Consider the following 57,671-nt stretch of genomic DNA (forward strand, 5'->3'; position numbering starts at 1 on the left):
GGCAACTTTCGACTGGCTGGTCAAAAGGCAGAATGCTATCGCATCTGACCCTTTGACTTTTTATTCAATGTTGCTCTTCGTACTTGAATCCGCCCTGCTAAGTCACACAAACAATCAATACCTTCGCCAATAGCAGATACGAAACCAGAAAAACAAAAAGGCAGCCTAAGCTGCCTTTCAATTTACTGACTTGCCGACTTAACACTGCCAGCTTGCCTGCATTAACGCTTTTGACGCAATCTTGCAATTGCCGCCAATTGGGCTATTGCTACTGCCAGTTCTGCCTGTGCTTGCGCATAGTCAATTTTAGATTCTTTATTGACCAAAGCTTCTTCAGCCAGTTTTTTTGCTTCGTTCGCTTTTGCCTCGTCCAGATCGCTACCGCGAATTGCGGTGTCGGCCAAAACGGTAACGGCATTCGGTTGCACTTCTAACAGACCACCAGCAACGAAAACAAATTCGTCTTCTGCTTGGCCTACCAGCTTGATGCGTACCGCGCCTGGCTTGATGCGAGTGATCAATGGCGTATGTTTTGGATAGATACCCAATTCACCAGCCTCACCCGGCAACGCGACGAACTCGGCTTCGCCAGAGAAGATCAGCTCTTCTGCGGAAACCACGTCAACGTGAATAGTGTGTGCCATATCGGACCTTTTCATTCGATCAAAAAACGAGGGGTGTAGCGCAATATTACTTTGTACTACACCCAAGCTTATTTGTTAGTTACTTAGTAATTACTGAGTAATTAATCAGCAATTAATGAGCAATTAAGCAGCAGCCATTTTCTTCGCTTTTTCGATTGCTTCGTCGATAGTACCTACCATGTAGAACGCTTGTTCTGGCAGGTGATCGAGCTCACCGGAAGCGATCATTTTGAAGCCCTTGATCGTATCTTTCAGTGAAACGTATTTACCTGGGGAGCCAGTAAATACTTCAGCAACGTGGAAAGGCTGAGACAGGAAACGTTGCATTTTACGTGCACGCGCTACCAACAATTTATCTTCTGGTGCCAACTCGTCCATACCCAGAATCGCGATAATGTCGCGCAATTCTTTGTAGCGTTGCAAAGTACCTTGAACAGCACGGGCTGTTTCGTAATGCTCTACACCAACCACTTGCGGGTCCAACTGACGTGATGTTGAATCCAGTGGATCAACCGCTGGGTAGATACCCAGAGAAGCGATGTCACGGGACAGAACAACAGTGGAATCCAAGTGAGCAAACGTCGTAGCCGGAGATGGATCAGTCAAATCATCGGCAGGAACATAAACCGCTTGGATCGATGTGATCGAACCAGTTTTAGTCGATGTAATACGCTCTTGCAGACGGCCCATTTCTTCAGCCAATGTAGGTTGGTAACCCACAGCGGAAGGCATACGACCCAACAACGCGGAAACTTCCGTACCGGCCAAAGTATAACGATAGATGTTATCGACGAAGAACAACACGTCTTTACCTTCGTCACGGAAACCTTCAGCGATCGTCAAACCTGTCAAAGCAACGCGCAGACGGTTGCCCGGTGGTTCATTCATCTGACCGTACACCATCGCAACTTTAGAGTTTTCTGGATTTTCCAGATCAACCACTTTTGCGTCAGCCATTTCGTGATAGAAGTCATTACCTTCACGAGTACGCTCACCAACACCGGCAAATACGGACAAGCCGCTGTGCGCTTTAGCGATGTTATTGATTAATTCCATCATGTTGACGGTCTTACCTACACCGGCACCACCGAACAAACCAACTTTACCGCCTTTTGCAAACGGGCAAACCAGGTCAATCACCTTGATACCGGTTTCCAGCAATTCTTGCGATGGGGACAGTTCATCGTAAGCAGGTGCTTTACGGTGAATCGATGCGGTAGTTTCACGACTAACCGGACCACACTCATCAATTGGATTACCCAATACGTCCATAATACGACCCAGCGTTGCTTTGCCAGTAGGTACCATGATAGGTTTGCCAGTGTTTGAAATAATCATGCCGCGACGCAGACCGTCAGAAGTACCTAGAGCAATCGTACGGACAATGCCGTCACCCAATTGCTGCTGAACTTCCAGAGTCAGTTCGGAGCCTTCCATTTTCAAGGCATCGTAAATCTTAGGCATCGCGTCACGTGGAAATTCAACGTCCACAACAGCGCCGATACACTGAACGATTTTGCCATTAGCCATGTTCGTTCCTTCAATAAATAATAATCAGTTTAGACCGCTGCCGCGCCGGCGACGATCTCGGAAAGCTCTTTGGTAATCGCAGCTTGACGGGTTTTGTTGTAAACCAGTTTCAGTTCACCAATCACACTACCTGCGTTATCACTGGCTGATTTCATCGCTACCATACGAGCCGATTGTTCAGACGCCATGTTTTCTGCCACTGCTTGAAAAATCAGTGCCTCAACATAACGTACCAGCAACTCATCAATCACCGTGTTTGCATCTGGCTCATAGATATAGTCCCAAGTGTGGGTATTTTTATCTACTGCCAGTTTGTCAGCCGTCAGGGGCAATAATTGCTCCAGCACAGGCTCTTGCTTCATGGTGTTAATAAACTTGGTGTAAGACAGGTAGACTGCATCTAACTTACCGTCCTGATAGGCATCCAGCAATAATTTTACTGGACCGATCAGTTTATCCAGATGCGGTGTATCGCCGAGTTGCACTGCGTGCGCCACGACTTTTGCACCGATACGGTTCAGGAAGCCAAGACCTTTATTACCAATTGCGACCGCTTCAATTTTTGAACCCTTAGCTTCGAGTTCACGCAGTTTGTTGGTGACCAAACGCAACACGTTCGTATTCAGGCCACCGCATAAACCCTTGTCTGTAGTTACAACGATCAATCCGACTTTCTTGGATTGATCTTGTTGAACCATGAAAGGATGCGTGTACTCAGGATTCGCTTGTGACAAGTTCGAAGTGATATTACGAATTTTTTCACTGTAAGGGCGAGCTGCACGCATCCGGTCTTGCGCTTTGCGCATTTTGGATGCGGCGACCATTTCCATCGCCTTAGTGATCTTTTTCGTGTTTTCTACACTTTTGATCTTGCCACGTATCTCTTTACCTGAGGCCATCTGTTCTTACTCCTTCTGCTCCAGTTAAGATCAGTACGCGCCAGATTTTTTGAAATCAGCAACAGCTGCGGCTAAAACGGCTTCGCCATCTTTGTCGAGTTGCTTGGTTTCTTCAATCTTAGCGAGCAATGCTGCGTGGCTAGTTTTTAAGTAGCTATGCAAACCTGCTTCAAAGGCTAATACTTTCTTCACTTCGACGTTATCCAGGAAGCCTTTGTTCACTGCGAACAGGGAAGCGGCCATCAGAGAAATCGATAAAGGAGCATATTGAGCTTGCTTGAGCAATTCAGTTACGCGTGCACCACGATCCAGCTGCTTGCGTGTGGACTCGTCCAGATCAGAAGCGAACTGCGCAAACGCAGCCAATTCACGATACTGCGCCAAATCTGTACGAATACCGCCGGATAAGTTTTTAATAACTTTAGTCTGAGCAGCGCCACCAACGCGTGATACCGAAATACCAGCGTTAATCGCGGGGCGAATACCGGCGTTGAACAAAGATGTTTCCAAGAAGATCTGGCCATCAGTAATCGAAATTACGTTGGTCGGAACGAAAGCAGAAACGTCACCCGCTTGGGTTTCAATGATAGGCAGTGCTGTCAATGAACCGGTTTTACCTTTAACTTCACCGTTGGTGAATTTCTCAACGTAATCTGGATTAACGCGTGCTGCACGTTCCAATAAACGGGAGTGGAGGTAGAACACGTCACCTGGATAAGCTTCACGACCTGGTGGGCGGCGCAGCAACAGGGAAACTTGACGGTAAGCCACAGCTTGCTTGGACAAATCATCATAAATGATCAATGCATCTTGACCACGATCGCGGAAATATTCGCCCATCGCGCAACCGGAGTATGCGGAGACGAATTGCATTGCTGCAGATTCAGCCGCTGTCGCAGCAACAACAATGGTGTATTCCATCGCGCCGTGGGCTTCTAAAGAACGCACCACGTTTTTAACGGAAGACGCTTTTTGACCAATCGCAACATAGATACATGTTACGTTTTGACCTTTTTGGTTGATCACGGCATCAATTGCTACCGCTGTCTTACCAGTTTGACGATCACCAATAATCAATTCGCGCTGACCACGACCAACCGGTACCATCGCATCAATTGATTTGATACCCGTTTGCATAGGCTCGGAAACCGATTGACGGGCAATAACGCCAGGAGCAATCTTTTCGATTGGTGCTGTCAGTTTTGCATTGATCGGGCCTTTGCCGTCGATAGGCTGACCCAAGGCGTTGACAACACGACCGCGCAGTTCTGGGCCGATAGGCACTTCCAGAATACGGCCAGTACATTTGACTGTATCGCCTTCGGAAATGTGCTCGTAGTCACCGAGAATAACGGCGCCAACGGAATCACGTTCCAAGTTCAATGCCAGACCAAAAGTATTGCCTGGGAATTCCAGCATCTCACCTTGCATCGCGTCTGACAGACCGTGAATGCGGCAGATACCGTCGGTAACGGAAATAACCGTACCTTGATTACGAACTTCAGCGCTGGTACCAAGGCCTTGAATCCGGCTCTTGATCAACTCGCTGATTTCTGATGGGTTGAGTTGCATACTAACTCCTAAAATTGTTTCAGTACTTGCGTGCTCACACTACGCAGTTAAGGCAACTTGCATTTGTTGCAGCTTGGCACGAACCGACGTATCCAGCACTTGATCACCGACTACGATACGCACACCACCGATCAGGGAGTTATCCACTGTCACAGTTGGGTGCAGCTTGCGGCCGAATTTCTTTTCCAGTGTTGTCGCTAAATCACTTACTTGTTCTGCCGTCAGTTCAAAGGCGCTGGTAATTTGCGCATCTGCGGCACCTTCTTGCGCATTTTTCAACGCGTGAAATTGTGCTGCGATTTCAGGTAACAAAGTTAAGCGGTCATATTCAGTGAGCGTATTGACGAAGTTTTTCGCTTCTTCGTTCACTGGAGACTTCAACACGGACAAGAAAGCCTCGGCTGTTTGAACAGCAGAGACTTTAGGATTGTGAGCAAGAGCGACTACATCAGGATGTGCTGCGGCTTGCGCCATCTCAGCAACCAAGTCCGACCATGCGGACAGGTTGCCAGATTGCGCAACACGGAACAATGCTTCTGCGTAAGGACGAGCGATCGTTGCGAGTTCAGCCATGATTACAGCTCGATTTTCAGTTGGCTCAACAAATCAGCATGCGCCGATGCGTTGATTTCACGCTTCAGAATTTGTTCTGCACCTTTGACTGCTAATGTAGCAACCTGGTCGCGCAATTCTTCACGTGCTTTTGTAACTTGATTATCGGCGTCCGCTTTGGCAGCAGCAATAATGCGTGCAGCCTCAGCAGTTGCTGTATTTTTAGCTTCTTCAACGATCAACTGAGCGCGCTTTTCTGCTTCGATGATACGTTTTTGACCTTCATCACGAGCACCAGCTAATTGTGCTTCTACACGCTTTTCAGCAGCTTGCATCTCTGCACGGCCGCGATCAGCTGCAGCTAATCCGTCTGCGATTTTTTTCATACGTTCATCTATCGCACCAATAACTGGTGGCCAGATGAATTTTGCAGTCACCAATGCGAGGATGAAAAACACCCCAGCCTGGTACCACATTGATAGATTAAGATTCATATTAGTTTCCTTATTAAATCGATCGTTCCGCAGACTAAGTCTACGGTAGGAAAAGGAAAGCTAATTAGCCTTTGAACGGATTTGCAATTGCGAAGAACATAGCAATACCAACACCGATAATGAACGCAGCATCGATCAAACCAGCCAACAACAACATTTTACCTTGCAGCTTTTCCATCAACTCTGGTTGACGAGCAGACGCTTCCAGATATTTACCACCCATCATAGCGATACCGATACATGCACCCAAAGCGCCCAAACCGATAATCAAACCACAAGCCAATGCAACGAAAGCGACGTTAGTCATGAGAAAACTCCTTAAAAGTTGAAAAATAAAAATACCAAAAGCAAATACTAAAAACCAAACTTCAAAAACCTGAAAAAACGTTAATTAATGCGCTTCGTGAGCTTGACCCATATATACCAGCGTCAACATCATGAAGATAAATGCTTGCAAAGGCACAATCAAGATATGGAAAACCGACCATGCGGTACCCAGTACCAAATGACCGATACCACCAAGGATGGAATCAGAAGCACCTAACAAAGCGGCAATCAACAAGAACAGCAATTCACCTGCGAACATATTGCCGAATAACCGCATACCGAGGGAAAAAGTTTTCGCTGCATATTCAACGATGTTCAATGCCAGATTGAACGGGAACAACATAGGGCCAAATGGTGCGCTGAACAATTCTTTGATAAAACCGCCTACACCTTTAATCTTGAAACTGTAGTACATCATTAACGCAAACACGCCAATCGAAATACCCAGAGTGCCGTTCAAGTCAGCTGTCGGTACTACGCGATGATGCGTTTCCGGACTGATACCGAAAGCAGGGAACAACCATTGAGAGAATAAATCTACTGGTAAAAAATCGAGGGAGTTCATCAACACTACCCAGACAAATACCGACAATGCCATAGGTGCGATAAATGCTGTGTTGCCATGGACAATGCTTTTCGCATTGTTATCTACCATTTCGAACAACATCTCAACTGCGCATTGGAAACGACCGGGAACGCCGGATGTCGCTTTACGTGCAGCCATGTACATGATCAAGCTACCGATCAAGCCACAAATAACAGACCAGACTACTGTATCTATATTGATATACGACATGTCCCACAAAGACTCTTGAGGAATATGTGAGTTAGATAAATGTCCCAGGTGATGGGAAATATATTCTGACGCGGTTGGGGCGTTCTCTGTTGCGCTCATAATTAGTGTCTAAATAGTAAGATGAAATAACTTTTCAGTACCAAGACGAAGGCAGCGACGAACGCCAGCCAGTTCACATCGTGGTACAAGTAAACAGTCGCTGCCATGAGAGCCACTGTTGACGCAATTTTGACAAATTCACCGATGAAGAATGTCATCGGATTGGCTCCCCCGGGCTTTTTGGCACTGGCATATAACCGTGCGGCAAACAAAGCATTGGGAACCGCGCAACACAAACCGCCTAATAATGCGGATATTCCTGAGGCTGTGCCAGCGATAAGTGCCGCGACCAGTGCGACTACCAACGTCGCTACAAATTGCAGCAAGACAATACGCGCCATGCCAATTCCTCGTAATTTGTCGGCAGTATCTAATAAAATTTATTCACTGCCAAACGATTTAAGTCAGCGCAAACGCCTGCCAACCAAAACCACGGAATTATACGTGGTAGTGCGCACCATCGTCAAACGTTTGATGCGACGCATCAAAATGAGACACACATCAATTTTCTGCGCTCGCTACCAGCTCGGCAAGCCAATGCTGGCCTTGCTTCCAGTCGCCTAGACCAGAATCTCCGTTAATATGACCCTTTGCACCGATATGGTGAAATTCTGCACCCCAACTCTGCGCCCATTTCTGCGCGGTTTGCATCTCACACCAAGAATCGTCATCAGAAACAATCACTTTTGTTTTAAAGCTCATCGCCGTTTGCGGCATTGGTGCAAAACTCGGTGCCGGAAAATCAACCCGCTCTACATCTGGCGGCGCCACTAATAATGCCGCCCTTACCTTACGGGTATCTTGCACTCCCGGCATGCCGGATGCGACCCACCATGCAACTAAAGCGCAACCCAGACTATGCGCTACTAAGATAACGGTGCCATCAGCGCGATTGACTGCTTGCGAAAGATTCGTTACCCAAGACTCACGATCAGGCTGATCCCAACTATCTTGCTGAACCCGGTGAATGTCATACTGCTTGGCTAGTTGCTGCTCCCATAAACTTTGCCAGTGTGTGTCACTTGAATTGTGTAAGCCCGGCAGCAATAAAATTGTCATATCGGCAAACCAGTTTTATTGACCGCGTATTTTTAAAATAACGCCGTCCAGACTATCCAGATCTGCAAAATCAATCATCAATTGTCCCCGCCCTTTGCTGCCCATTTTTAAAGTGACCTGGGTTGCCAGCAGGTCTGAAAGCTCTTCTTCTAAACGAGTGATGTCGCGCGATTTTTCTGCCTTATCCCGAGTTTTCACTGGTGAACTCATTTCAGCCGTGGTACGGGTAACCAGTTTCTCGGCCTCGCGCACCGACATACGTTTGGCCACGACCTGATTCGCCAGCTGGATTTGCGTCGCGGCATCCGTTGCCAGCAATGCACGGGCATGCCCCATGTCGATATCGCCTGCCATCAACATAGTTTGTACCGGCTTCGCCAAATTAAGCAGGCGCAATAAATTAGACACTGCGCTGCGCGATCGACCTACCGCACCGGCCGCTTGCTCATGGGTAAAACTGAAATCCGTGATCAGACGGTGAATACCTTGTGCTTCTTCTAAAGGATTGAGATCTTCGCGCTGGATATTCTCAATCAAAGCCATCGCTGCGGCGGCTTGATCGTCTACATCTTTGACCAGCACGGGCACTTCTTCCAAACCTGCCATTTGCGAAGCGCGGAAACGGCGTTCACCGGCAATGATTTCATAACGCGTGATGCCATTATTCTGACCAATCGGGCGTACCAGTATCGGTTGCATCAAGCCTTGCGCTTTAATCGAGTTAGCCAACTCGGTCAGCGCGCCCTCATCCATGCGGGTACGCGGCTGATACTTGCCTGCCTGCATCTGGCTGACCGGCAAGCTGCTCGGTGCGCCCGCTACCGTGGGAACCGCTTCTGTAAAATCGCCTGCGCCGTCGAACAGGGCTTCTAAACCGCGCCCCAAGCCTTTTTGTTTTTTGGTTGCCATTATATTGCTTCCGACTTAGTGTCTAACTTTGCTTCTAACAATTTAATTCTCTCCACCATCTCGGCGCCGAAAGCTATATAGGCTTGCGCGCCTTTAGAGCTGGGGTCAAACACCACTCCCGGGATACCATACGATGGCGCTTCCGCCAAACGCACATTGCGGGGAATGACGGTCTTAAATACTTTATCGCCAAAGTGCTGTTCCAACTGGTCAGAAACTTGTTGCGACAGCGTCATACGCGGATCAAACATCACCCGCAGCAAACCGACAATTTTCAGATCCGGATTGAGGTTGACCGATACTTTTTTGATCGTATTGGCCAGATCGGACAAACCTTCCAATGCATAATATTCACACTGCATAGGAATCACGACCCCGTGAGCGGCGCACAATCCGTTTAAAGTCAGCATGGATAAAGCCGGGGGGCAATCGATCAGGATAAAGTCGTAGTTAGCGCCGACTGTTGCCAATGCGTCGCGTAGACGCTTATCGCGATTCTCCAGCTCCACCATTTCTACTTCGGCACCGGCTAATTCACGGTTGGCAGGCAAGACATCAAAGTTGCCCGACTCAGATCGCAGAATCGCCGAAGCCGCATCGGACATACCCAGCAACACCTGGTAAATCGACGACGTCAGTTTGGCCTTATTGATGCCCGCGCCCATGGTGGCGTTGCCTTGCGGATCGAGATCGACCAACAACACGCGCTGATCAAGCTTAGCCAATCCGGCAGCCAGATTGACTGTGGTCGTGGTTTTGCCCACCCCACCTTTTTGGTTTGCGACACAAAAAATTTTCGCCATAGTGACTTTAGCTTACTTTTAGTAGGGTTCTGGAGGGGGACAAGTACAACCTGGAGGCAAGCTGCCTTAATCTAAAACAATATGAAATCAATATACTCCCCCGTTATTTTACAAATTATGCCGTATCGCCCAATGATTATACGAACAACTAAATATACTCATATGGAGTATCTATTGAAGCAAAACCAAATCCGCTTTGCTTCAATTGGTGTCGCTGCGTTTGTAATACTTATTGACGTAACTTACTGACGCAACTTACTAAATACTCACTGACGTGAATTCATTGTCGCTTGATAAACACCAGATGACGCTCAGCGTCCATGCCCGGAACTGACAAAGCTTGTAGCGACTGGACTTGCCATCCTTCTGGCATACGCTCGATCTCCTGATCCGGCGCAACGCCCTTCATGGCGATGAATTGCCCGCCCTCTGCCAACAAATGTCCCGACCAGTTAATGAAATTGCATAGCTCAGAAAAAGCACGCGAGGTAATCACATCAAACTTCTCATTCACTGCCAAAGCCTCAACTCTGCCGGTATGAACAGTGACATTTTTTAAGCCTAATTCGGTTTTCGCCTGAGTCAAAAACGCGGTCTTTTTGCTGACCGTATCGATCATGGAAATTTGAATCGCAGGATAAGTAATCGCCAATATCATGCCGGGCAAACCGCCGCCAGCACCGACATCCAGAACGTTTTTGGCATCTTTGAAAGCAGGTGCAGCTGACAAGGAATCCAGCACATGCTGCTTTACCATTTCTTTAGGGTCGCGAATCGACGTCAAGTTATAGACCGAATTCCACTTCGATAACAACGCCAGGTAAGCAATCATCTGATCGATCTGTGCATCGTCCAGTGACAAGGGCAAAGCCTTTATCCCCTCAGCCAGACTAGCGCGCAAGCTTGCTGCATCAAACCCGCTCATTCGCCATCACCTGTTTCTACCGCAACAGCTAACTCGGGTGCGGCAGCAAACTCTTTAAAACCACGTTTTTTCATATGCACCAGTAGCAAGGAAATCGCTGCTGGTGTCACGCCAGAAACACGACCGCACTGCCCTAGGGTTTCTGGCCGATGCTTATTCAGCTTTTGCTTCACTTCTACCGACAGACCGTTGACTTCTAAATAATCGAAGTCGTCTGGCATTTTGAGGTTTTCAAAATATGCATGGCGCTCAACCTCTTTAGCCTGTCTGTCAATATAGCCAGAATATTTGACCTGGATTTCTACCTGCTCTTTTACCGCGTCGTCTTGCACACCAGGCCCAGCAAGTTGTTGACCATCAGCACCTTGCATGGTCATCAAAGATTCATACGTCACATGTGGGCGGCGCAATAAATCGGCCAGAGAATATTCACGCTCCAAGGCTTTACCAACGATGCGCTCGGCTTCAACGTCCGCCAAAATACGTGGATTCACCCAGGTCGAACGCAGTCTTTCCATTTCACGTGAAACAGCCTCACGCTTTTGCTCGAACATTGCCCATTGCGCATCGCTGACGCAACCAAGCTGACGACCGATTTCGGTCAGACGCATATCGGCATTATCTTCACGCAAGCTCAGACGGAACTCGGCACGACTGGTGAACATGCGGTAAGGTTCTTGCACACCCTTGGTAATCAGATCATCGACCAGGACACCGAGGTAGGCTTCATCACGACGCGGCACCCAGGCATCGCGACCTTGGGTCAACAATGCCGCGTTCAATCCCGCCAACATACCTTGCGCTGCCGCTTCTTCGTAACCGGTAGTACCGTTAATTTGTCCGGCAAAAAACAAGCCCTTAATTGAACGTGTTTCTAGGGAAGTTTTTAATCCTCGCGGGTCGAAATAATCGTATTCAATCGCATAGCCAGGGCGCAGAATGTAAGCGTCTTCCATACCACGCATAGAACGCACCAAATCTAGCTGCACATCAAACGGCAAACTAGTGGAAATCCCGTTCGGATAATACTCATTGGTGGTCAGACCTTCTGGCTCCAAAAAAATCTGGTGTGATTCTTTGCTGGCAAAACGATGAATCTTGTCTTCAATCGATGGGCAATAACGTGGCCCTACTCCTTCGATCACGCCTGTATACATAGGACTGCGGTCGAGCCCGGCGCGGATAATATCGTGAGTGCGTTCGTTCGTATGCGTAATCCAACATGGTAACTGGCGCGGATGCATGCCGACATTGCCCATGACAGAAAATACCGGAATAGGATCAAAATCGCCCGGCTGCTCTTGCATCACTGAAAAATTAATGCTACGACCATCAATGCGCGGCGGCGTACCAGTTTTCAAACGGCCTTGCGGCAAGGCGAGTTCTTTTAAGCGGGTCGATAAAGAGATCGCAGGAGGATCACCGGCACGCCCTGCCGAATAATTATTCAGGCCAACGTGGATCTTCCCATCAAGGAAAGTACCTGCGGTCAACACAACAGAGCGGCTACGAAACTGAATACCAACCTGTGTTACGGCACCGACGACACGGTCACCCTCTACCAATAAGTCATCTACCGCTTGCTGAAACAGCCAAAGGTTAGTCTGATTTTCAAGGCGGCTGCGGATCGCTTGCTTGTACAAAATACGGTCAGCTTGCGCCCTTGTAGCGCGTACTGCCGGGCCTTTGGACGAATTTAGAATACGGAATTGGATACCAGCCTCATCGGTGGCAATCGCCATCGCGCCACCCATGGCATCCACTTCTTTGACCAAGTGCCCTTTTCCTATGCCACCTATTGAAGGATTACACGACATCTGGCCGAGCGTTTCAATATTATGCGAAAGTAGAAGCGTTTTCTGCCCCATGCGTGCGGAGGCAAGTGCGGCCTCAGTACCAGCATGGCCGCCGCCAACTACGATCACATCGAATTCTTTAGGATAAAACATAGGATATTTCTACTTTTGGATTTCTTGGAGAGGCACGATTATAGAGGGTTTTTAATGAAAAACTGCGCTCATCAATAATTTCAATAGCCGACATCAGGGTGTTTCACGTGAAACAATGGATACTTAGCCAGGGCAAAACTCTAATCCTCTGCCTCTATTAACTGTCTTACTTGAACAATCTAACCAATGCAGGCATAAACGCTAGTGCCATACCCAGAACCAATAACAGCAAGGAATAACGAGAATCCAGATAATCTACCCAAGTTTTCTTCCTCTTTAAAGGTGCTAGCTTAGGCGGTTTAGGTTCAGGGAATTTTTGAACCAGCTTAGTACGCGTCTTTGCATCAGACTGCGGGACCACTACCTGCGTAATAGGATTGCCGTCATCTCTGACAGTCGGTTTTACATTTGCTTTTGAAGCAGCTTTTGCTTCATTGAGCGGAGAAGCTACAGCCTCAAGCTTCACACTAGAAATAGATTCCGGTCGCGACCTGGCCTTCACAGGAGCAACAGATGACACTTTTGGCTCAGCCAAAGTATCTGTTGACGCAAATATCGGAGCTACAATAACAGGAACTTCTTCTTGAATCTCCAGCGGCAAATAGAAATCTACTTCTATGGTCTCAGCAACCGGCTCGTGAATATTAATCGATTTAACGACTTTATCTTTAGTGTAGATGACAGGCTCTTCCAGTCTATCTATCGTATTCATGATCAAACTAGGATAAGGATCGACAGATATAACTTCTTGTACATCGCTATTAGCAATCAGCCCGTCAGCACGCAAGATACTATTAGATAACTCCTCCTCTGGCTGATAAGCAATCACTGAAACAGGATCAGAATCTTCCTGGCGGAGAAAACGATCCATCGCATCGGCTTCGACAAAATCAGGAACCTGATTATCCAAGGGAAACATTACTTCATACAGTAAGCCTTTATCAGAGAGACTGCGTAAAGCGCGATCAAACCGTTCCTTCACCAAGCTCTTGAGCTTTACACGCAACTGCCCATACGAGCTGACGCCATCAACAATGATTAACACCAAGCGTTCGCTCTGAGTCAATCCATGTCTTTTGTCACGAATTTCTGCTCTACCTAAATCTGTTCGCTGAAATATCACCATATCTTGATATGCCACGTCCGTCCCTTTTTTTGTTTTGTTTCACGTGAAACAAATTTAGTATTATTTAATTAACTACATTGCTTTCGGACATATGCATCAAAACATATACTGAACCTCAAAATTACAGCTACTTGATAAAGCCGTCGTAAGTGGTTTTGCAAATCAACGCCAAAACTACGACCAAAAACACTTTCCGGACGAAACCACTGCCATATTTAATTGCCATCTGGCTACCCGACAATGATCCTAACACTCCGCAAACCGCCATGGCTAACCCTGTCTGCCAAATAACGTGTCCGCTGTAACCAAACCACAACAGAGCTGCCGCATTGCACGCAACATTAATAATTTTGACGACTGCAGATGCGCTCAAGAAGTCGTATCCAAAAAAACGGACGAATAAAAACATTAAAAAGCTACCGGTACCAGGACCGAAAAAACCATCATAAAACCCAATACCGCCGCCGACTAACATTGCCATCCAAAGTTCTTTGTTATGCGCAAAAGTTGGAGCGTGGTTGCTGCCGAAGTCTTTTTTCTTAAATGTATACACCGCGACGGCGATCAAAATAAGCGGTAAGGCTTTACGCAAATAAGTAGGCAGTATATGAGTAACAGTAAAAGCGCCCAAAAACGCCAGAAAAAAAGCTGTGAATGCCGCAGGTAACACCATCGCCCAACGCACCTTCACCGCTTTCGCATAATTTCTCGCCGCGACTGTCGTTCCCCAAATACCTGCTAATTTATTGGTTCCCAACAAGGTTGCTGGTGCAACATTTGGCATTACTGAAAATAAGGCAGGTACTTGTATCAAACCACCACCACCCACTACCGCATCAACTAAACCAGCAAAATAAGCGGCGCAAGCAAGTATCAATATGTCTGTCATATTATTAATTTTATGGGAAAGGTGAAGCAAATCAGCAAGGACAACAATCGCTCATAAAGGCGAAAATCAAACTATTACACTTAGATTTAGCGCCCGGCAAATCCCGACGCAGAGCTTATAACGTTGAAATCTATTCAGCCTGACAGCATAGCAAGACTTGCTACAATAAGGATTACAAGGAGAGCCAGAACATGAATAATTTTGATTTTCGTACCGTACCCTACATCATCAGCCAAATTGGTGCGGCCAAACAATTTGGCGATATCGTCAAACAGCATTATCCAGAGATAAAACGAGTGCTCATTGTCACAGATGCTGGTTTTCTTAAAACGGGTCTGATCACTCCGGCAATAGCGAACTTAGAACAGCACCAATGCCATGTCAGCGTTTTCTCGGATGTCATTGCCGATCCGCCAGAAGTCGTAGTCCATCAAGCGGTGGAAAGCGCCAAACAACAAGAGATAGAATTGGTCATCGGCTTCGGTGGCGGTAGTTCCATGGATGTCGCCAAACTAATCGCGGTTCTATCAGGCAGTGATCAACCGCTAAGCAGCATGTACGGCATCGGCAATGTCAGAGGCAAACGCCTGCCTCTAATATTGATACCAACCACTGCAGGGACAGGATCCGAAGTCACGCCAATCTCTATCGTCACCACAGGCGCAACGACCAAAATGGGTGTGGTATCACCACAGTTATATGCCGACATCGCTATCCTTGACGCTGAGCTCACCGTTGACCTACCACCAAAAATCACAGCGGCCACCGGAATTGACGCGATGGTGCACGCGATCGAAGCCTATACCACCAAGCACAAGAAAAATGCCTTATCCGATATGCTAGCGCGTCAGGCTTTAAGTTTGCTCTGGACGAGTATTGACGAAGCCTGCACCAATGGCAGCAATCTCGCGGCCAGACAAGCGATGTTGCTAGGCGCGATGCTGGCGGGACAATGCTTTGCGAACGCGCCGTGCGCAGCAGTACATGCCCTCGCCTACCCGATTGGCGGCATCTTTCATGTACCACATGGGTTATCCAATTCGCTGGTACTACCGCACGTCTTACGTTTTAATGCACCGACCGCTGCAAGGCAATATGCAGAACTTGCCAGCATCATTGCCCCAACAGCACAAGGTAGCGAAGAAGCCCTTAGCAATGCTCTAATCACCGCCATGGAAGCACTCGCCAATCGGGTCGGGATCGAAACACAACTCAGACAAGTCGGTGTCACTGAGAAAGATTTGGATCAACTGGCCAGCGACGCGATGTTGCAGACACGGCTGCTAAGGAACAATCCAAGAGAAGTATCGAGGGAAGATGCTCGGGCAATTTACGCCGCCGCTTTGTAGGTTGTCAAGGCGGGGCAAAGCGATGTACTCATTGGGACATCGTTTTGAAACCGCCGACCATATTATTACTGAACAGAGTGTTAGAAATTCCCTAGAAACTACCAGCCAACTGCCAGCCAAAAAACACCAGCAAACCGATAAAGATCGTCGGTATCTGACGGCGCGTTGCTACACAAACGACGATGGCAGCGAGCGCGCCGATCAGTTGTGGATTGCGCCAATTTAATTCCAAACCCTGCCCATGCGGCGACAAAACCATCGGGACAATAATCGCTGTGAGAACAGTGACGGGAACAAAGGCCAAGGCTTTTTTCAGCAAAGGAGAAAACGCCACCCTATCGCCCATCACAAAAATAATCGCTTTAATTAGGCAGGTAATCACCGCCATACCGATAATAATCAAGGTGATATTCATACCTTCTCCGCGCTGGTATTTTTATTGCCGGCCTTGTTAGAGGACCAGTGGGACGCTAGCAAACCAATGCTAACGCCCACCGCAATGGCCACCAGCAAGCCCAACTTGTACGGCAAATCTTGCAGCAGATAAGCCGCAGTACCAGCAGCAAGCGCCGCAACAAAATGCGGCAAGCGAACTAGCTGCGGAACAATAATCGCAATAAAAGTCGCTACCATCGCAAAGTCCAGACCCAAAGTTTGCAATTGCGGGAAAATCGCACCAAACAATAAACCCACCAGGGTCCAACACTGCCAATTACCATACATCGCCAAACCCGAACCCAGAAAGTACCAATGCCCCAATTGCGTATTCGGATGTTCCCGGTAATAGCGATCCACCACGGCGAAGGTTTCATCCGTCAGCAAACATCCCAACAACCAGCGCCAGCTCTTAGAAAGATGACGCACATGCGGCAACAAAGTTGCGGCATACAGCATATGCCGCAAGTTAACAATAAAGGTCGCGAGCCAGATCACCAGAAAACCAGTACTGCTGGCGATCAAACCGACCGCAATAAACTGACTCGACCCTGCAAACACAGCAAGCGACATCAACTGCCCTTGCCATGCATGCATCTGCGCAGTAGCGACCAAAGCACCAAAAATCATACCAAATGGCGCCGCGCCCAACAGCATTGGAATGGTGTCGCGTGCGCCTGCGGTGAAACTGGCTAACGGGGTGGGATGTGGCATAAAGAATTTCTTTTTTAGAGACTTGGCATCTTAAACTTATCAGACAAAGCGCGCTGCTACTTTAACAAACCTTGAATTTCAAATCCCCATTTATCCAAGTATCTGCCCGCCCAAACTAGTTATATCGTAGCAATACACTGAACATATACTCTCACTATGTATATATTCAGTGTCCATATAATTATTGGACAGTAAGGCATATTTAAAAAAATAATTGGGGAGTATATGAATTTCAGCTTGAGATTGGAACAAAAAAGCCCCGCATCTCGTCGGGGCTTTTTCATTGATCAAAACCGTACCTAATTCAGCTTAACTGACTTTCGCCTTACCCGAGCGCGCCAGCCATGCTCCCAGTTCTCCGACAATCCCGCGCCGAAATGCGAGTACGCAAATGATGAAGATCAAGCCAGTGACAATCGTGACCGAATCGCCGATAGAACGAAACCATTCTATCGTAGTCGCATTTGCCAGCCACTCACCGAGGTCGCCTAACTTGTTTTCTAAAGCGATAATGATCACTGCACCGACGATAGGGCCCACCAAGGTGCCTAAACCGCCCACCAGCGTCATTAATACGACCAGACCCGACATAGTCCAATGCACGTCGGTCAGCGTCTCAAAACCCTGTACCAGCGTATTTGTCGCACCTGCCAGTCCAGACAGTGCAGCGGAGAGGACAAATGCCAGCAACTTGTATTTATCGACGTCGTAACCCAGCGACACCGCGCGTGGCTCGTTCTCTTTCACGGCTTTCAACACCTGCCCGAACGGGGAGCTGATCGTGCGCACGATGATGGCAAAGCCGCCAATCACAATTGCCAGTACGAGGTAATACAGTCTGAGGTCTGAACTCAAATCAATAAAGCCTAATAGCTGTCCGCGCGGTACGCCTTGCAAGCCATCCTCGCCACCGGTGAACTTGGCTTGTAAGAAGACGAAGTACAGCATCTGTGCCAGCGCCAGTGTAATCATCGTGAAGTAAATACCCTGCCGGCGAATCGCCAGACTGCCCATCACCAAACCGATCAGAGCCGCACCCGCCGTCGCCAATAACAAACCCGCCTCGACCGGCAATCCAGCAGTCTTTAACAGCCAACCCACCATGTAGCCAGCGCCACCAAAAAATGCGGCATGACCAAACGAGAGCAAACCCGTGAACCCGATCAATAAATTGAACGCACAGGCAAACAAGGCGAAGCAAAGTAGCTTCATCAAGAACACGGGGTAGACGACAAAGGGTGCGGCGAGCAACAGTACGAAGGCCAAACTGTAACCAATTTTTTTATTCATTATGCGTTTAGCTCCTCAATCATTTCTCTTTGCCGAACAAACCGGCAGGCCGGATCATCAGCACAATCGCCATCACGATAAACACCACGGTGGCAGACAGTTCGGGATAAAACACGCGGGTCAAACCTTCGATCACACCCAAGCCCAGACCAGTGAGGATAGAACCCAGGATCGAGCCCATGCCACCAATCACGACCACGGCAAACACCGTGATAATCAGATTCGATCCCATCAGGGGTGAAACTTGGATCACCGGTGCTGCCAGCACGCCAGCAAAGGCAGCCAGTGCTACGCCGAAGCCGTAAGTCAAAGTGACCATCAACGGCACATTCACGCCAAAGGCCTCAACCAGTTTCGGGTTCTCGGTACCAGCACGCAGGTAAGCACCTAACTTGGTTTTTTCAATCACAAACCAGGTCGCGAAACAGACGACGAGCGACGCCAACACTACCCAGGCGCGATAATTCGGCAAAATCATAAAGCCCAGATCAGTCGCTCCTGCCAGCGCATCAGGAACAGAATACGGCTGACCAGACACGCCATAAAACGAGCGGAACAAACCTTCCAGCAACAGGGTCAGGCCAAAGGTCAACAGCAGCCCATACAAATGATCTAACTTATATAACCAACGCAGCATGGTTTTTTCGATCACGACACCAAACAGGCCAACTAACAAAGGGGCGGCAATCAGCATGACCCAGTAATTAATCCCGAAGTAATTCATACCCATCCAGGCAAGAAAAGCACCCATCATGTACAAAGCCCCGTGAGCAAAATTGATCACGTTTAACAGACCAAAAATCACGGCCAGACCGAGTGACAACATGGCGTAAAAAGAGCCATTCACCAATCCCAGCAACAGTTGGCTCAGCATCGCTTGCAGCGGTATACCAAATATTTCCATGGCATTCAGAAAAAGATGCCCAAAAGGGCAAGAGTGAAATCGGTAAGAAGCGCTGACTAGTCAGTCAGCGCCTCACGATTGAAGCTGATTATTGTTTATTTCAAACTTATTTCCAGGCAGTGCACTTACTTTCTGCTTTGGTCGTAAATGCCTGGTCACCAGGAATTGTCTGTACCACTTTGTAGTAATCCCATGGATACTTGGAATCAGCCTGCGCTTTTACCTGCATCAGATACATGTCATGAATCATGCTGCCATCACCGCGGATCGATCCATTTTTGGCGTACATATCGTTGATCTTAGTCGCACGCAATTTGGCCAATACTTTATCAGTATCGTCAGAACCTGCCGCTTTTACCGCGTTCAGATATTGGATCGTGGCGGAATAATCAGCTGCTTGCAGACTGGACGGCATCTTTTTCATTTTGCCAAAATAACGACGCGCCCAGGCACGGGTCTCTTCGTTTGAATCCCAATACCAGCTATCCGTCAGATACATGCCTTGCGTTGCCTTCAATGTCAGCGAATGCACATCATTGATAAACATCAGCAAACCTGCCAGCTTCATGGTTTTAGTGATACCAAATTCATTCGCGGCTTTAATCGCATTGATGGTATCGCCACCGGCATTTGCTAAACCCAGAATTTGCGCTTTAGACGCCTGCGCCTGCAATAAGAAAGAAGAGAAATCCGAAGCCGACAAAGGATGGCGAACCGCACCAACCACAGTACCGCCACTGGCTTTGACCACAGCAGTAGTATCACCTTCCAGCGACGCACCGAAGGCGTAATCGGCGGTCAGGAAAAACCAGCTTTTGCCACCCTGTTTAACCACCGCAGAACCCGTACCTTTAGCCAACGCGACCGTGTCATATGCATAGTGAATCGTGTACGGGGTGCATTCTTCATTGGTCAGACGAGCTGTGCCGCCGCCGATGGAGATCAAAGGCTTTTTCTTTTCCAGTGCGACTTTCGACATCGCCAAATTAGTACCAGAGTTAGTACCTGCGATCAGCATGTCGACGCCATCACGATCAAACCATTCACGTGCTTTGCTCGCTGCGATATCGGCTTTGTTTTGGTGATCGGCAGTGACCAACTCAATCTTTTTACCTAATACCGTGCCGCCGAAATCAGCGATTGCCATCTTGATCGCTTCTACACCGCCTGGGCCGTCGATATCAGAATACAAACCCGATAAGTCCGTAATAAAACCAATCTTGACTGTATCACCAGAAATCTGGGCAGATGCTGTACCTGACAGACTTGCCATTGCCGCAGAAACCGCCAGCGCCGCTATTTTGAATTTTGTTTTCATGTGTCTTCTCCAATCATTTTTTTTAAATTTATACCCGAATATTTGTATCCGACAGTATCCATTTTCGAGCACTAACAATTACCAGCAAAATCAACATCACATCACCAAAAATACAACTTAAAACACAGATTAAAACTTATACACCCAGCAATTCGTTTAAAACTGACATCTTCTCTTTCAGCTCTGAGGCGGCAAATGTCTCGACAATCTGTCCATGCTCCATCACGTAAAAGCGATCGGCGAGCGGCGCAGCAAAGCGGAAGTTCTGTTCGACCATCACGATCGTATAACCCTTCGCCTTCAACGTTTTAATCATACGAGCTAAGGTTTGCACAATGACCGGTGCCAAACCTTCAGAAATCTCATCCAGCAACAGCAGGCGTGCGCCCGTGCGCAAGATACGTGCAACCGCCAGCATCTGCTGTTCACCACCGGATAAACGTGTCCCCTGACTGTTTTTACGCTCTGCCAGATTAGGAAACATCTCATAAATCTCGGCAATCGACATCCCCTGGTCTTTGCTCGACACGGAAGGCGGCAGCATCAAGTTCTCTTCAGTGGATAACGAAGAAAAAATCCCCCGCTCTTCCGGGCAATAACCGACGCCCAGATGCGCTACTTTATAAATCGGTAAATGAATCGCTTCAACGCCGTTGATTTTGATTGAGCCTTTGCGTGCGCCGGTCAGGCCCATAATGGCACGCATTGTCGTCGTACGGCCTGCGCCATTGCGACCTAACAAGGTAACGACCTCACCCGGATTTACGACCAAGTTCACATCATGCAGAATATGTGACTCACCATACCAGGCTTGCAAATTGCTGATTTGCAGTGCTGGTGTGATCGCGGGATTGCTTGTCTTGAAAGGCGCAGCAGTAGTTACAGTAGCGGTCGTCATGCGTGCGCTCCTTCCAGTTCGCCCGCAGTGCTGCCCATATATGCTTCCATCACTTTTGGATTTTTTGACACTTCGTCATAACTACCTTCTGCCAACATCGCACCGCGCTGCAGAACAGAAATCTTGTCACAGATACCGGATACGACACTCATGTTGTGTTCCACCATCAGAATGGTGCGACCGGCAGAGACTTTTTTGATGAGCTCGGTGACACGATGCACGTCTTCATGTCCCATCCCTTGAGTCGGCTCGTCCAGCAGCATCATTTCCGGCTCCATCGCCAAGGTAGTAGCGATCTCCAGCGCGCGCTTACGACCGTATGGCAAATCCACCGTAATCGTATCGGCAAATTCCGTCAGATCGACCTGCGCCAGCAACTCCATTGCCTTATCGTTCAAACGTGACAAACTGCCGCCGCTTTTCCAAAAATGAAAGGAAGTGCCAAGATTGCGCTGTAAGCCGATACGCACGTTTTCCATCACACTTAAGTGCGGGAAAACGGCAGAAATCTGGAATGAGCGAATAATTCCCTGACGCGCAATTTGCGCCGGTTTGGCGGCGGTGATGTCACGACCATTGAACAAGATCTGACCCGATGTCGGCACCAGAAATTTGGTCAATAAGTTAAAACAGGTTGTCTTGCCAGCACCGTTGGGGCCGATCAATGCATGAATGTGTCCACGCTGCACTTGCAGGTTAACATCGCTCACTGCGGTAAATCCCTTGAACTCTTTGGTCAAGTGTTTTGTCTCTAGGATGACATTAGTCATCTGGTCTCCTTGTTGCCTGCGTAGTTTCGTTACGAACTTTTGCGTGACATCCCTTCTGGCTATTCTATAAATTGGTACCAGAGGGCATTTTTATTGTTTTTGGATAGTACACATCGCTGTAAGATTTCAACAATACGGTATAACTACTGTACGTAGTAACCACGGTGAATTTTAACAACAGCGCCAAACATTAAAACACATAAACTGGTTAAAAAAGTGTCTAAAACACGACGCTATTTAATGCTAACTACGAACTCTTTTTAGCATGCTCCGCAACGATCATCGCCGCCGCTTTTTCCGCAATCATCATGGTCGGCGAGTTGGTATTGCCAGAAGTAATCGTCGGCATGATAGAGGCATCTACTACCCGCAGACCACGCACGCCGAACACCCGTAGCTCACTATCTACTACCGCATTATTATCATCCTCACGCCCCATTTTACAAGTCCCCACCGGATGAAAAATCGTGGTGCCGATGTCACCCGCTGCACTGGCGAGTTCTTCCTCAGTACGGAACTGAGCACCCGGCTTCATTTCTTCTGGCGCGTATTTTTGTAAGGCCGGTGCGGCGACAATTTTGCGGGTCAGCGTGAGTGAATCAGCCGCAATCTTTCTGTCCTCCGGAGTACTCAGATAGTTAGGTGTAATCTTGGGTGCTGCCAACGGATCAGCACTAGCGATACGCACATGGCCGCGCGAAGTAGGGCGCAAGTTGCAGACGCTGGCGGTGAACGCTGGAAATGAATGCAGAGGATCGCCAAATTTTTCCAACGTCAATGGTTGCACATGGTATTGCAAATTAGGGCTGGCTTGCGTGGCATCAGAGCGGGTAAAAGCGCCTAACTGCGATGGCGCCATCGACATAGGCCCGCTTTGCTTCAACAGATATTCCAATCCTATGCTCGCCTTACCTAGCCAACTATTGGCCATCATATTCAGGGTTTTTGCGCCGCTGATTTTAAAGGCAGACCGAATCTGTAAATGGTCCTGCAAGTTTTCTCCCACACCTGGCAAATCATGCACGACCGTCACGCCAACTTGTTGTAAATGCGCCGCATTGCCGATGCCGGACTGCTGCAATATTGCGGGCGAACCAATTGCGCCCGCCGATAAAATCGTCACACGGGTGGATTCTGCCGACCACTCTTTACCGCCACCGACAAATTCCACACCGGTACAAACCTTGCCATTGTCTGTCGCCGTGATTTTTAAGCGCTTGACCTGACAGCCCGTCATGATGGTCAGATTGCCGCGTCCAGATGCCGGTTTCAAAAACGCCTTAGACGCATTCCAGCGCACGCCGCGTTTTTGATTCACATCAAAATAGCCACAGCCGTCGTTGTCGCCACGATTAAAATCGTCTGACTTAGGAATCCCGACTTGTGATGCCGCCTCACGGAAAGCGTCCAGAATTTCCCACGACAACCTCTGCTTTTCTACCCGCCATTCGCCACCAGCACCATGCATCGCAGTCATGCCACCGTAATGGTCTTCGCTTTGTTTAAATAGCGGTAAGACATGCTCCCAGCGCCAGCTAGCGTCGCCGCTATGTTCTGCCCAGCGCTGATAATCCTGCTCTTGTCCCCGCATATAAATCATGCCGTTAATCGATGAGCAACCACCCAGTACTTTGCCGCGGGGATAAATCAAGCTGCGACCATTCAAGCCCGGTTCTGCCTCGGTGCGAAACATCCAGTCGGTGCGCGGATTGTTAATGCAGTAAAGGTAGCCGACCGGAATATGAATCCAGATGTAATCGTCTTTACCACCCGCCTCCAGTAGCAAAACCTCTTTACTCTGATCACGCGATAAGCGGTTGGCCAGCACGCAGCCTGCCGAACCTGCGCCGATAATAATGTAGTCGTATGTGCCTGCTGAGTCCATAAAGTAGGTGGTGTTTTCTGATGTAAGGTGATCTGGCTTAAAGTGGTTTATTTTGTAGATGGCGCTGGTGGAGATCAGCTGCTTCCGACCTTCACTCGCGCAGGCATTGCGGCAGGCATTTTTGTATTCATTTCCGCATGCAGTTCTTCCAGTAAGACACGCATTAACTCTGCCGCCGGCATGCCACGCGCACGATGCACACCTTGTCCCCCCCATAGCGACATCAGGCCGGTATCGTTGATCTTGCCCGCATGCGCACGGATGCTGGCAGTCAGTGCATTTTGTATAGGATAAGCAGGTACTTGCGCGGCGGCATCCTGCATGATTTGCATAAAACGGTTATCCAGACCGCGTGCCATCCGCCCTGAAAAAGCGCGGGTCTGGCGGGTGGCATCTGCAGTTTTGTTTGGGCTCGTATTCACGCTCGTATTCACGCTCATGTTTACAGTCGTACTTTTGCCAACATCTAGCAATTTCTGTTTATACGCAGGATGAATCCCAGACTCGTGCGTGACTAAAAATGCCGTTCCCATCTGCACTGCATCTGCCCCAGCAGTTAAAGCAGCGGCGATATCTGCACCAGCCATGATATTGCCCGCCACGATGGTGGCGATGCGCAAATGCGGCTTCGCTTGCACCAATAATTCCATGGTAGTCAGCGTGGCATCTTCCTGCGCACCGATAAATGTCCCGCGATGCCCACCTGCCTCTGTTCCAGACAAGCAAACCGCATCGGCACCCAAGCTTTGCCAGGCCAGCGCTTCTTGCACATTGGTTGCGGTACCAATCACGGCAATCCCCGCTTCATGCAAACAACGCAGATGCGAGGGCTGCAAAATACCAAAAGTAAAACTAGCCACCGCAGGACGCGCAATAATCAAGGCTTGCAATTGCGCTTCAAAATCTTCGCACCAACGCGCTGGCAAGGGTAATTTATCCCAGCCAAATTCTGACCAGATTGGTTTTAAAAGCTCACTGGCTGAGGCGATCTCTTGCTCCGATGGCGTCGGCGTGTCTTGTACAAACAAATTGATGGCGAAAGGTCGGTCGGTTCGTTGCCGTATCAGCTCGGCATGCTCAATAATCGCCACGGGTGACAACATGCCGCCTGCCAGCGAACCCAAGCCACCAGCATTGGATACCGCGGCCACCAGATCGGGAGTAGAAGCACCACCCGCCATCGGCCCCTGAATAATCGGATGAGGACAAATTCCTTGTAGTTTAAAACTCACGCCAGTCTCCTTGCGTCATTCTTATTTTTATATACTGGTTAAGAGTATCAGCATCACACGCCTTATTGTCCAATGATTCTCTAGACAATTAGGATTTTAATAGTGATACTCCCTAAAAAATTAATCTAAGAAGTTCAAAAACCATTTAATCGGGATGCAGCGCTAGGCGCAAAACGTAGCAATACGTCGGTATTGCGAGGCTTTGCAACAACGCGATGCGCCCGATTATGTGGTTTATTGAACCTCCCTTTTATTTTGCTACCGGCATAGTAAATTCTGCCCCTTTGGCTATGCTGTCAGGCCAACGCTGCATGATCGATTTGTAGCGAGTATAGAAGCGGATGCCTTCTTCGCCATAGGCATGCTGATCGCCAAACAACGAGCGCTTCCAGCCACCAAAAGAATGCCACGCCATCGGCACTGGAATCGGTACGTTAATTCCCACCATACCAACCTGAATCCTGCGTGAAAATTCACGCGCCGTATTGCCGTCCGAAGTGAACAGCGACACGCCGTTGCCAAATTCGTGACGGTTAATCAGCTCGACAGCGCTGGCAAAATCCGGTACCCGCACCACGCACAACACAGGCCCAAAAATCTCTTCACGATGAATTTTCATGCCCTCTTTGACATGATCAAACAGCGTACCGCCAAGGAAGAAACCACCTTCGTGTCCCGGCACCGTCAGGCCGCGACCGTCGACTAACATCGTTGCACCTTCGGCGATACCGTCAGCAATATAGCCTTCAATTTTTGCCTTATGGATTGCCGTCACGACCGGTCCCATTTCCGCATCGGCTTCCATGCCGTTTTTGACGATCAGTGCCTTCACACGCGGGACTAAAGCGTCGACCAGTTTGTCCGCCACGTCACCCACGGCGACGGCGACAGAAATCGCCATGCAGCGTTCACCGGCCGAGCCATAAGCCGCGCCCATCAAGGCATCTACCGCCTGATCGAGGTTCGCGTCCGGCATGACGACCAAATGATTTTTTGCCCCGCCCAGCGCTTGCACCCGCTTGCCCATGCGCGTGCCTTCGCTGTAAATATATTCTGCAATCGGGGTTGAACCGACGAAGGAAATGGCCGACACATCGGGATGCTGCAACAAGCCATCAACCGCCAGTTTGTCACCCTGCAATACATTAAAAACACCATCCGGCAAACCAGCTTGCTTGAGTAAATCGGCGATCAATAAAGAACAGGAAGGATCACGTTCTGACGGCTTTAAAATAAAGGTATTGCCAGTCGCAATCGCCAGCGGCGCCATCCACATTGGTACCATGAACGGGAAGTTAAATGGCGTGATCCCGGCAGTCACGCCCAGAGGTTGACGCAGGTTGTAGTTGTCGATCCCGCCGCCGATGTTGTCGGAGAATTGCGTCTTCAAGAGTTGTGGCATGCCGCAGGCAAATTCCACGATCTCGATTCCACGGGTCACTTCACCCATCGCATCCGACAGCACCTTGCCGTGCTCTTGCGTGATCATAGTCGCAATTTGTGTATGGTATTGGTCGAGCAGCTGCTTGAACTTAAACATCACCCGCGCCCGCTTCAAAGGCGCTGTCTCGGCCCAACCCGGTGCAGCCGCTTTGGCAGCAGCAACGGCGGCATTCACATCATCCATCGTTGCCAGTGCCACCTTGGCAGTCACCGCGCCCGTTGCCGGATTAAACACATCTTGCCAACGCTCACCGCTTGAATGATGCAGACCGCCATGAATAAAATGCGTAACCGGAGTAATAGCGGCAGCGGAGGCCGGAGAATTCAAAGCAGACATAAGCAAACCTTTGAGGTGATTTTATAAAGTTCATAGAGACTAACTCTATAGAATGGGAGAATCCAATGAGTTATTATCAAGCTCAATATAAGTAATGCTAATAATGAGGTAACCACTGTGGACATCACTCAACTCAAAGCCTTCGTCACCGTCGCCAAAGAGGGCAACCTGACGCGAGCAGCAGAACGACTGCATGTCACACAGCCAGCCGTCAGCCTGCAGATCAAATCCTTGCAGCAAAGTCTGGGCTTGCAATTACTCAACCGTAGCGCCAACGGCATGACATTAAGTAACGACGGCGCAAAGCTGCTGGCGCATGCCGAACGGGTGCTGGCTAGCATGGCAGAATTCAAACAAGCAGCAGACAGTCTGCACTCCACGCTGTCCGGTGAGCTAGCAATCGGCACTATCCTCGATCCGGAATTTACTCGTCTAGGCGTGTTCCTCAAGCGATTGGTAGAAACGTATCCTCAGCTGTCCACCAAATTACAACATGGCATGTCCGGCTCCATGTTGCAGCAACTACGCGCTGGCACGCTGGACGTCGGCTTTTATCTGGGGCAAGCACCGGACGACGGCAAAACCCGTTATCACACACTCAGCCTGACTAGCTTCACCTACCGTGTTGTAGCCCCCAGCGGCTGGAAAAAAAGGGTCGCAGGCAAAGACTGGGCCGCGCTGGCGCAATTACCCTGGATCTGGACACCGCCAGAATCCGCCCACAATCGCCTGCTGACCAAAGTTTTTGCCGAGCACCACATTACGCCTAACAAAGTCGCACTGGTCGATCAGGAGCCCTCGATGCTCGATCTGGTGAAGTCCGGCGTTGGCCTTAGTCTGTTGCGCGACTCCATCGCAATCCGGGAAGCGCACGCCCACGGACTAGTCATCGCCGACGCCGTTAGCTTATCGACCGAACTGAGTTTTATCTGCCTGGAAAAGCGACAAAACGAAGCCAGCATCGCGGCCGTGTTCGCCTTGCTGAAATTGTGCTGGGGTCTGGAGTAGGGATAAGACCAAGCCGGAGCCGTGGATATTTATGATGCTGAAGATCAGATTAATTGTGCCGACAGCAGCAAAAATCCATATACTCCCCCATTTTTTTCAACAATTATTCCTATTGCCTAATGATTATATGGGCACCTAATATATACATAGGGCGAGTATATTTATTCGCGCTGTGCAGGCCAGAAATATATTCGCCACAAATTGGCTTACCAACCTGAACTGGTATTACAGAGCTTCTTGCACCTAAACCTGCAAGCGTTTAGACTCAACCGATGCGGTGGTTAATACTTCCGCTTTATCGTTTAGCTGTGGGTCACGTCGTTGTTTCAACCACTATTTCAACTACCGTTACAGCTACTATTACAGCCTCCCAATCAGGACGTCTTGTGTTTAAACAGAATGTGATTCACTGCACCCGTATATTTAGTCTGCATTCAAGTCTGGTTTTCAGCTTGCTGATCAGCTTGAGCATGAGCTTAAGCTTGCCCAATGTGGCGGAAGCAGAAACCATCCGTCTCTACATTCAAGAATACGCACCGTTCACCCACACCGATCCCAAAACCAATCAGATCAAAGGTTCGCTGACCGACAAAGTAGTCGAGATCATGCGCCGCGCCAAAGAGACACCTATCCTGATCAGCACTTCTTTAGCACGTGGCTACCAGGCAGCGCTGACCGAAAATAATACCTGCCTGTTTGGTTTTCGCCGCACAGCAGAGCGCGAACCTCTGTTCAAATGGGTTGGCCCGCTCACCGCCGATGCCTGGGTTTTGTATGCCAAAAAACCGGACTCGCGTAATCTCAAAAATTTTGAAGAAGCCAAAACTTACAGCATCGGTACCTACAAAAACGCGGCTACCGGCCTGGAGCTAAAAGACCAAGGCTACAAAATGGAGTTCGCCTCCAAAGACGAAGATAATCCGCGACTGCTCATCAACGGTCGCATCGATTACTGGATCGTGTCCGAGCAACACGGCATGAGCATCGCGCAACAGCAAGGCTATTGGGACGATATAGAACGTGCCATCAAATGGCGCAATATTGAACTTTATATGCTCTGCAATGCCAAAATAGACCAGCATCGCATCGACAAATTTAATGCGATTAACAAAGAGATAGACAACGACGGAACCATGGACAAATATCAACGCAAATACGGAGCCAGATAATGGCAAGCTTGCGCTCCACCCGCGCCGCCACGGCGGTAATGCGTCTAAAAGACCGCAGCAATAATGCACCTTATTCCATGGTCAGTACTGCCGATAACCGCTTTTATTTGTCACTCGCCAATGACAGCGATGTGCCAGAAAAATTGAACGAACCTTTAGAGCTGGACGCATTTGTCGCCTTCGTCAACAGCATACAAAAACAAGCACCCAAAAAGGCCAGCAAACTCGATATCGCGTTTGAGGCCAAGCTACGCAACAAACTGGGATCGACATCCGGTCCTGACTAAACCAAACACCAACTTATCTGCATCTACATAGCCCCTTTTTTAAATCATCCTCATTTACACCACACAGAAAGCCCAGACATGACATCTCGCTTACTCGCTATCACCATCGCCGTCAGTGCAGCGTTAACCTGCGCAACAACACCTGCGGTATTCGCACAATCCAGCGCAGGCACACCTGCAACCGCATCTACAACTCCCGCAGCAGCCCGTCTGGAACTGAAAAAAATTGACACCGTTGTCGGCACCGGTAAAGAAGCTCTTGGTGGCAGCACCGTTACCGTGCACTACAGCGGCTGGCTATACGACCCAAAGGCCGACAAGCAACACGGCCAGATGTTTGACAGCTCCGTCGGCAGCAGCCCGTTTAGCTTTCCGCTGGGCGCTGGACGTGTCATCAAAGGCTGGGATCTAGGTGTTGCAGGGATGAAGGTCGGCGGCAAACGCACCATCATTATTCCGCAAGATCTGGGTTATGGCTCACGCGGCGCCGGTGGCCGGATTCCCCCGTTCGCCAACCTGATTTTTGATGTTGAACTGCTGAACGTTCAATAAACCTCATTGGCTTGACTCATTAAGTTAACGAATGCAAAAGCAAGAACTCAACTATTTACAAGCTTATCCTCAACCGATACAGGATCAGGTCAAGCTTTTAATTGAGCGCCAGCAACTGGCCGGAGTTCTGCAAAAAAAATACGCCAATGCGCACCAGATCCGTACCGATAAAGCCTTGTACCAATATGTACAAGATGTCAAAAGTACGTTTCTGCGCAATGGCGAACAAATCAGCAAAGTCTGCTTCGACAGCAAAATCAAAGTCATCCAGCATGCGCTGGGACAGCACACGTTTATCTCACGGGTACAGGGCAATAAACTCAAATCCAAACACGAAATCCGCATCGCCACTCTGTTCAAACAAGTGCCGGAAGAATTTCTAAAAATGATTGTCGTACATGAGTTAGCGCACCTCAAAGAAAAAGACCACAACAAAGCCTTCTACCAACTCTGCATGCATATGGAACCGCAATATCACCAGTACGAACTGGACTTGCGCTTATACATGACGCAAATCGATACCTTCGGTAGAGAGGTCTGGAGCTAAGCAATATGAGCAATATCGCCAACACACCCAAGCCACCCTACTACGCCGTGATCTTTACCTCCAACCGCACGGAAGGTGACGACGGTTATAACGACATGGCCGACAACATGTTAGCGCTGGCGGCACAGCAGCCCGGATTTTTAGGCGTAGAATCCGCCCGCGAAGAAGTAGGGATTACCGTCTCATACTGGGCAGATTTGCCATCAATCAAACAATGGAAAGCCAACGCCGACCATCTGGAAGCACAAAAAATCGGTAAAGAAAAATGGTACTCCTCATATAAAACGCGGATTAGCAAAGTGGAGTTTGATTACGGAATGTGAGCAACTTGCCCTAGAAAAAGAATTGAACTGATTTGAACATTGGTACAATTCCAAGCTTAATTTTTTTACCTCATTTTTCTTCTTCACGCACCCCATTCTCTTCATCCCACAGGAGCAAACATGCCGTTTCTTGGTATTGGTTTACATGTTTTAGTCGCGCTGTTTTTTGCTGTGCATGCGATCCGTTCTGGCCAACAAATCTACTGGCTGCTAATTCTCTTTTCTTTCCCACTACTTGGAAGTGTCGTGTACTTTTTTGCGATTTACATGCCCAACTCACGACTCGAATTTGGTGCCAGAAAAGCAGTCGCAGTAGCAGCAAAAACACTCGATCCGACCCGAGAACTGCGCGAAGCACGCAACGCCTTTGAGTACACCCCAACCGCACAAAATCAAATGCGTCTGGCGCTGGCCTTGTTAGAAGCTGGTAACGCAGAAGAAGCCGCAACCAATTACGAAGCCTGCCTCAAAGGTCCTTTTGCTACCGATCTGGAAATCAAATACTGCGCCGCCCGTGCACTCACCGAGAGTGGCCGCCATGCTACTGCGATCAGCCATCTGGAAGATATCCGCAACAAAGACAATAATTTCCGCCCCGCCCAAGTCAGCCTGCTACTCGCCCGCGCATTCGCCGGAGCTGGCCGCAACGCGGATGCGACATCAGAATTTGAGCTGGCAATGAGCCGCTTCGGCAGTTTTGAGATACAGGCAGAATATGCAATTTGGGCCTACAGCACAGGTGATCAAGCTACTGCAAAAAAATTGCAAGCCGATATAGATCAAACCATGAAACGCTGGAATCGCCATACCAAAGATATAAATCAGTCTTTGGTGCGACGTTTGAATATGGCTAAGGGGCAATCACAATCCAGTACTACCTAATTGCGTTGCACTGTCTTTTAACATAAAATGTGTACACATTGATCCACAAATTTTGTAGAACAGCCGGAGTCAGGCAAACATCATGGAAACAACCAAAGTAGGTATTCGGGAATTCAGGGCGGATTTGGCAGAATACATCGCAGCAAGTCACCCTGTCGCAGTGACGCGCCACGGGCAAACTGTTGGTTATTTTATTCCGACCCATGGGCAAGACGACGCCAATATAGCGGCATTAAAAAAAGCTAGCAAAGCCCTTGATAAGCTGCTTGCTGCGCAAGATGTCAAGATTGAAAGCGTGGTCACAGAATTTAAAACTGCTCGCAAACAAGCTGGTACAACAAAAAAGCCTCGTACTAACATCAGATGAGCAATAAAGCGATTGTTCTTGACGCTAATATATTGATCCGTGCTGTGTTAGGGAAGCGGGTCAGGGAATTGATTTTTGAAAATACCGCCACAATAAAATTCTTTACGCCAGACATAGCTTATGCCGACGCCCGAAAATATCTCCCATCGCTGTTGGAAAAAAGAGGCGTTCAGAGCGCAGCAACCTTGGATGTGTTAACGAGCTTAGAGAGTATCGTTCAGCCAATTGATTTCGAGCTCTACGCTAGCCTGCAAGCACAGGCATTATAAAGAATTGCCATACGAGACGCAGACGACTGGCCAGTTCTTGCTTGTGCAATGATGATCGGCTGTCCCGTCTGGACGGAGGATGCAGACTTTTTTGGTACAGGTGTCGCCACGTGGACATCGGACAGAATCGCTTTGTATTTTGATGAATAAATCGGGGATTTCAATTGTTTTACTACCGGGTATGGACGGTTCAGGAACGCTCTTTGCAGACTTTATCGCTGCTCTGGGCGCAGAATTTGATCCCATCGTCGTCGCATATCCGCCCGACAAACTGCTGAACTATGCAGCACTAGAAGAAGTCGCACGGTCTCATTTACCGTTAGGAAAACCATTCGTCATCCTTGGTGAGTCGTTCTCAGGACCGATTGCTATTTCACTTGCGGCATCCAATCCTGACGGCTTAATTGGCTTAGTACTTTCCTGTACGTTTGCTAGAAATCCACACTCAATATTTAGCCCATTTAAATCAATAGTTAATCTGCTTCCCGTTAGAGAAAAATTATTAAACTTAATGTGGCCACTATTCTTTGGCCGCTACGCAAGCTCTCAATCACGCACCCTGTTGCGACAAGCGCTGGCAACCGTTTCACCAGAAGTTATACGCATCCGCCTCACTTCTGTGTTGGAAGTAGACTATTCCGCACAACTCAAAAAGGTCTCCATACCGCTTTTATATCTTAGGGCAACTGACGATTATGTTGTGTTTCCCAACGCATCTAAATACATCAAGCAGCTCGTACCTACACTCACACAAGTTGATATAAAAGGACCGCATCTGTTGTTGCAGGCGGTGCCGACAGCAGCAGCAATGGCTGTCAGACAGTTCGTTAGCTCCAATCTTGCTTCAGGCGACAATTCGGTGATCTAAAAAAGCACGTCAAAAATGAGGGGCAAATCCAGGAAAATGCTCAAAGGGCTATCAAACTTAATCCACTTTTAAATGACGATCCAGATACGCCAACACTTCACCCGGCAATGTCTGATGAAACGCCTCACGATCAAAGCCTTCTGGGTCTGTGGATGGATGAAATGTCGGGCTGTTCATGTGCGCCGGAAACGGACTTAAAAAAGAGAAGTGTCCCGCGTTTTTGATCTCACGTCTGGTTACCAGTGCGCGATCGGCAACGCCGTCGGATACCAGATCCGCATGCCAGGGCGGTGTGTACTGGTCGTGTTCTCCGGTCAGCATCAGGATAGGGATATTCACTGTGCTGAGCGATCCGTGCATCAGATACCAAGGCGTTGCGGGTGCCAGTAACACCAATGCTTTGACGCGTGTATCAGCGACTACCTCCACCTTGCGCCGGTCTTTTGACCACGGCTCGCCGCCGGCAACCGCCAAGGCGGTATAAGCGCCGATGGAATGTCCGATGACCGCGACATTGTCTGCTTTTACGCTAGCGTTAAAAACAGAATAGGTACTGACTTCATCAATCGTCATGCGCACATGGCGTGGTCGGTTGACCAGATTTTCGTAGGTGTTTTCTAGCGAATTGTTGTTACGGTTATTGCCGTAATGTTCCAGCATCGCCACGATATAACCATGCTGCGCCAGATGCGTACAAATCGTCCGGTACAACAAATGCGAACCGCCATTCCCATGCGATACGATCACAAGTGGAAAGCGTCCGCTGGCGATGGGCGCATCCATACTCAGATCAATCGAGTAGGGGCCAAAACTGGTTGGAATTGCGGGAACTTCTGTCGGGTACATCACCAAAGCCGGGAAAGAAATTTCTTGGGCATCGTCTCTGATATCCCTGATTTGTAGTTGTCGACAGCCTGTGTACATAGGGATATTTTTTGGGTGGTTAGTATCGTATTTTTTAGTACGGCTAGTTTAGTTCTGGATAGTTTTGTTGAAACGAAGTTTTCAAATAATTTTTTCAACGATATGGCTATCAGTGTAATTTGGCCACAACTTATGATTACTTTGGCTAACACATGGTTGATCCTTCAATGATAAATGGACGAGTAAGCGATTGAAATATACTCCCCCTAATTTTTACTAAATATGCCGTATTGTCCGATGATTATATGGACGATTTAATATACACATTAGGAGTATATTAAATCGTCATTTAAAGAGTAGTGTTATTTATCGCATCGCAACATCCCCAACTCCGCTGACATCCTGCGTCTGAATTACACTGAAACCTTCTAGCAAACAATCCATATACCAACATGACTTATCTGCTCGCACTTGACCAAGGCACATCCAGTTCCCGTAGTATTTTATTTGATGAAGGCGGAAGTATTGTTGCGTCGGCTCAGCAGGAGTTCCGGCAGATTTTCCCTCAGCCTGGTTGGGTAGAACATGATGCTATGGAAATTTGGCACAGCCAATTAGCGACTTGTAAGCAAGTATTGGCTACGGCAAGTGCGGCAGGTATTACAAGCAAGGCAATTGCGGCGCTGGGGATTACCAATCAGCGGGAGACCAGCATCGTCTGGAATCGTCGGACTGGTGAGCCTATTTTTAATGCCATCGTCTGGCAAGACCGGCGCACTGCGGCCTATTGTGACGAGCTGCGTAGTCAGGGCTGGGCAGAGCGCATACAGCAAAAAACCGGCTTAATTCTGGACCCGTATTTTTCTGCGACCAAGCTGAAATGGATACTGGATCATGTGCCAAACGCTCGTCAGCAAGCAGAGCGCGGAGAGCTGGCGTTTGGTACCGTAGACACCTGGCTGGCGTGGCAACTGAGCGGCCAACAACTGCATGTGACCGATGTCAGCAATGCGGCACGCACGATGCTGTGGAATATTCATAGTGCGGAATGGGACGATGAGTTACTGGCTTGTTTTACTATTCCACGGGCGATGCTGCCTAGCGTACATCCGTCTAGTCATCGTTTTGGTGACGCGACGATTTTTGATCATCCGGTTCCGATTGCTGGTATCGCTGGTGACCAGCAATCGGCGCTGTTTGGACAAGCATGTTTTAGCGCAGGGATGGCAAAAAACACTTACGGCACAGGTTGTTTTATGTTGCTGCATACAGGCTCCGTGTGTGCGACTTCTCACAACGGTTTGATCAGCACGGCCGCCTGTCAGACCGACGCAAGAGCACAATACGCATTAGAAGGTAGTGTCTTCATCGGCGGCGCGGTGGTGCAGTGGTTGCGTGACGGTTTAAAGGCGATTCAACACTCGACGGATGTAGAAGATTTGGCGACCACCGTGCCGGATTCTGGCGGCGTGGTGTTTGTACCCTCGTTCACTGGCTTGGGTGCGCCCTATTGGGTACCCTCGGCCAAGGGGGCAATTTTAGGTCTGAGTCGCGGCACTACGGTCGCGCATATTGCTCGCGCAGCGCTAGAATCGATCGCATTCCAAAGTACCGTGTTGCTGCAAGCGATGACGCGCGATGCAGTAGCGCCGATCAACGAGTTACGCGTGGATGGCGGCGCAGCGGCGAACAATTTACTCCTGCAATTTCAAGCCGATTTGTTGGGCATTCCAGTGGTACGCCCAAAGGTAACCGAAACGACGGCCTTAGGCGCAGCGTACTTGGCGGGACTAGGTGTAGGGGTGTACCAAAATCAGGAAGAGTGTGCCGCTTTATGGCAAATGGAGCGTACTTTTTTACCGGAAATGAGTAGAGATCAGGCGGGTAAATTAATGCAGCAATGGGATGTCGCGGTTGGTCGCGTGAGGTAAATAAGAGTAACAGACGTATAAGGAACAAATAAAAAAGAGGTGATATCGACTAAGCGGTATCGCCTCTTTTTACATCTGATTCAGCGTATTTGAAAATAAGTTAAATCTAATTAACTCTAATTAACCCATCGATTGCAGCGAACCATTAACCGCTTTAACGCGATCGCCAACACGCCAACCGTTTTGCGGGAAAGTACGAACACTACCGTCATCCATTCTGACTTTTACTTCATAGACCGTGTTGGTGTTGTTGCGTTTTTCTACTTCGTTACCAGCATAACCGCCGCCGACGGCACCAGCTACGGTAGCCAATGTTCGGCCATTGCCATTGCCGACTTGATGACCTAACACGCCGCCCAAAATTGCACCGGCTGCTACGCCAAGACCGCTAGGTTTTGCTTGTTGCTGGATAGCGATAATGGACTCAACGCGACCGCAATGTCCGCAGACAGCCGCGACGTTAGAACTACGCTCATTTGATTCGCTTTGACGTGCAACATTGGAGTTTTGATTCGGGTTTTGATATGAACCCTGGTTAGAACCAGAATTCTGATTTTGCCTTGACCCATCGGCAGGATAAATTGGTTTGCCGTTGCTATCCACCATCGGCGCAGAAGCGCTCATGGCAGCGTTATTTGTTTGAGCAATCGTTCCCTGCGAGTTTGGAAACAAGCCAGTCATCGCCGCAACGCCGACCAGTGATACCAGCGTCACAGCAACTGCCGCAGTAGCAAGCAAAGGATGAATGCGATTAGAGGGTTGTTTGGTTTCCATATTTGACCTTTTTTAAATTTCTTCTGGAGAAAAGTATCGTCCAGATGTACTTCAGTATAGATGTATCAGTTTACAAGAAAAGGAAATAAATGTGTCAGATGTAATCCTTTGTAAATATCTTTGTCTTACTATCCTTGTCATTTTTCAGTTTTGTCATCAGAATGAAAACCCGTTCTTATAACAAGCTTGAAAGCACAAAATGAACATATTTAAATGGGTAAAACGTGTACTAGGCGCTATCGTCGGCATCGTCGTACTCATTTTAATTATTGTCATGGTGCTTCCGAATGACTTTTCTATAACGCGCAGCATCGTAATCGGTGCACCTGTAGATAAAATATACCCTTTGGTCGTCACTACCCGTGAGTGGAAAAACTGGTCAGTCTGGAATCAGCGCGACCCCGCCATGCAGATGACGTTTACTGGTCCGGCAGCAGGTAAAGATGCTGCTTGGGACTGGCAAAGTAAAAGCCAGGGTAACGGCGGGATGAAATTTATACAGGTAATACCTAACCAGCAGATTGACTATGAATTACATTTTGAAGGTATGGGCAAACCATCGACCGGTCACTTTTTATTCGAGCCAATAGTGACAGCGGGTGCTTCAGGTAATCAAGTCGTATCCACCAAAGTAAGCTGGACTATGAAAGGCACTAGCGAGGGCAACCTAATGATGAAGTTCTTCGCTTCTTTGATGGACAAAATGGTTGGTCCCGATTTTGACTCTGGCTTAAATAATTTAAAAAAACTGGCAGAGCGTCCATAACCCTCAGATATTTAGTCAGCCAGATACGCGGCTATATACAAACCCAAACGCTCATTTATCCGTCGTTCTTGTCACCACTTAGCCAGCCATCAGATGCACATAAAAGTTTTAAGTACCGCCAGCGAATTCGACGCCATCTCTGTTGAGTGGCGGGCATTAGAAGCACTTGTTCCCTTTTTGCTGCCGTTTCAAACTTATGACTGGAACCGCAGCTGGTGGCAAATTTTTTCTGTTCAAACTGTTTTTCGTCGCGACGAATTATCGATCATCGCCTTTTATGATAAAGATCAACTGGTCGCCGTTGCGCCATACGCAATCAGCTATCTAGGACGTAAAGCGTTCTCTGTCTATCGCTATGTAAGGCCGTTTGGTGCAGACCCCAATCTGACAGAAATCCGTACACCCTTAATTTTGCCTGGCTATGAAAAAGATGTTTTTCAGCACTTAGCCGCACCTTATCGGCCGCAATTATCTGGATTCACAGAACAGCAAATGATTGTCAGTGATGAGAACAGTGAGCAGCTATTTACTCAACGCTGCGCCATGCGGCAAATAGATAAGCGCAAGATCAGCAACTACGTCTTGGATCTGGGCAAAGACTGGGATAGTTTCCGCAGCGGGTTGAAGCGCAACATTAAAGAATCGATACGCCACTGCTATAACTCACTAGCGCGAGACAAACTTCAGCCGGTATTAAAAGTCGTCACAGGACATCAGGCACTGACAGAAAATTTGCCGACTTTTTATCACTTGCACTGCAGCAGAGCCAGCGCGCAACTGACGGTAGAGCATCCAGATTATTTTTCTAATCCTCTGCATAAGGCATTGATCGCCAGTCTTTTAAAAACACCTTTTGCAGACAAAATGCAGCTTTTTTGTTTGGAGATCGACGGCAAAATCGTCGCTATCCGCATGGGATTTTTAATGGGCGAGGAGTTGTATCTGTATTACTCAGGTTATGACTTGGCATACGCCAGATATAGCGTGATGACTACTTTACTGGTCGAAATTATTCGCTGGTCATTGGACAAAAATATCCAACGGCTTAATTTGTCTGTGGGTGAAGATGTGTCTAAAACCCGATGGGGACCAAGAGTCATTTCCTATGCTGAATACCAGTTTGTAAAAAACGCCTGGTGGCGATATCGCTTGGGTAAAAGCATAGTACAACTGCGCAAACGTCGGCAAACGTCGATGCTCGGTCACAAATAAAATAGTAAGCAATCCCTTGCTTAAATACGCGTCGATTGATCAATATTAAAACAATCGTTTTAATATACTCCCCATTATTTTTAGTAAAAATGGTCGATTGTCAAGACTTTATATGGACAACTCAAATATACCCATTACCAGTATTATTTAATTCCCTACTTGGTTATTGTGACTGCCACCTTGATATTGAGCTGTCAAAACAACACTCTGCCGTCATTTTGTCTACATTTCACACATTCTTCATCAAACGGTCACCAGCCTGTCACCTTGCGTTTCTAAAGTTAGACAGAGATTAAACCGCATCAATCATCTGGGGCTGGCATGAACACAAAGACACTCATCAACGCGGCAGTAATCAACTCAACGACGTCTGGCGGTAAAGGGATTGCTGATCGCTTATTTGCGCATTGGTTTAGTCGTCTGGTGTATGCCCAAATTTGGGAAGATCCAAAATCTGACCTGGATGCATTGCAGTTAAAGCCGGGCGCGAATATTTTGACGATCTCCTCCGGTGGCTGCAACGCATTGGCCTATCTGGCAGCCAACCCTAACGCTGTGCATGCGGTTGATTTAAACGCAGCGCATCTTGCGATGCTGGACATGAAGAAAAAAGCCATCAAGCATTTACCCGATTACGATGCGGTTCTGGCCTTTTTAGGCAAAGCCGACCAGAGTGATAATTTAAAACGATATCAGCGCCACATTCGGCCGCATTTGTCAGAAGACGCCAGCAATTTTTGGGAAAGCCGTTCACTCACCGGCAAGCTGATAGGCAAACCGCGTTATCACTACTTTAGCGACAACGCTTACCAATATGGCCTGTTGGGTGACTTTATTGGTTTTGCACATTTTTTCGTCCGCATCATGGGCGGCGATATGAAAAAAATCCTCACTGCACGCAATCAGGCTGAGCAAAAGAGCTTGTTCGATCATTACTTAGCGCCGATATTTGATACCGCTTTATTCCGCTTTATCTCTAAACAGCCGATTGCTTTGTATAGTCTAGGAATTCCGCCGTCGCAGTTTGCGGCGCTCAAACATGATGCCAAAGACGGCTTGCATTTATTGTTTAAAGAAAGAATGCGCCATCTGGCATGTGATTTCCCTATCGAGCAAAACTGCTTTGCGCAGCAAGCTTTTGGTCGCCGGGACGACACCAGCAAACAAGCCGCTTTACCTATGTATTTACAAAAAGCGTATTTCAAAGATTTGCGCCAAAACATAGACCGCGTGCATCCTCATCACATTAGCCTTACCGAGTTTTTACGCAAACAAGCGAATCATTCTATGGATGCTTATTTGTTCCTGGATGCTCAGGATTGGATGGATCAGCGGCAATTAACTGAGTTATGGGAAGAAGTCACCCGCACCGCCGCACCAGATGCCAAAGTGGTGTTCCGTACCGGTGGCGCCGACTCGCCATTAGAAGCGATGTTGCCGGCGCATTTGATCTCCGCCTGGCATACCGACCGCGCACATAACCGGGCTTTGTATGCAAGCGATAAATCCGCAATTTATGGTGGTATGCATCTGTATCAAAAAGTCTGACTGGGTAGATGACAGCACTAAAACGCAAACTACCAACCAGCCTATTTAAATTTCAGCAAATTGATTTCCAACCTACCGCCACGCGTTTGCGCTGATGCGCTCTGGCTAATCGATGCCAAAGCCCGTGGCGGGTCGCATTGGTTAAGCAACGCAGATTGCCAGATTAATGCCATCACTATTGCCGGTAGCACGCAACCCGTCAGCTTACTCATGCCTAGCGAGAGTGGCAGCAAGAACAGCAATAACAACCACAGCAGCTATGTCAGCAGTCCGCGATCAACTTGGTTACGCTACGCCAGAGAAGAAGCCTGTGGGCAACTATCTGCGAAATTACCTGCTAGTCCAAGCCTACTGCGGGCTATCGCAAAGACAGGCATCAATTGTATTTTTAGTCCCCTCGCGGCCTTAATCAGCGCCAGTGGCATAGATCAGTCTGCGATTGTCGGCAATCATTTGGTGTCCACCAATCTATATCCTGATTGGCAAGCACAAGATATTGCGCAAATGACGGAAGAATTAATCGGTGAATATCCAGACCGTCCATTAATGATGCGCAATATTTGTAGTGAGGTCACACCAGAACTGGCCTCCAGTCTACAAGCGCAGTCTTGGGATTTAATCCCGGCGCGCATGATTTACACCTGCGATCCTCAACTCGCAACGCTGTGGAAACGCAATCATGTCAGACAAGATGCCAAGTTATTTTCGGATGGAAAACTTGAGATCATCACGCCAGAACAAATACTAACTAGCGATCTTCCTCATTTACGCAGTTTGTTTCGACAATTATTCATAGAAAAACACTCCAGACTCAACCCAGATTTTACGCCAGCTTTTTTTGAACTGTGCCAAGAAATGCGATTTTTAGATCTTTATGGCTTACGATTTCAAAATCGTTTAGTCGGTGTCTTAGGTCTTTACGAAAATACCCAAAGCGGATGGATTACTACCCCACTCATTGGCTACGACACCAGCTTGCCGCAAGAGCTGGGATTGTATCGACGCTTAATGGCTTTGCTATTGCAGCAAGCCAAAGAACGCAAACTCAAACTGCATTACAGCTCCGGTGCAAGCCAGTTCAAACGCGCCAGAGGTGGCGAGGCTAATCTGGAATATACGGCCGTTTACAGCCGCCACCTGCCCGCACATCAAAAAACCGCCCTCAAATTACTGGCAACAAGTCTACAACGCATCGCCCCGACTATTTTAAAAAGAGCAGATCAGCTTTGATACGCAAATGGTAGTTTTAGCTGTGGATAAGTCTCTGCATATCTACAGGACAGTCTGTGCAGAAGCACTACTTTTACGAACTACCAAATTGTTATCCCAAAACTGTTCTCGTAAAGTACACCGCTTATTAGGGTATTTATCTTTTCTGTAATAGATTGATTTTGTTCAGAAAAACAGAGTTATCCACAAAAAACGGCCCCGTTAACTATTACTACTATTTATATATATACCTTAATGTAAACAACAAACCCTTTCCTCTTTCCCTGAAAAATGAAGAAAAGGCTCTCCCCTAAAAAGAGGTAAAGAACTAAGCTTTTCTCTGCTTTTGATCAATGCATAAGGAAAAGATAAAAGATGAGAGCGATACGGAATTTTTTGGCGAAACAAGCTGAATTCAACACCGCTAAAGGCACGATAGATTAAAACCAATGCCTAGGAAGGCAATCTATAGAGGATGAGCACCAGCTAATGCTGTGATGCGTTTGAAGATAGAAACAATATTTATACAACTTTAAAGGGGAAATTCCAAAAACTGTGGGTCCAATAGATATGGCATTGTTAGAAGCAAATTGGGCTATAAGCCGCACTCTGATTGGACGTCTACATTTTAAAAATTTCTAAAAAGCTTTACTCTTAGTAATGTATTTCCAGGTCAAAGTTTTTAGAAATCTCTTTTGCGGCTGTTGATACCAAGCAGAACCAAAACTCTTGCTACATAAATTAATAAACAAAAAAAATAACGGTATTATGTAGCAGCAGCATAAGGAATTTTTAGCCTAGTCTAGTCACCAAATCCACGAAGAGGCGGCGAAAAATCGTAAAATGCTTCCGATGCCAGCCGAAGTTTTGCTATCCCTGGCCTGCGCTTCACAATTTCATCCCGCGCAATAAGTTGATACTCAACGACGTAAATGCGGCTTGGTCCGACGAGCTTTGCGGCCATAGGAACAACGAAATCAATTTCTTCGCTGAAAGTATCGAGGCGGAACAGAGCAATCGCTTGGTCTTCTATTTGCCCCTTCAAAATATCGTCCGACTTTCCTTTGGCTTCGAGTGCAACAAGAACTCGGCGTTTGTCGGATAACTTCGGTGAAGGACGGGGCAGCTTCCTCTGCCACGGTTGCATCTGCCCCAAAAATAAGGCATCAATCTCTGCGCCACGGAGCTTCAAGCCCATTTGCAAGTGCACCAAACTTTCAAGTCGCTTATGGGAAACGATGCTTAAGTGTGTTTCGATCACCCTCAAACGAACAATTAGCTGAAGCAGAAAATTTTCATCCTCCCGGCTTAGTCGGCGAACCTCAACAGGAAGCTCTAATGTTTGGACGCCAAATATGCGTGCTTCACCGGTAGCCTCCGGCAATCGATATACGGGTACTCGCTGGTACAGATCGCCTATCGGATCACTTGTCGTCGCCAGGATAAATTCAAAACACGGCCCATTACCTTTAGGGGTGCCTTTTACCGTTTTTCCACCCTTCGATTGCATTCCAATATATCCGCGCTTGAGGGCGCTCAACGGCCATGCCGAACGATACGATTGTTCACGGCGAACAATATCTTTGAAAAAATTCGCCGGGTTCCTTGTGCTTAATCCGCTATGCCCACTTAACGCCCATCTCTTGTTCGCGCGCTCGATCGCTCGTTGCACGTCGTCGAGCGTTACTACCATCGACCGAGCAGGCGTCGCGTTTCGCTCAGCCCATCGAATCGCAAATAGGGAGCGTATTACTCGTTTTTTCTGCGACTCATCACCTGCACTGGCTGTAGAAGGCGCGCGTGCCTTCCTTGGCGTCGCGCTGCGTGGCTTGGTAGCTTTAGCAGTAGTCATGCTACAGATTGCACTGGCTGTTGTTCACGCGTTGTTTGGCCAACTGATAGATTTTTTAGTATTGGCGGTGTAAGCACACGGTTACGGTTTGCAATCGGGCAAGTCTTCAGTCCAAACATTGTAACGGCCTCGGACATATCCAAATTTAGTAATGCCTCACTGCCGCGCTGAAGAATTTCAGTTGGCTTAGAAGGTTGATTGCCAATAGACGCAATGACTGCGGAAGCCACGCTTCGACCAAGAATTGGCGGAACAGAATTACCAATCTCCCGAAAGCCATGCCACTTTGTCGCATGGAACCGAAACCAGTCTGGGTATGAATGCAGCCTGGCCGCTTCGCGCACTGTGATGACGCGCGGTTCGATTGGATGTATCGGACGCGGGGACGTGAAAGCTCCCCGAGCACTATCGGTTCCGGCGCGGAGTGTATTGCACACTCCTTGTGGATCAAGTTTCAAAAATCGACTCACTGGTTCCGTTTTACCTTGCTCGGTTTCGATGAACCGACTTTTTGACAATTCGGTATGCACCGTCCTTGCGCTCGATGTCAATAAATTGCGGTTGTACTGGCGAGGATATGAATAATCGTCAGGATCGACTTCCAAATTACGTAGCCGCCGTGCATATGGAGATCCTTTTTTGAAGGTCGCCTTGACGCTGTCCGTAGATAGAAGCTCTTCAAACTCTTCGGCATTTGGAATATCGGCAATTGCATCCCACACCGTAACGGGCTCGCGAGTCATCGGATAGCTCGGCAGGGTAAGACCCTTACGACAGCCAATCAAGAACAGACGCTTGCGGTCCTGTGGCACCCCATAGTCAACGGCGTTGAGTACGCGATAGGGGTCTAACACATCATAACCACATTCCTTGAAGGCTTCGATGATTTCTTGAAGAAATTGGCGATGTTTGCCGACAGTTAAGCCGCGTACGTTTTCGAAGACAAAATAGTTCGCATTAAGCTCGACGACGATCCGTACAAAATGATGCACCAGTTGATTTCTCGGGTCGTCCAGCGCGCGTTTCCCGATCATCGAAAAACCTTGGCACGGAGCGCCACCAAACACGACATCGACGGGCTGCTCGCCTATTCCTGCCGCCGCACGAATTTCGTTGCCGGTTACATCGATGACGCTCCGGCAGAGCGTTGCGCATTGCGGGAAATTATATTTATGGACAGCCGCATGTATTGGATCGATTTCGACACAGGCTTTCACGTCAAATCCGGCTTGTTCAAAGCCCAAGCTCAAACCGCCCGCTCCCGCGAATAGATCAATCCCTATCGGTCTGGAATGTGGAACATTTTTCATTGGTTACTATTCCTTCACAACGAAGTAAGTGTTTGTTTAGAACCGCCGAACTTGCCCTTCACCGCTGATCCGCGATGCTTTGCTGCCTCAAAATGCACCTGCGACAAGGCTGCTCGGTAATCCAACCCGTGATCGGCCATGTGGCCCATCAACGCGGCGATGATGGCGAGATGCGGGGGTACGTCGCCTTGAGCGGCGTAGTTCGTGATGGAGTTGGGGTTCTGCTTGATGAGTTCAGCAAAACTCTTCACCGAAAGCCCAGCCTTACCCAATTGCCGTTTAAATTCGTCATAGATCATGGCCGGTATCATAAAACAAATCTCCAATATTGCACAGTCTTTACTTTACCATACAAATCATTTGGTGTGTTAAACAAAGTAAATAATGTGAATTAAAGCTTGAAACACATAGTAGTATGTGTATAATAAACACATACTTTACTGTGTAAGCGAGTAAATCATGACCCAGCACTTCCTCTTGTCTGCAAAGGCCCGCACCCTGTCGGTTCGCCGCGTGTTCGAGATGAACGACGACCAGGCATTCAAGGTCTTCAAGAAAGTACGCTGGGGCGATGGCAAGGCCGTAACCTGCCCATTATGCGGCGTGATCCACGAACACTATTTCATCGCCACCCGCCGCCAATGGCGCTGCAAGGATTGCAATCACACGTTTAGCGTCACGTCCGGTACGATCTTCGCCTTTCACAAACTGCCGCTCAAGATGTACCTGGCCGCGATCGCGATCTACACCAACGCGGTCAAGGGCATTTCAGCCCTGCAAATGGGCCGTGACCTGGACGTGCAGTACAAGACCGCTTTTGTGCTTTGCCATAAAATCCGCGAGTCCTTGATGGAACAGCGCGACGAATCACCGCTGGCAGGCGAAATCCACATGGACGGTGCCTACGTCAACGGCCACGTCCGCCCAAAGAACAAGAAGGAAGACCGGGTTGACCGTCGCCTGGTCGAGAATCAACGCACTGACAAGCGTTGCGTGTTCGTGATGCGCCAGAAGGTCAGCGTCATCGGCGACACGATCCAGGGCGCGAATAAAACTATCACCTTTGTGATCAAGGCCGAGAACCAAGCCGATGTTGGCAAGCTGGCCGATCTGTACGTCAAGAAGGGTTCTATCATTTGCGCTGACGAAAGCACTGCTTATGATGGCCTGCATGCAAAATTCGATACGCGCCGCGTCAATCATGCTGTCGAGTACCGCAGCGAGGCGGGCGTGACCAACAATCTGGCCGAATCGTATTTCTCGCGGTTCCGGCGCATGCAGTACGGCCAATGCCACAAGTTCGGCAACCTGTACCTGAACAACTACGCCAATGAAGCGGCCTACCGCGAGGACACCCGCCGCATGGATAACGGCCCGATCTTTGATGACATTTCCACGAAGTGCGCCAAGACGCCAACCAGCCGGGACTGGTGCGGATACTGGCAGGGGAATAAGCGCAGCGCCGAGCGGCTGGCCGCGTAAATCGATACAAACTAGGCAATCACCCACTTCACCACACCTGGCTCGCCTTCGGCATCAACCTGCTTGACCAAATGACCGTCTTGTCGGTGCAGTACAGCGATCACGTTCTTTTGAATCCTGGCAACCAGCGCGGCGTCGGCCTCGATGCCTTTGCGCTTGAGCAGCCGGATCGTGATTTCGCGGGTAGTCGATGCCGAACCCGCCTCCCGCATCGCATCCAACGTCATGCGTTGCGCCTCTCCCCGGTTGAAATACTGGTTGCGCTCGTTCGTGCGCCGAGCTTTGACCGTGCGCAGGTCGTAATCCGGCGCGAATAGCTTGATGCTACCGTCCAGGTGCGACAATGCGTCCTGCAATCGGGTGATTTGTGTTTGGAACGATGCGATCTGACCGGCGACTTCGGCCCGCTTGGAGACCAGACCGGATACGACGAGTGATTCTGCCATGTTGACGCCCCTAGAAAATGATGATCTACTAGGGCAATTGTAGGTTTTTAGCTCGGGAAAAGCTTTGTGCGGTTGCTACATAATTCCGAAAGATCGTCATTAATGCTCGTCTCTATTGCATGAAATCCTTTGGCGTTTCCTTTGAGCAGAATGCCCTTGTCACCTGCTACGTAGACGGTGTTTTCATCGACGTATTTGACACGGTGAAGATTGGCGTTAGTGACTTGTTCGAGTTGTTTCCAGTGACCGTCACCACGATGGCAGACGATGCCGCCAAATCCTACCGCATATAGATTGTTGAAGTCGGAGCCATCAATGGAATGCAGCATGGAAGAAGTTTTTTGTGAGAGGCTGACCGCTTCTCTCAAGGTTTTTCCTTGTTTCACAAACACGTCGGTAGGTATTTCTTCCAAGCCTTGATTAAATACTTGCCAGGCATTTTGATGACGACGATAGACTTGGCTGCTGCTACCTACGACATAAAGATCATCGCCAATCTGGATGATTTGCTGAAGGTGCAGTAAACCATCATCTTCTTCAGCGCCCGGTAACATCTCAACTCCAACCTTAACGCCTTTTGCCCAATAAAAATCGACGTAACCCGCCATTTCAGCCAAGGTACACATAGCTCTTTCAGCAGGAATCGGATCTTTCGGTCGGTACACGCAAACTGAAGTTGTCATGAACGGTAAGTCATCACCACCCCAAACATTGTTGCTCCCCAAAATATAGTTTCTGCTGTGCGAATAATCGTCATACTCCAAAAAATCCAACTTCCCACATAAAAAAATTGCGTCCTTACGAATAACTGCGCCATCGTAAAAACTCACTGCTGGCGATTTGATTTTGTTTGTCATAAAAAGCCGCATCCAGATTACGTATTCAATGTGGGGGAATGTCTATGTAGTGTTTATTGCTTGAGAATTTCTTCATTATCTGGATGGTCAATTCGCTTCCAATCTTTACCATCAAATACCAAAAACCAGCGCTCGCTGACAGCTAATAGTTGGCCATCGTAGGCATCCATCGCGACGCATTCATAGTCGCCTTTTTGCTTGGTATCGATGCGATGCAATTTTTCGCCCTCTAATACATAAATTCCTTTATAGCCGCCAACATAGAGTTGGCCGTTGAACCATTCCAAACACCTGAAATCATCATTGACACCAGTCTGTATAGCTTTAAATCCCTTAGCGTTGCCTTTCAAGATCGTCCCACTACCAGCAAGGATATAAACTGTGTTTTCGTCTATGCATTTGATGCGTTCTAACCAGGCATTACTCGGTGATTCAACAGGTCTCCACCGATCACCATCACGGTGAAAGATAAGCCCATCTTTACCAGCAATAAATAATTGTCCATTGATGCCTGCTATCGAGTTCATATAACTCATCTCGCTCAAGGTCATGGAGATCGCATCTGAAGAGGAATAACCTTCTTTTATATAACTGTCGTAGTTCTTGTTATTCAAACCTTCATTAAAAGTGATCCAGCCCCCAGGTGTCCGTTTAAACACTGCACCCGCCGAGCCACAGGCATATAAGATTCCGTCAATTTGCGTTAATTGAGTCATCTGCCCACCAGTAGACTCTATGGGTAATTGCTCGACTGTTATTTTTCCACCAGGACGGCAAACTTCTATCATCCCGCTAGCCAGCTCCAGTGCGCAATAAGCTCGCGTACTCTCAGCTTCAGTTTGTCTCATCACGCAAACTGATACGACCTGTTGTTCTCTGTCATGCTTATTCCACGCACCCTGATCATAAGTGCTAAGTCTTGCATGAAAATACTCATCGCTTGGAAGTGCATCGAGTCTTGTGGAGAAATAAAAATAGTCTTTTTCAATAATACAAGCCGATAGAAATACACATGAAGCTAATTCTTGATTTGCCATATTTTTTTCCTTATGGTTAACGTGGAAGAGCATTACCTTGTTTTGTAACTAAGCTATTGAATTTATCAATATTTAAGCCACTGTTTCCATATGGGTCCGCACGAACCGGATAGTCTGGATTCATTCCTTTTTCCTGATGTTTTTTGCGTAAAGTATCAGCCATTTCAGACGCATTGCAACCCGTAACGGCGGAAACACTTTTAGCACCCAATTCTTCTAAAGCCTTAAGATTTGAAATGTATTGAGGATTAGCGGCTAAGCCAATCTGGTTTTCTATGGGATTCTGGAGATTGTGAATAATTTTATGTTTTTTTTCTGAAACACAAATCGCCCAACCTTCATTTTCATCATCCATCTTGGTGTTGTAATAGCCGCCTTTCCATAACTGACCTATGACTGGAATTTCTTCACGTGCATCATTCAGAAGTTCATTCAACGGTGCAAAGGGTGTCCATTTATTACGTGTCCCGGGTGAACGAAAAGCACGGTCAGGGACGACGTGGTGGGCATTACCGTCCTTGCATTTTTTCTTTTTATCCTTGTACTGAAACAATTCGCAATTCGTCTTATCTGATTCATTGTCGTTGTAACGGTTAGTCGTCATATTTTCTAACAACTTGAGTATCACCAACCCCAAACCTGCAAGTCCCGGATCACCCGGTCTTCTATTGCCTTCTAACAGATCGTCCGGATCGCCCATACCTGGACGAGCGCCTAATGTTCCGCTCCCACCAGCGCCCCCAATTATCAGGCCTTGTGTTGCCGCCTGTTGCGCAATTACGCCCTGTAATATGACCATAAATTTAGCTCTTATTTCTTATGGTTATGCGTCATCAAATCAAGATGGCGCGGCACGTTGTAGCCTTCAACAAAGACGTTCGGTGACCAGCTGACGAAGTAGGCCTTGCCTTTAATCGTATCGCTCTTCGTGCCTTTTTTAAAATTCTCTGTGGCTGCTTCATTGCCGGTGCTGGTACCTATACGGCTTTTGTCGCGAAGCGCAACTGGCTTACCGTACATCGATACGCTCTTGGAGCCATTTTCTAAATCCTTGATCTTTGCCGTGTTGGGATAAGGTACAGGGATACCGATTTTCTCTGGCTTGGGCGGGCTGCCGCACACGTCTGGGAAAGCCGCTGCACTCATGCCTGCATCTGAAGCCTGGCCTGCGATGGACATGCCGTTTGCATAGATCTTGAAGATTGCCATTTGATGTTTTTCCTTTGACGTTGTTAGGCTGAGTTTAGGCTTGGTACTGACCGAAACTAAGTACCGCTGCAGCTCTTTCACCCTCGTCACTGGCCAACAGGCACAGTAAGTTGGATGCTGGCAGATAGCCTTTGTGCCCGCTGGCATAAGCCCAGCTGATCGCCAGCAGACTTGCGGCAGCACCCGTTTCACCCAGACTATCGGCCAATGTCCATAAGGACGTGGCCGAAACATTGCTGCGGCTATTGGCAATGGCGAATTCCTTCGCATAAAAATCTTCACTGGATTGGCCGCTGATGCGCAGACCGATGTCGCTTGCCTTGCCCGGTAATGCATTCAGTGCTGCCTTGGTCGCGTCGGACAGACCTTTGGCTTTGTTCGGGGCAGTGCCGCCAATAACTGCCGTTTCGCGGGCAATGCCTAGGCCGGTGCAAAATAAGCTGGTACCTGGCGTTTGCGAAGATTGCGCTTCTGTTTGCACGTTGCTGTAACGTGGCAGGATATGCTGGATGCTGTCTGGATGACCGACCAATATTGCACAAGCAGCTTCGCCAGGAATAAAACCAATCTGATTATCCGATGCAAATATCCTATTTTTCTCATGCATAGCTTTTAAAGTAGCTATATTCAGATAGGAGTCCACTCCGGCAATCAAGATCAGCGGATGCGTTTTAAGTAATTCAAAGGCGGCATTCAGCGCAAATATCCCGCTGGATTGTCCGTAAGCATAGGTGGCAGATTGCGCAGAAAATTGACATTGCAAGGCCTGTCCGAGTCCAGCACTTAAGGATTGTTCAAGATTGGCAGGACGACCAGGCCGCGTCACTTCGGCCACGCATAACAGTAAGGGGATTTTACTGATATCGAGTTCGGGTAATCCCTGCAAGCATTCGCGCACCGCTTGCGCTAGCATGACAACTTGTTTATCTAACGGCCCAAGATGTGCATCATCTACGTCCAAAACCACCATCCCAGCCGAGACGGGTTCGCCTTTGCTGTCGAGAAAAGCGGTTTCTTCAAAATTATTCAGCCTGGCACGCATGGCGGCGAAGGTAGACGGCGCATTGAGGCCGACCGATGTTACTGCCCCAGTACGTAGAATGGCGATGGGTAGTGTCATGCATCCTCCCGTGGTCCGGCGCGGCGTTGTGAGGGGAGTTCGCCCGTCAGCATTTCCAGAGGGATTTTGACGACATGCCCTTTGGGACGTTGGCCTATCTCTATCGATTTGTAACGGAAAAGATCGTTCTGCAGGTCTTTGACTACTCTCCAGAGCACTGTAAAGCGTTGTTTGTCTGGCTCAATTACCAGCGTATCAGCGCGCGCAGCTATTCTTTCTGGACTACCTTTCTTGGCGTTCAAATTGATACTCATGTCGAGATCAGGAAGTTGAAACTCCAGTCGGCCAGAAGGCGTTAAGGCTGGATGCGTGAGATTGACTAGCACAACTAATTCGCCGCCGACGAGTTCAGGCAACTGCTGATCTTCCGGTGCACTCTGAAAGTAACGTGCATCAAAGTCGGGCGGTAGGAACGGGAATATCTCTTCTTCCCATTTGGCATCATAGGTACCCGCGTAGCGCACCCTTTGCGTCCAATTACGACCGATCGGGCCAAAGCTCATTGGTTGGTATTTGCCGCTGGGACTGGTGACGGGCGCATTCAGCGCTTCCGTTTGCGAGAGTGGCTTGCCGTCCGCAAAGCTAGTATGTGGCCAATAACCGCACCCGACCGGATTTATGGCATAGGCAGCGCGACCCTTATCGCGTTTGGGACCTGTTTCAGTACCGCCATAAGCAATGTCGTAGCTGATGACTTGTTGTGAGAAGGGCTCAGGCTTGTTCATGGTGAGCATCGCGCCTAGCATGTGCGACATCCAGCTACGCTTACCGACCACATTGAACATCTTGGTCATCGCTCCCACACGTAATGCAACCGGGACTTTAGTTGATGCGATACCTTTAGGCGCGTAGGCACTGCCCAACAGCAAAATGTCCACCTTAGGTTTATGCAGGCAGAAGTCGCATTCGTACTCAGGTGCCGTGGTGCCAGGTTCTCCGGTCGCGGTATCCGCTAATACGATGGGCACTTGTTGCTCCATCAGTTCGGCGGTCTCGCCCGCCAGTGGCAGCCTATAGGTTGCTTTTACTACGACAACCAGCGTTTCACTGCCCGCCTTGTCGTGCATAGTGGTGTAGCTCGCTGCCAGCGAGGTATGGTTAATCAGATTCATGCAGGCTTAGCTCAGTTCAATGAAACCGAACTGCCTTTAAGCCGATTTTGTCCCGAGGCACGCGACACAATATACTTGCCCCGAAGTTCGATATTACCTTGGGCATCCAGGCTGATTGATGCGGAACCACATTGCAAGGTAATACGGCGCTGCGCGATTAAGACGATGTCGTCGTCATCGAGTTTTGCTTGCATTGGTACGCCGCCAATGATGACTGAAGGTAGTTCTTGATTTGAGTTTAGGTCTGCACCAGAATCCGCGCCGCCTGTCTTGACTATGCCCATCACCAGCGGAGAGTGCAGCTCACCGCGTTCAAACTGTAGTGCGACGCTCTTGCCGATATGCTCTTCGCCAATATCGATCAATGTTCTTGCCTGAATAGCTGGCTGATTATTGAACGCGACCAGAGGCGTGCTGTCGTCCGCGAAACCTTCCAGCATGCCAATGACTAGTCCATATTCTTTTTCTACTTTTTGCGCGCTTACTTTACCGCTGGCTGTCGGCTTTTTGCTGGTGGTATTACTTGTTGCGTTGCTCATGGAAGTCACTTTAAAGTTTTTGTAGATGGCGTAACTGGATAGAGCTACTGGCCTGCGTCGGAAAGCGTGAGCTACCTGGTTGTATCAGCATACGATGCAGCGCAGCTAGTTCGCGATGGGATTGTTCTGCCAGACCTAAAAGATGATTGAGCCATTCTATAGACAGCGGTCGTCCCAAAAAGAACTTGGTATCGAGAGCAAAATCTTGATGATTTTGTTGCCACCATGTGTTGAGCTTGACGGCATCAGGCATAGGATAGGGTTGTTTCTTGCTACTGCGTGCATTGGGAATACCAGGAATGGCGTCATTCGCTTCGATGTCAAAGCCAGTGATGAGACGAAACGCTTCTCCTGCCAGCCTACCGTTTGCTTCATCACTCATCTGCGCTATTAACCAAGGGACATAGGCTGGGTTGCCACTCCATCCGGCGATTTCAATCAATATCGCTGGGCCTGTTATTTTTTGTTCGAATTGATGCAGATGTTCTTGTAAATCGCTGAATGGTCATACCAGGGATAAGAGTTTCATCGCATCGATGCTGTGCGACGTATCGCCTAAAGACAAAGCTAGCAACGCCGGAATGGCGTAGTGCCGATCACCCAGTAACAATGCACCCTGTGCGGCGCTAAAACTGACAATGGTGCGCAAGTTTGGCTGAGAGTTGTTCAGCACGTCGAGTATTAGTGCCAGCAAATCGATCCTGCCGCAGTTGGCGACTGCGTCGATCGCCAAAGCCAACGATACTGGCGGACTGTCTTGCAAGGCATTCTTTAAAGCGACGCTGTCATAGATTGCGTGGGCATGACCATGCCTTAGCGCTGGATAACAATAGATTGGTTCTTGATTTGGAAACTGTGCTTCGATGATCTCGGCAATAGTAGGCGATGTTAGCCATGCAAATACGCCGTTTAAGGCTTCTGCAAAGCCAGGCTTGCCAGCAACCTGAGCAATGACTGCATGGATGGTTGGCATGTCATGCGTGAGAAAGGCCAATGCCAACACGACGAAACCATCGGCACTGACATCCTCGGCACGACGATCTATCGCTGTCTCGTAGGCGCTATAGGCGCGCTCTACGCCTATATTTCCTGCCTCCCGCAGGCCATCCAGATGGGTATCGATAGATTGATCAAACTCGACTAGTTCGTCAAAGCGGGTACGAGGATTATTTAGGTATTTACCGCGACGCCACCATTTTGTAGCTGCATCTTCTGCGTGTTGCTTGATGATGGTGGGATTAGACACTGATAATAGACACTGATAAATCGTGATTAAAAAGGAAACAAAGTATATTCCATGTTGAGCGATCCCGGATAGGGAAAAGTGTTGTATTTACAATTACTTACAGCTCTTGTTGATTACGCTTGATTTCATCAATGCATCTTGCGTGAATTTCCGCATGACCCAACGGTCAACGTGCTCGACAACTCTACTATTTCCCGCTCTGTATAACATCCGCCCCGGCTTTTTCTAAGTTAAATGCGTGGCAATTGGCTTTGGCATCATGCAATGCATGATGATCCTTGATTCGATTGTCGATAAAGTACATCTGCAACGCAACTTGATCGAGATACTTGTAAATATTTTTGCCACGCAGCCATGCCGGAATTTCGTAGCTCATTGCATGGCAAAACAAACGCCAATCACCATCGTAATCAAAACAGATAATTGGCGCTCTCGCTGAGAATTGTTCTAACCACAATCGCAGCCGTCTTTGCAACTCATCCACTGAACATTGTGCTGCTGCCACCTTGCCCAGTTGCGGCAAAACAGTCGTCACAACAAAATCATTACACTTGCTTAGATTAACCGGAAGTTCTGCATAAAATTCATGCAAACCGCATTCTGATACCAAACCGATGCTGATTAACTCAGCATTCGCGAAATCGGTAAATTCGGTGTCGATGAAGATCAGCACGTCAATTCCTTCAAGGTTACGCGACTAAAAAAAACTTTCGTTGTTTGTTGATATCATTTTGCAATTATTGCAGGAAAGCAAAATTTGATCGCTCAATTATCAGTTCGCCTCAATGTTTCCCTGAGCACCGATAAATCGCTGTTAACCTTGACTCCCTTGGTTCCATTATCATTAACGATATAAAGGTTGTCGTTATCCTTTGTTAAAAAGATAATTTTCTTGTAATCCTTGTGTTCTCGGCGCGATTTCTTGAAGGCATCCTTTAGATCGTGTTTGGTATCGGCCAGCCGGATTGTTGGCTCCGCTTCAGAATAATATTGAACGCACAAAATAAAATCTGGCCAAAAATTCAGATGACTATCTGGGCGCACCACGGCTACGCCATAATCGGCCCTGTCAGGATTTCTATGCCACCAAAGGACGAATTCCGCTTCGTCTAGTTGCTTGGCGAATTCATTTTCACTTTCGTACATCGCGTGAGTGCCGTTATACCCATCCACCCAAATTGTACTTTCGTCCCGTAGATGATATTGGCGATGTTTCAAGAATTGGCGCTCCTCCTTTACCAAAAATGATTCCACTTGAGGCATATCTTCATTTCGGCGCGGCGGGAGAACACCGTAACTGTTTTTTGCAGATGGCAGTAGCGGCAAGTCGGATGGAAACGCCATGTAGTCCGGCAAAGGGCTTTTGGTTTCGCGGCTGGTCACAACCTGGGATATTGCGTCATGATACAGTGCAACGACATCATCGGCCTTCATGCGAACCAGGTCGTGCGCCATATCTCGATAGATGCGATCGCGCTCACTTTCATCGATCATGACGGCTATACCGTTAGATTCGGCATCAACCTGAATCCGACTGGTCAAAATTTGTACGAATTGCCGAACATCAGCATCCTCAAATTGAGCGGTAGAGAGCAACACCAATTTTGCTTGTCGATGTAATTCCTCGCGCCGAATCAAAGCAACAATCTTTGTATCTGGAGCGCGTTGCCGAGTAACTAGCTCGGTACGCTGCTCGATCGCTTGAGTATGGCCGGTTGCTGCTGCCAAGGCGTTGTTCAAATCCGCCACCGAGTATTCCAGCCGTTGAGCAATCCTTTTAACCACTTTCGCTAAATCTACGACGCTCGGTCGCAATTCGGTTAGCAAGTGAGGAGCGAAATGCGGCAAGCCGTCATTGCGTGGGTACAAACTTAATCTGATTTCATTGAATGCGGCTCGCAGATCGTCGCGATTCTTCGCTGGAATTTTGAGTAAGCGCGGCGGAACATAAGTTTCCTCGTTATCCCAATCCGGTTGAATGTCACCATCAAACAAAAGTCCTTGTCCTTCCTCAACGAAAGTCGTTCTACCAGCTTGTGCTTCAATTTTTACAGAAGGATGTACTTCATTCGAGCTAACCGATTGACCCTCGGCGTTATCCACTGTGCTATCGGCGACAGTTTCTGCATTGCTTCCGTGCGTGGTATCCCAATCTACTTCCGGCAACATTGAAGATTGTGGAGTCGGACGGTTGGTGAAAATATCCGGTCCGCCGTTGCGCGTCTTAATCCTTTTGAGTCTTTCTGTTTCACCTTCAAGGCTTGACTTAATGCCCTGCAATACTGTCACGGCCTTCTGATAGCCGTCCTGTGCTGCCGCGTTCGCCAGATAAATATATGCCGTACGGAGATCGTCGCTAAGCCGCTTTCCTTGCTTTTCAAGTGTGCGAGTAATTTCCCGTACTCTTTGATCGACACGCATGACGCGCCCGACGAATTGCAGAGCGTAATCTTTATCCGTGACAGGTTTGGTTGACGCTAGGACAAAAGCCCTGGGCGCATCAAATCCGGTTCCAGCAGCTTCCTTGAAAATTAGCACTTCCTTGCTGGTGTCATGAGCAATCGTATTCATCAACTCTGGGTCTGGCGCTTGAGCCGTATGCTCCCCGATGAGTTCAGGGTGCACCCCACATTCGCGGGTCAAGAATTCGAATGCTTCCCGCGTGGTATTTTCTCCATTCCCAACTTGCACCAACAGCAAAGGCACCGTTTGTATACCTCGTTCAACCAACAGATTTTTGAGTGCACAATGCTTCTTCCAAGCTTGCCGCAGTACCGTGCGCTGCAAGTCAACAAGACTTTTCCATTCATCTGAGACGCGGTAAACATATGCAGCGATGAATTCTTTGTTGAGTAAGGCATCAACCGCCTCCTGCCGACTTACTGAGAAGGTCTTATTCTCGCCAAAGCCAGATGCAGCAAGAAACTGATTTAGCTTTATGTCGTTCGGCGTTGCAGTCGCCATAACGAGAGAATCCGGTTTGAGGCGCTTCACAAATTTACCAAATTCCGTTTCGGACGAAAGGCCGATATGCGCCTCATCGACGACGACACCAATTTTAAGCTTGTTGGCACGGGCGCGGGCGACAATACCTTGTACCGAAATCGAAAAATCATCGACCTGTTTCAATACTTGCCTGTCTGCCGACTTGCTGGAAACCTGTTGGGCATTCGCAATCAACACGTCGCCATTGGAGTGGTCACGCTGCCGCTCAGTAGACATGGCGTAAAGCCTCAATTCCTTGATCCAATCCAGCGCCAACACGGTTTGCCCTACCAAATTTGCATATGGTGTAAACCAGAACCAAAGTGTAGGTCGTTCAGAACATACCTTAGCAAGCACCTGGCTTAGCATAAACGTTTTTCCCGCACCAGTTGGCGCGACCAACAAGGCTGGTGAAGGTTGATGCGTTAGGTGTTGCGTCATTGCGCCGATGATTCTGCGTTGAAATTCCTCCGGCTCCATCAATGGGATTGCCGGTTTATTGAAATCAAATGATTCGCTCATGCGCCTTGCCCCTTGATTGCTTCCGACATCCATGAAGAGCTATCCACCAGTTTTCCAGATTCAAGAAGATAACTTGCTACGCTATCAGGACGATCGGAGTAGACCCGCAATTTGTAGGCAGGATGTGATGCCAATTGCCTCAAGGCCTCATCGTCTACACTGAAGCAAAATAGAATAGCTGAATCGCTGCTCGCAGCGATTGTCGCCACTGGCACATTCGAAAATGGCAA

General features: G+C 48.4%; 60 protein-coding genes and 1 pseudogene (1 of these 61 running past the window's edge). 17 read left to right on the forward strand and 44 right to left on the reverse strand.

Annotated features, from left to right (window positions below):
• Positions 1-221 precede the first annotated feature (221 nt).
• The 16 genes from AAKU61_RS14025 to AAKU61_RS14100 form a co-directional block, all read right to left on the reverse strand.
• Positions 222-644: a F0F1 ATP synthase subunit epsilon gene (locus tag AAKU61_RS14025; RefSeq protein WP_354333166.1), complete on the reverse strand. Its 423-nt coding sequence runs from the start codon at positions 642-644 to the stop codon at positions 222-224.
• 123 nt (positions 645-767) lie between these two features.
• The gene (gene atpD, locus AAKU61_RS14030) at positions 768-2,174 is read right to left on the reverse strand and encodes a F0F1 ATP synthase subunit beta (RefSeq protein ID WP_322120620.1); all 1,407 of its coding nucleotides are present in this window, start codon (positions 2,172-2,174) and stop codon (positions 768-770) included.
• Between the two features lie 29 nt (positions 2,175-2,203).
• Positions 2,204-3,073, reverse strand: a complete 870-nt coding sequence (atpG, locus tag AAKU61_RS14035; protein WP_354333168.1) for a F0F1 ATP synthase subunit gamma — start codon at positions 3,071-3,073, stop codon at positions 2,204-2,206.
• A gap of 30 nt (positions 3,074-3,103) precedes the next feature.
• Positions 3,104-4,645 carry a F0F1 ATP synthase subunit alpha gene (gene atpA, locus AAKU61_RS14040; RefSeq protein ID WP_354333169.1) on the reverse strand — a complete coding sequence of 514 codons (1,542 nt, stop codon included), beginning with the start codon at positions 4,643-4,645 and terminating at the stop codon, positions 3,104-3,106.
• A 39-nt stretch (positions 4,646-4,684) separates the two neighbouring features.
• A complete protein-coding gene (locus AAKU61_RS14045) occupies positions 4,685-5,218 on the reverse strand; it encodes a F0F1 ATP synthase subunit delta (protein ID WP_322120623.1) in 534 nt (177 codons plus the stop codon).
• 2 nt (positions 5,219-5,220) lie between these two features.
• Entirely contained in the window at positions 5,221-5,691 is a 471-nt protein-coding gene (locus tag AAKU61_RS14050) for a F0F1 ATP synthase subunit B (protein WP_322120624.1), read from the reverse strand.
• A 64-nt stretch (positions 5,692-5,755) separates the two neighbouring features.
• A complete protein-coding gene (gene atpE / locus AAKU61_RS14055; protein WP_354333172.1) occupies positions 5,756-5,998 on the reverse strand; it encodes a F0F1 ATP synthase subunit C in 243 nt (80 codons plus the stop codon).
• Positions 5,999-6,082: 84 nt separating this feature from the next.
• A complete protein-coding gene (atpB, locus tag AAKU61_RS14060; RefSeq protein ID WP_354333174.1) occupies positions 6,083-6,913 on the reverse strand; it encodes a F0F1 ATP synthase subunit A in 831 nt (276 codons plus the stop codon).
• Positions 6,914-6,915: 2 nt separating this feature from the next.
• Positions 6,916-7,254, reverse strand: coding sequence for an ATP synthase subunit I (locus AAKU61_RS14065; protein WP_323492056.1), 339 nt, complete (start codon positions 7,252-7,254; stop codon positions 6,916-6,918).
• Positions 7,255-7,414: 160 nt separating this feature from the next.
• Positions 7,415-7,972, reverse strand: coding sequence for an RBBP9/YdeN family alpha/beta hydrolase (locus tag AAKU61_RS14070; RefSeq protein ID WP_354333176.1), 558 nt, complete (start codon positions 7,970-7,972; stop codon positions 7,415-7,417).
• 15 nt (positions 7,973-7,987) lie between these two features.
• Positions 7,988-8,881, reverse strand: a complete 894-nt coding sequence (locus AAKU61_RS14075; protein ID WP_354333178.1) for a ParB/RepB/Spo0J family partition protein — start codon at positions 8,879-8,881, stop codon at positions 7,988-7,990.
• Positions 8,881-9,684, reverse strand: a complete 804-nt coding sequence (locus AAKU61_RS14080) for a ParA family protein (RefSeq protein WP_322120629.1) — start codon at positions 9,682-9,684, stop codon at positions 8,881-8,883. Before AAKU61_RS14080 ends, AAKU61_RS14075 begins: the two co-directional genes overlap by 1 nt.
• 280 nt (positions 9,685-9,964) lie before the next feature.
• Positions 9,965-10,609 carry a 16S rRNA (guanine(527)-N(7))-methyltransferase RsmG gene (gene rsmG, locus AAKU61_RS14085; protein WP_354333180.1) on the reverse strand — a complete coding sequence of 215 codons (645 nt, stop codon included), beginning with the start codon at positions 10,607-10,609 and terminating at the stop codon, positions 9,965-9,967.
• Positions 10,606-12,558, reverse strand: coding sequence for a tRNA uridine-5-carboxymethylaminomethyl(34) synthesis enzyme MnmG (mnmG, locus tag AAKU61_RS14090; RefSeq protein ID WP_354333182.1), 1,953 nt, complete (start codon positions 12,556-12,558; stop codon positions 10,606-10,608). The genes rsmG and mnmG overlap by 4 nt, the downstream gene beginning before the upstream one ends.
• Positions 12,559-12,724: 166 nt before the next feature.
• Positions 12,725-13,699 carry a hypothetical protein gene (locus AAKU61_RS14095; RefSeq protein WP_354333184.1) on the reverse strand — a complete coding sequence of 325 codons (975 nt, stop codon included), beginning with the start codon at positions 13,697-13,699 and terminating at the stop codon, positions 12,725-12,727.
• A gap of 112 nt (positions 13,700-13,811) precedes the next feature.
• On the reverse strand, positions 13,812-14,573 hold the full coding sequence (locus AAKU61_RS14100; RefSeq protein ID WP_354333186.1) for a sulfite exporter TauE/SafE family protein: 762 nt from the start codon (positions 14,571-14,573) through the stop codon (positions 13,812-13,814).
• A gap of 191 nt (positions 14,574-14,764) precedes the next feature.
• Here AAKU61_RS14100 and AAKU61_RS14105 point away from each other — a divergent pair, with 191 nt between their 5' ends.
• Positions 14,765-15,922, forward strand: coding sequence for an iron-containing alcohol dehydrogenase (locus AAKU61_RS14105; protein ID WP_354333188.1), 1,158 nt, complete (start codon positions 14,765-14,767; stop codon positions 15,920-15,922).
• Positions 15,923-16,013: 91 nt separating this feature from the next.
• Here AAKU61_RS14105 and AAKU61_RS14110 read toward each other — a convergent pair whose 3' ends face one another.
• The 10 genes from AAKU61_RS14110 to AAKU61_RS14155 form a co-directional block, all read right to left on the reverse strand.
• Entirely contained in the window at positions 16,014-16,337 is a 324-nt protein-coding gene (locus AAKU61_RS14110) for an AzlD domain-containing protein (protein WP_354333190.1), read from the reverse strand.
• Entirely contained in the window at positions 16,334-17,071 is a 738-nt protein-coding gene (locus AAKU61_RS14115; RefSeq protein ID WP_354333191.1) for an AzlC family ABC transporter permease, read from the reverse strand. Before AAKU61_RS14115 ends, AAKU61_RS14110 begins: the two co-directional genes overlap by 4 nt.
• Before the next feature lie 309 nt (positions 17,072-17,380).
• On the reverse strand, positions 17,381-18,361 hold the full coding sequence (locus AAKU61_RS14120) for a branched-chain amino acid ABC transporter permease (protein ID WP_354333192.1): 981 nt from the start codon (positions 18,359-18,361) through the stop codon (positions 17,381-17,383).
• 19 nt (positions 18,362-18,380) lie between these two features.
• Positions 18,381-19,265, reverse strand: coding sequence for a branched-chain amino acid ABC transporter permease (locus AAKU61_RS14125; protein WP_354333194.1), 885 nt, complete (start codon positions 19,263-19,265; stop codon positions 18,381-18,383).
• Between the two features lie 106 nt (positions 19,266-19,371).
• Positions 19,372-20,583: an ABC transporter substrate-binding protein gene (locus tag AAKU61_RS14130; RefSeq protein ID WP_354333196.1), complete on the reverse strand. Its 1,212-nt coding sequence runs from the start codon at positions 20,581-20,583 to the stop codon at positions 19,372-19,374.
• Positions 20,584-20,719: 136 nt separating this feature from the next.
• Positions 20,720-21,481 (reverse strand): ABC transporter ATP-binding protein, encoded by a 762-nt coding sequence (locus AAKU61_RS14135; protein WP_354333198.1) that lies wholly within the window; start codon positions 21,479-21,481, stop codon positions 20,720-20,722.
• Positions 21,478-22,251, reverse strand: a complete 774-nt coding sequence (locus AAKU61_RS14140; RefSeq protein ID WP_354333200.1) for an ABC transporter ATP-binding protein — start codon at positions 22,249-22,251, stop codon at positions 21,478-21,480. Before AAKU61_RS14140 ends, AAKU61_RS14135 begins: the two co-directional genes overlap by 4 nt.
• Positions 22,252-22,498: 247 nt before the next feature.
• The gene (locus AAKU61_RS14145) at positions 22,499-24,136 is read right to left on the reverse strand and encodes a GMC family oxidoreductase (RefSeq protein ID WP_354333202.1); all 1,638 of its coding nucleotides are present in this window, start codon (positions 24,134-24,136) and stop codon (positions 22,499-22,501) included.
• Between the two features lie 74 nt (positions 24,137-24,210).
• Positions 24,211-25,368 carry an NAD(P)H-dependent flavin oxidoreductase gene (locus AAKU61_RS14150; RefSeq protein ID WP_354333204.1) on the reverse strand — a complete coding sequence of 386 codons (1,158 nt, stop codon included), beginning with the start codon at positions 25,366-25,368 and terminating at the stop codon, positions 24,211-24,213.
• A gap of 250 nt (positions 25,369-25,618) precedes the next feature.
• A complete protein-coding gene (locus AAKU61_RS14155; RefSeq protein ID WP_354333206.1) occupies positions 25,619-27,148 on the reverse strand; it encodes a CoA-acylating methylmalonate-semialdehyde dehydrogenase in 1,530 nt (509 codons plus the stop codon).
• A 117-nt stretch (positions 27,149-27,265) separates the two neighbouring features.
• On the opposite strand from AAKU61_RS14155, the gene AAKU61_RS14160 reads away from it, so the two are divergent.
• The 10 genes and pseudogenes from AAKU61_RS14160 to AAKU61_RS14205 all read left to right on the forward strand — a co-directional run bounded on the left by AAKU61_RS14160 (position 27,266) and on the right by AAKU61_RS14205 (position 33,420).
• A complete protein-coding gene (locus AAKU61_RS14160; protein ID WP_354333208.1) occupies positions 27,266-28,156 on the forward strand; it encodes a LysR family transcriptional regulator in 891 nt (296 codons plus the stop codon).
• A 386-nt stretch (positions 28,157-28,542) separates the two neighbouring features.
• A complete protein-coding gene (locus tag AAKU61_RS14165; RefSeq protein WP_354333210.1) occupies positions 28,543-29,325 on the forward strand; it encodes a substrate-binding periplasmic protein in 783 nt (260 codons plus the stop codon).
• Positions 29,325-29,612, forward strand: coding sequence for a hypothetical protein (locus AAKU61_RS14170; protein ID WP_354333212.1), 288 nt, complete (start codon positions 29,325-29,327; stop codon positions 29,610-29,612). The genes AAKU61_RS14165 and AAKU61_RS14170 overlap by 1 nt, the downstream gene beginning before the upstream one ends.
• 78 nt (positions 29,613-29,690) lie before the next feature.
• A complete protein-coding gene (locus AAKU61_RS14175) occupies positions 29,691-30,164 on the forward strand; it encodes an FKBP-type peptidyl-prolyl cis-trans isomerase (protein ID WP_354333214.1) in 474 nt (157 codons plus the stop codon).
• A gap of 31 nt (positions 30,165-30,195) precedes the next feature.
• Positions 30,196-30,711 (forward strand): M48 metallopeptidase family protein, encoded by a 516-nt coding sequence (locus AAKU61_RS14180; protein WP_354333216.1) that lies wholly within the window; start codon positions 30,196-30,198, stop codon positions 30,709-30,711.
• 5 nt (positions 30,712-30,716) lie between these two features.
• Positions 30,717-31,034, forward strand: coding sequence for an antibiotic biosynthesis monooxygenase family protein (locus AAKU61_RS14185; protein WP_354333218.1), 318 nt, complete (start codon positions 30,717-30,719; stop codon positions 31,032-31,034).
• A 120-nt stretch (positions 31,035-31,154) separates the two neighbouring features.
• A complete protein-coding gene (locus tag AAKU61_RS14190; protein ID WP_354333219.1) occupies positions 31,155-31,916 on the forward strand; it encodes a hypothetical protein in 762 nt (253 codons plus the stop codon).
• A gap of 82 nt (positions 31,917-31,998) precedes the next feature.
• On the forward strand, positions 31,999-32,283 hold the full coding sequence (locus AAKU61_RS14195; protein ID WP_354333221.1) for a type II toxin-antitoxin system Phd/YefM family antitoxin: 285 nt from the start codon (positions 31,999-32,001) through the stop codon (positions 32,281-32,283).
• A pseudogene (locus tag AAKU61_RS14200) lies at positions 32,280-32,702 on the forward strand (PIN domain-containing protein). Before AAKU61_RS14195 ends, AAKU61_RS14200 begins: the two are co-directional and overlap by 4 nt.
• Positions 32,632-33,420, forward strand: coding sequence for an alpha/beta fold hydrolase (locus tag AAKU61_RS14205; protein WP_354333267.1), 789 nt, complete (start codon positions 32,632-32,634; stop codon positions 33,418-33,420). Before AAKU61_RS14200 ends, AAKU61_RS14205 begins: the two are co-directional and overlap by 71 nt.
• Positions 33,421-33,477: 57 nt before the next feature.
• Here AAKU61_RS14205 and AAKU61_RS14210 read toward each other — a convergent pair whose 3' ends face one another.
• A complete protein-coding gene (locus AAKU61_RS14210) occupies positions 33,478-34,344 on the reverse strand; it encodes an alpha/beta hydrolase family protein (protein WP_354333223.1) in 867 nt (288 codons plus the stop codon).
• Between the two features lie 392 nt (positions 34,345-34,736).
• Here AAKU61_RS14210 and glpK point away from each other — a divergent pair, with 392 nt between their 5' ends.
• A complete protein-coding gene (gene glpK / locus AAKU61_RS14215) occupies positions 34,737-36,215 on the forward strand; it encodes a glycerol kinase GlpK (RefSeq protein ID WP_354333224.1) in 1,479 nt (492 codons plus the stop codon).
• Between the two features lie 120 nt (positions 36,216-36,335).
• On the opposite strand, the gene AAKU61_RS14220 is transcribed toward glpK, so the two are convergent.
• Complete coding sequence (locus AAKU61_RS14220; protein ID WP_354333226.1) at positions 36,336-36,989, reverse strand: outer membrane lipoprotein; 654 nt, start codon at positions 36,987-36,989, stop codon at positions 36,336-36,338.
• A 199-nt stretch (positions 36,990-37,188) separates the two neighbouring features.
• Between AAKU61_RS14220 and AAKU61_RS14225 the strand changes: the two genes are divergently transcribed.
• The 4 genes from AAKU61_RS14225 to AAKU61_RS14240 all read left to right on the forward strand — a co-directional run bounded on the left by AAKU61_RS14225 (position 37,189) and on the right by AAKU61_RS14240 (position 41,745).
• A complete protein-coding gene (locus AAKU61_RS14225) occupies positions 37,189-37,755 on the forward strand; it encodes an SRPBCC family protein (RefSeq protein ID WP_354333228.1) in 567 nt (188 codons plus the stop codon).
• A gap of 93 nt (positions 37,756-37,848) precedes the next feature.
• Positions 37,849-38,967: a GNAT family N-acetyltransferase gene (locus AAKU61_RS14230; RefSeq protein ID WP_354333230.1), complete on the forward strand. Its 1,119-nt coding sequence runs from the start codon at positions 37,849-37,851 to the stop codon at positions 38,965-38,967.
• A gap of 321 nt (positions 38,968-39,288) precedes the next feature.
• Entirely contained in the window at positions 39,289-40,515 is a 1,227-nt protein-coding gene (locus AAKU61_RS14235; RefSeq protein WP_354333231.1) for a BtaA family protein, read from the forward strand.
• A gap of 60 nt (positions 40,516-40,575) precedes the next feature.
• Positions 40,576-41,745, forward strand: coding sequence for a hypothetical protein (locus tag AAKU61_RS14240; protein ID WP_354333233.1), 1,170 nt, complete (start codon positions 40,576-40,578; stop codon positions 41,743-41,745).
• Between the two features lie 781 nt (positions 41,746-42,526).
• Here the strand turns inward: AAKU61_RS14240 and AAKU61_RS14245 are convergent.
• From AAKU61_RS14245 to AAKU61_RS14255, 3 genes are read right to left on the reverse strand one after another with little or no spacing between them, the layout of a single operon-like run.
• Positions 42,527-43,576, reverse strand: a complete 1,050-nt coding sequence (locus AAKU61_RS14245; RefSeq protein WP_354333235.1) for a hypothetical protein — start codon at positions 43,574-43,576, stop codon at positions 42,527-42,529.
• Entirely contained in the window at positions 43,573-44,886 is a 1,314-nt protein-coding gene (locus tag AAKU61_RS14250; RefSeq protein ID WP_354333237.1) for a DNA cytosine methyltransferase, read from the reverse strand. Before AAKU61_RS14250 ends, AAKU61_RS14245 begins: the two co-directional genes overlap by 4 nt.
• 14 nt (positions 44,887-44,900) lie before the next feature.
• Positions 44,901-45,197, reverse strand: a complete 297-nt coding sequence (locus AAKU61_RS14255) for an XRE family transcriptional regulator (RefSeq protein ID WP_354333239.1) — start codon at positions 45,195-45,197, stop codon at positions 44,901-44,903.
• Positions 45,198-45,345: 148 nt separating this feature from the next.
• On the opposite strand from AAKU61_RS14255, the gene AAKU61_RS14260 reads away from it, so the two are divergent.
• Positions 45,346-46,368 (forward strand): IS1595 family transposase, encoded by a 1,023-nt coding sequence (locus AAKU61_RS14260; protein WP_354333241.1) that lies wholly within the window; start codon positions 45,346-45,348, stop codon positions 46,366-46,368.
• Between the two features lie 11 nt (positions 46,369-46,379).
• Here the strand turns inward: AAKU61_RS14260 and AAKU61_RS14265 are convergent, their stop codons facing one another.
• The 13 genes from AAKU61_RS14265 to AAKU61_RS14325 form a co-directional block, all read right to left on the reverse strand.
• Positions 46,380-46,814: a hypothetical protein gene (locus AAKU61_RS14265; protein ID WP_354333243.1), complete on the reverse strand. Its 435-nt coding sequence runs from the start codon at positions 46,812-46,814 to the stop codon at positions 46,380-46,382.
• 47 nt (positions 46,815-46,861) lie between these two features.
• Positions 46,862-47,671 (reverse strand): beta propeller repeat protein, encoded by an 810-nt coding sequence (locus AAKU61_RS14270; protein ID WP_354333245.1) that lies wholly within the window; start codon positions 47,669-47,671, stop codon positions 46,862-46,864.
• A gap of 53 nt (positions 47,672-47,724) precedes the next feature.
• The gene (locus AAKU61_RS14275; RefSeq protein ID WP_354333247.1) at positions 47,725-48,708 is read right to left on the reverse strand and encodes a WD40/YVTN/BNR-like repeat-containing protein; all 984 of its coding nucleotides are present in this window, start codon (positions 48,706-48,708) and stop codon (positions 47,725-47,727) included.
• Between the two features lie 16 nt (positions 48,709-48,724).
• A complete protein-coding gene (locus tag AAKU61_RS14280) occupies positions 48,725-49,507 on the reverse strand; it encodes a hypothetical protein (RefSeq protein ID WP_354333249.1) in 783 nt (260 codons plus the stop codon).
• 11 nt (positions 49,508-49,518) lie between these two features.
• Positions 49,519-49,917 carry a DUF4150 domain-containing protein gene (locus tag AAKU61_RS14285; protein WP_354333250.1) on the reverse strand — a complete coding sequence of 133 codons (399 nt, stop codon included), beginning with the start codon at positions 49,915-49,917 and terminating at the stop codon, positions 49,519-49,521.
• A gap of 34 nt (positions 49,918-49,951) precedes the next feature.
• Positions 49,952-51,037: a hypothetical protein gene (locus AAKU61_RS14290; RefSeq protein WP_354333252.1), complete on the reverse strand. Its 1,086-nt coding sequence runs from the start codon at positions 51,035-51,037 to the stop codon at positions 49,952-49,954.
• The gene (locus AAKU61_RS14295) at positions 51,034-52,149 is read right to left on the reverse strand and encodes a DUF2169 family type VI secretion system accessory protein (protein ID WP_354333254.1); all 1,116 of its coding nucleotides are present in this window, start codon (positions 52,147-52,149) and stop codon (positions 51,034-51,036) included. The genes AAKU61_RS14290 and AAKU61_RS14295 overlap by 4 nt, the downstream gene beginning before the upstream one ends.
• Positions 52,150-52,160: 11 nt before the next feature.
• The gene (locus AAKU61_RS14300) at positions 52,161-52,688 is read right to left on the reverse strand and encodes a DUF6484 domain-containing protein (RefSeq protein WP_354333256.1); all 528 of its coding nucleotides are present in this window, start codon (positions 52,686-52,688) and stop codon (positions 52,161-52,163) included.
• 10 nt (positions 52,689-52,698) lie between these two features.
• Positions 52,699-53,130: a hypothetical protein gene (locus AAKU61_RS14305; RefSeq protein WP_354333257.1), complete on the reverse strand. Its 432-nt coding sequence runs from the start codon at positions 53,128-53,130 to the stop codon at positions 52,699-52,701.
• Positions 53,131-53,193: 63 nt separating this feature from the next.
• On the reverse strand, positions 53,194-53,934 hold the full coding sequence (locus AAKU61_RS14310; protein WP_354333259.1) for a hypothetical protein: 741 nt from the start codon (positions 53,932-53,934) through the stop codon (positions 53,194-53,196).
• 187 nt (positions 53,935-54,121) lie between these two features.
• Complete coding sequence (locus AAKU61_RS14315) at positions 54,122-54,607, reverse strand: 3'-5' exonuclease family protein (protein ID WP_354333261.1); 486 nt, start codon at positions 54,605-54,607, stop codon at positions 54,122-54,124.
• A gap of 92 nt (positions 54,608-54,699) precedes the next feature.
• Positions 54,700-57,441 (reverse strand): DEAD/DEAH box helicase, encoded by a 2,742-nt coding sequence (locus AAKU61_RS14320; protein WP_354333263.1) that lies wholly within the window; start codon positions 57,439-57,441, stop codon positions 54,700-54,702.
• Positions 57,438-57,671: part of a DNA methyltransferase coding region (locus AAKU61_RS14325; RefSeq protein WP_354333265.1), annotated on the reverse strand (this coding region is incomplete at its 5' end). 1,747 nt of the annotated region lie beyond the right edge of the window; the window shows 234 of its 1,981 annotated nt. The genes AAKU61_RS14325 and AAKU61_RS14320, both read right to left, overlap by 4 nt.

This window comes from Undibacterium sp. GrIS 1.2 (genome assembly GCF_040544435.1).
GTDB lineage: Bacteria > Pseudomonadota > Gammaproteobacteria > Burkholderiales > Burkholderiaceae_D > Undibacterium.

Bases quoted from the DNA above. Each gene is read 5' to 3' on its own strand.
- AAKU61_RS14025 (WP_354333166.1), bottom strand. From the start codon at position 644: ATGGCACACACTATTCACGTTGACGTGGTTTCCGCAGAAGAGCTGATC.
- atpD (WP_322120620.1), bottom strand. From the start codon at position 2,174: ATGGCTAATGGCAAAATCGTTCAGTGTATCGGCGCTGTTGTGGACGTT.
- atpG (WP_354333168.1), bottom strand. From the start codon at position 3,073: ATGGCCTCAGGTAAAGAGATACGTGGCAAGATCAAAAGTGTAGAAAAC.
- atpA (WP_354333169.1), bottom strand. From the start codon at position 4,645: ATGCAACTCAACCCATCAGAAATCAGCGAGTTGATCAAGAGCCGGATT.
- AAKU61_RS14045 (WP_322120623.1), bottom strand. From the start codon at position 5,218: ATGGCTGAACTCGCAACGATCGCTCGTCCTTACGCAGAAGCATTGTTC.
- AAKU61_RS14050 (WP_322120624.1), bottom strand. From the start codon at position 5,691: ATGAATCTTAATCTATCAATGTGGTACCAGGCTGGGGTGTTTTTCATC.
- atpE (WP_354333172.1), bottom strand. From the start codon at position 5,998: ATGACTAACGTCGCTTTCGTTGCATTGGCTTGTGGTTTGATTATCGGT.
- atpB (WP_354333174.1), bottom strand. From the start codon at position 6,913: ATGAGCGCAACAGAGAACGCCCCAACCGCGTCAGAATATATTTCCCAT.
- AAKU61_RS14065 (WP_323492056.1), bottom strand. From the start codon at position 7,254: ATGGCGCGTATTGTCTTGCTGCAATTTGTAGCGACGTTGGTAGTCGCA.
- AAKU61_RS14070 (WP_354333176.1), bottom strand. From the start codon at position 7,972: ATGACAATTTTATTGCTGCCGGGCTTACACAATTCAAGTGACACACAC.
- AAKU61_RS14075 (WP_354333178.1), bottom strand. From the start codon at position 8,881: ATGGCAACCAAAAAACAAAAAGGCTTGGGGCGCGGTTTAGAAGCCCTG.
- AAKU61_RS14080 (WP_322120629.1), bottom strand. From the start codon at position 9,684: ATGGCGAAAATTTTTTGTGTCGCAAACCAAAAAGGTGGGGTGGGCAAA.
- rsmG (WP_354333180.1), bottom strand. From the start codon at position 10,609: ATGAGCGGGTTTGATGCAGCAAGCTTGCGCGCTAGTCTGGCTGAGGGG.
- mnmG (WP_354333182.1), bottom strand. From the start codon at position 12,558: ATGTTTTATCCTAAAGAATTCGATGTGATCGTAGTTGGCGGCGGCCAT.
- AAKU61_RS14100 (WP_354333186.1), bottom strand. From the start codon at position 14,573: ATGACAGACATATTGATACTTGCTTGCGCCGCTTATTTTGCTGGTTTA.
- AAKU61_RS14105 (WP_354333188.1), top strand. From the start codon at position 14,765: ATGAATAATTTTGATTTTCGTACCGTACCCTACATCATCAGCCAAATT.
- AAKU61_RS14110 (WP_354333190.1), bottom strand. From the start codon at position 16,337: ATGAATATCACCTTGATTATTATCGGTATGGCGGTGATTACCTGCCTA.
- AAKU61_RS14115 (WP_354333191.1), bottom strand. From the start codon at position 17,071: ATGCCACATCCCACCCCGTTAGCCAGTTTCACCGCAGGCGCACGCGAC.
- AAKU61_RS14120 (WP_354333192.1), bottom strand. From the start codon at position 18,361: ATGAATAAAAAAATTGGTTACAGTTTGGCCTTCGTACTGTTGCTCGCC.
- AAKU61_RS14125 (WP_354333194.1), bottom strand. From the start codon at position 19,265: ATGGAAATATTTGGTATACCGCTGCAAGCGATGCTGAGCCAACTGTTG.
- AAKU61_RS14130 (WP_354333196.1), bottom strand. From the start codon at position 20,583: ATGAAAACAAAATTCAAAATAGCGGCGCTGGCGGTTTCTGCGGCAATG.
- AAKU61_RS14135 (WP_354333198.1), bottom strand. From the start codon at position 21,481: ATGACGACCGCTACTGTAACTACTGCTGCGCCTTTCAAGACAAGCAAT.
- AAKU61_RS14140 (WP_354333200.1), bottom strand. From the start codon at position 22,251: ATGACTAATGTCATCCTAGAGACAAAACACTTGACCAAAGAGTTCAAG.
- AAKU61_RS14145 (WP_354333202.1), bottom strand. From the start codon at position 24,136: ATGGACTCAGCAGGCACATACGACTACATTATTATCGGCGCAGGTTCG.
- AAKU61_RS14155 (WP_354333206.1), bottom strand. From the start codon at position 27,148: ATGTCTGCTTTGAATTCTCCGGCCTCCGCTGCCGCTATTACTCCGGTT.
- AAKU61_RS14170 (WP_354333212.1), top strand. From the start codon at position 29,325: ATGGCAAGCTTGCGCTCCACCCGCGCCGCCACGGCGGTAATGCGTCTA.
- AAKU61_RS14175 (WP_354333214.1), top strand. From the start codon at position 29,691: ATGACATCTCGCTTACTCGCTATCACCATCGCCGTCAGTGCAGCGTTA.
- AAKU61_RS14180 (WP_354333216.1), top strand. From the start codon at position 30,196: ATGCAAAAGCAAGAACTCAACTATTTACAAGCTTATCCTCAACCGATA.
- AAKU61_RS14185 (WP_354333218.1), top strand. From the start codon at position 30,717: ATGAGCAATATCGCCAACACACCCAAGCCACCCTACTACGCCGTGATC.
- AAKU61_RS14190 (WP_354333219.1), top strand. From the start codon at position 31,155: ATGCCGTTTCTTGGTATTGGTTTACATGTTTTAGTCGCGCTGTTTTTT.
- AAKU61_RS14195 (WP_354333221.1), top strand. From the start codon at position 31,999: ATGGAAACAACCAAAGTAGGTATTCGGGAATTCAGGGCGGATTTGGCA.
- AAKU61_RS14205 (WP_354333267.1), top strand. From the start codon at position 32,632: ATGCAGACTTTTTTGGTACAGGTGTCGCCACGTGGACATCGGACAGAA.
- AAKU61_RS14210 (WP_354333223.1), bottom strand. From the start codon at position 34,344: ATGTACACAGGCTGTCGACAACTACAAATCAGGGATATCAGAGACGAT.
- glpK (WP_354333224.1), top strand. From the start codon at position 34,737: ATGACTTATCTGCTCGCACTTGACCAAGGCACATCCAGTTCCCGTAGT.
- AAKU61_RS14220 (WP_354333226.1), bottom strand. From the start codon at position 36,989: ATGGAAACCAAACAACCCTCTAATCGCATTCATCCTTTGCTTGCTACT.
- AAKU61_RS14225 (WP_354333228.1), top strand. From the start codon at position 37,189: ATGAACATATTTAAATGGGTAAAACGTGTACTAGGCGCTATCGTCGGC.
- AAKU61_RS14230 (WP_354333230.1), top strand. From the start codon at position 37,849: ATGCACATAAAAGTTTTAAGTACCGCCAGCGAATTCGACGCCATCTCT.
- AAKU61_RS14235 (WP_354333231.1), top strand. From the start codon at position 39,289: ATGAACACAAAGACACTCATCAACGCGGCAGTAATCAACTCAACGACG.
- AAKU61_RS14245 (WP_354333235.1), bottom strand. From the start codon at position 43,576: ATGACTACTGCTAAAGCTACCAAGCCACGCAGCGCGACGCCAAGGAAG.
- AAKU61_RS14250 (WP_354333237.1), bottom strand. From the start codon at position 44,886: ATGAAAAATGTTCCACATTCCAGACCGATAGGGATTGATCTATTCGCG.
- AAKU61_RS14255 (WP_354333239.1), bottom strand. From the start codon at position 45,197: ATGATACCGGCCATGATCTATGACGAATTTAAACGGCAATTGGGTAAG.
- AAKU61_RS14260 (WP_354333241.1), top strand. From the start codon at position 45,346: ATGACCCAGCACTTCCTCTTGTCTGCAAAGGCCCGCACCCTGTCGGTT.
- AAKU61_RS14265 (WP_354333243.1), bottom strand. From the start codon at position 46,814: ATGGCAGAATCACTCGTCGTATCCGGTCTGGTCTCCAAGCGGGCCGAA.
- AAKU61_RS14270 (WP_354333245.1), bottom strand. From the start codon at position 47,671: ATGACAAACAAAATCAAATCGCCAGCAGTGAGTTTTTACGATGGCGCA.
- AAKU61_RS14275 (WP_354333247.1), bottom strand. From the start codon at position 48,708: ATGGCAAATCAAGAATTAGCTTCATGTGTATTTCTATCGGCTTGTATT.
- AAKU61_RS14280 (WP_354333249.1), bottom strand. From the start codon at position 49,507: ATGGTCATATTACAGGGCGTAATTGCGCAACAGGCGGCAACACAAGGC.
- AAKU61_RS14285 (WP_354333250.1), bottom strand. From the start codon at position 49,917: ATGGCAATCTTCAAGATCTATGCAAACGGCATGTCCATCGCAGGCCAG.
- AAKU61_RS14290 (WP_354333252.1), bottom strand. From the start codon at position 51,037: ATGACACTACCCATCGCCATTCTACGTACTGGGGCAGTAACATCGGTC.
- AAKU61_RS14295 (WP_354333254.1), bottom strand. From the start codon at position 52,149: ATGAATCTGATTAACCATACCTCGCTGGCAGCGAGCTACACCACTATG.
- AAKU61_RS14300 (WP_354333256.1), bottom strand. From the start codon at position 52,688: ATGAGCAACGCAACAAGTAATACCACCAGCAAAAAGCCGACAGCCAGC.
- AAKU61_RS14320 (WP_354333263.1), bottom strand. From the start codon at position 57,441: ATGAGCGAATCATTTGATTTCAATAAACCGGCAATCCCATTGATGGAG.